The 42,567-nt window shown below is 28.8% G+C and carries 34 protein-coding genes; 27 read left to right on the top strand and 7 right to left on the bottom strand.

Annotated features, from left to right (window positions below; translation table 11 throughout):
* The first annotated feature begins 96 nt into the window (after nt 1–96).
* The 13 genes from SY27_RS16820 to SY27_RS16760 all read left to right on the top strand — a co-directional run bounded on the left by SY27_RS16820 (nt 97) and on the right by SY27_RS16760 (nt 14,252).
* Nucleotides 97–786 carry a hypothetical protein gene (locus SY27_RS16820; RefSeq protein WP_045972555.1) on the top strand — a complete coding sequence of 230 codons (690 nt, stop codon included), beginning with the start codon at nt 97–99 and terminating at the stop codon, nt 784–786.
* Nucleotides 787–1,223: 437 nt separating this feature from the next.
* Complete coding sequence (locus SY27_RS16815) at nt 1,224–2,060, top strand: lipopolysaccharide assembly protein LapB (RefSeq protein ID WP_045972553.1); 837 nt, start codon at nt 1,224–1,226, stop codon at nt 2,058–2,060.
* Nucleotides 2,061–2,311: 251 nt separating this feature from the next.
* Complete coding sequence (locus SY27_RS16810; RefSeq protein ID WP_152640785.1) at nt 2,312–3,715, top strand: hypothetical protein; 1,404 nt, start codon at nt 2,312–2,314, stop codon at nt 3,713–3,715.
* Nucleotides 3,716–3,986: 271 nt separating this feature from the next.
* On the top strand, nt 3,987–4,760 hold the full coding sequence (locus tag SY27_RS16805) for an AraC family transcriptional regulator (protein ID WP_045972549.1): 774 nt from the start codon (nt 3,987–3,989) through the stop codon (nt 4,758–4,760).
* Between the two features lie 64 nt (nt 4,761–4,824).
* Entirely contained in the window at nt 4,825–6,345 is a 1,521-nt protein-coding gene (locus SY27_RS16800; protein WP_045972547.1) for a S41 family peptidase, read from the top strand.
* A gap of 433 nt (nt 6,346–6,778) precedes the next feature.
* A complete protein-coding gene (locus tag SY27_RS16795; protein WP_045972545.1) occupies nt 6,779–7,594 on the top strand; it encodes a helix-turn-helix domain-containing protein in 816 nt (271 codons plus the stop codon).
* 75 nt (nt 7,595–7,669) lie between these two features.
* Complete coding sequence (locus tag SY27_RS16790) at nt 7,670–8,164, top strand: VOC family protein (protein WP_045972543.1); 495 nt, start codon at nt 7,670–7,672, stop codon at nt 8,162–8,164.
* A 126-nt stretch (nt 8,165–8,290) separates the two neighbouring features.
* The gene (locus SY27_RS16785) at nt 8,291–8,767 is read left to right on the top strand and encodes an alpha/beta hydrolase (protein ID WP_235271023.1); all 477 of its coding nucleotides are present in this window, start codon (nt 8,291–8,293) and stop codon (nt 8,765–8,767) included.
* A gap of 297 nt (nt 8,768–9,064) precedes the next feature.
* The gene (locus tag SY27_RS16780; protein WP_045972541.1) at nt 9,065–9,271 is read left to right on the top strand and encodes a hypothetical protein; all 207 of its coding nucleotides are present in this window, start codon (nt 9,065–9,067) and stop codon (nt 9,269–9,271) included.
* 120 nt (nt 9,272–9,391) lie between these two features.
* Complete coding sequence (locus SY27_RS16775; protein ID WP_045972539.1) at nt 9,392–10,717, top strand: cytochrome ubiquinol oxidase subunit I; 1,326 nt, start codon at nt 9,392–9,394, stop codon at nt 10,715–10,717.
* A gap of 3 nt (nt 10,718–10,720) precedes the next feature.
* Nucleotides 10,721–11,797, top strand: a complete 1,077-nt coding sequence (gene cydB / locus SY27_RS16770; protein WP_045972537.1) for a cytochrome d ubiquinol oxidase subunit II — start codon at nt 10,721–10,723, stop codon at nt 11,795–11,797.
* 149 nt (nt 11,798–11,946) lie between these two features.
* Nucleotides 11,947–13,284 carry a signal recognition particle protein gene (ffh, locus tag SY27_RS16765; RefSeq protein ID WP_045972535.1) on the top strand — a complete coding sequence of 446 codons (1,338 nt, stop codon included), beginning with the start codon at nt 11,947–11,949 and terminating at the stop codon, nt 13,282–13,284.
* Between the two features lie 86 nt (nt 13,285–13,370).
* Nucleotides 13,371–14,252: a bifunctional 5,10-methylenetetrahydrofolate dehydrogenase/5,10-methenyltetrahydrofolate cyclohydrolase gene (locus SY27_RS16760; RefSeq protein WP_045972533.1), complete on the top strand. Its 882-nt coding sequence runs from the start codon at nt 13,371–13,373 to the stop codon at nt 14,250–14,252.
* 58 nt (nt 14,253–14,310) lie between these two features.
* Here the strand turns inward: SY27_RS16760 and SY27_RS16755 are convergent, their stop codons facing one another.
* Nucleotides 14,311–15,906, bottom strand: coding sequence for a peptide chain release factor 3 (locus SY27_RS16755; protein WP_045972531.1), 1,596 nt, complete (start codon nt 15,904–15,906; stop codon nt 14,311–14,313).
* Between the two features lie 396 nt (nt 15,907–16,302).
* Here SY27_RS16755 and SY27_RS19220 point away from each other — a divergent pair, with 396 nt between their 5' ends.
* The 6 genes from SY27_RS19220 to SY27_RS16730 all read left to right on the top strand — a co-directional run bounded on the left by SY27_RS19220 (nt 16,303) and on the right by SY27_RS16730 (nt 22,945).
* Entirely contained in the window at nt 16,303–16,437 is a 135-nt protein-coding gene (locus SY27_RS19220) for a hypothetical protein (RefSeq protein WP_255350306.1), read from the top strand.
* 235 nt (nt 16,438–16,672) lie between these two features.
* Nucleotides 16,673–18,637 (top strand): peptidylprolyl isomerase, encoded by a 1,965-nt coding sequence (locus tag SY27_RS16750; RefSeq protein ID WP_045972529.1) that lies wholly within the window; start codon nt 16,673–16,675, stop codon nt 18,635–18,637.
* Nucleotides 18,637–19,485 carry a hypothetical protein gene (locus SY27_RS18930; RefSeq protein ID WP_045972527.1) on the top strand — a complete coding sequence of 283 codons (849 nt, stop codon included), beginning with the start codon at nt 18,637–18,639 and terminating at the stop codon, nt 19,483–19,485. The genes SY27_RS16750 and SY27_RS18930 overlap by 1 nt, the downstream gene beginning before the upstream one ends.
* Nucleotides 19,469–20,827: a peptidylprolyl isomerase gene (locus SY27_RS16740; RefSeq protein WP_045972819.1), complete on the top strand. Its 1,359-nt coding sequence runs from the start codon at nt 19,469–19,471 to the stop codon at nt 20,825–20,827. Before SY27_RS18930 ends, SY27_RS16740 begins: the two co-directional genes overlap by 17 nt.
* A gap of 205 nt (nt 20,828–21,032) precedes the next feature.
* Complete coding sequence (locus tag SY27_RS16735; protein WP_045972525.1) at nt 21,033–21,986, top strand: MoxR family ATPase; 954 nt, start codon at nt 21,033–21,035, stop codon at nt 21,984–21,986.
* 227 nt (nt 21,987–22,213) lie between these two features.
* Nucleotides 22,214–22,945: a M949_RS01915 family surface polysaccharide biosynthesis protein gene (locus tag SY27_RS16730; RefSeq protein WP_052705403.1), complete on the top strand. Its 732-nt coding sequence runs from the start codon at nt 22,214–22,216 to the stop codon at nt 22,943–22,945.
* Nucleotides 22,946–23,060: 115 nt separating this feature from the next.
* On the opposite strand, the gene SY27_RS16725 is transcribed toward SY27_RS16730, so the two are convergent.
* On the bottom strand, nt 23,061–24,188 hold the full coding sequence (locus SY27_RS16725; protein WP_045972523.1) for a hypothetical protein: 1,128 nt from the start codon (nt 24,186–24,188) through the stop codon (nt 23,061–23,063).
* Between the two features lie 41 nt (nt 24,189–24,229).
* Between SY27_RS16725 and SY27_RS16720 the strand changes: the two genes are divergently transcribed.
* Both SY27_RS16720 and SY27_RS16715 read left to right on the top strand, forming a co-directional pair.
* Entirely contained in the window at nt 24,230–25,342 is a 1,113-nt protein-coding gene (locus SY27_RS16720; RefSeq protein ID WP_045972521.1) for an acyltransferase, read from the top strand.
* Nucleotides 25,343–25,595: 253 nt separating this feature from the next.
* Nucleotides 25,596–27,866, top strand: a complete 2,271-nt coding sequence (locus SY27_RS16715; RefSeq protein WP_045972519.1) for an aconitate hydratase — start codon at nt 25,596–25,598, stop codon at nt 27,864–27,866.
* Between the two features lie 62 nt (nt 27,867–27,928).
* Here SY27_RS16715 and SY27_RS16710 read toward each other — a convergent pair whose 3' ends face one another.
* Nucleotides 27,929–28,594: a hypothetical protein gene (locus SY27_RS16710; RefSeq protein WP_045972517.1), complete on the bottom strand. Its 666-nt coding sequence runs from the start codon at nt 28,592–28,594 to the stop codon at nt 27,929–27,931.
* 173 nt (nt 28,595–28,767) lie between these two features.
* Here SY27_RS16710 and SY27_RS16705 point away from each other — a divergent pair, with 173 nt between their 5' ends.
* Nucleotides 28,768–29,433 carry a Crp/Fnr family transcriptional regulator gene (locus SY27_RS16705; RefSeq protein ID WP_045972515.1) on the top strand — a complete coding sequence of 222 codons (666 nt, stop codon included), beginning with the start codon at nt 28,768–28,770 and terminating at the stop codon, nt 29,431–29,433.
* A gap of 37 nt (nt 29,434–29,470) precedes the next feature.
* Here SY27_RS16705 and SY27_RS16700 read toward each other — a convergent pair whose 3' ends face one another.
* From SY27_RS16700 to SY27_RS16690, 3 genes are all read right to left on the bottom strand, one after another.
* Nucleotides 29,471–30,427, bottom strand: a complete 957-nt coding sequence (locus SY27_RS16700; RefSeq protein WP_045972513.1) for a carbon-nitrogen hydrolase family protein — start codon at nt 30,425–30,427, stop codon at nt 29,471–29,473.
* 294 nt (nt 30,428–30,721) lie between these two features.
* Entirely contained in the window at nt 30,722–32,170 is a 1,449-nt protein-coding gene (locus SY27_RS16695) for a glyceraldehyde-3-phosphate dehydrogenase (protein ID WP_045972512.1), read from the bottom strand.
* Between the two features lie 141 nt (nt 32,171–32,311).
* The gene (locus tag SY27_RS16690; RefSeq protein WP_045972509.1) at nt 32,312–33,691 is read right to left on the bottom strand and encodes a Do family serine endopeptidase; all 1,380 of its coding nucleotides are present in this window, start codon (nt 33,689–33,691) and stop codon (nt 32,312–32,314) included.
* 188 nt (nt 33,692–33,879) lie between these two features.
* Here SY27_RS16690 and dapF point away from each other — a divergent pair, with 188 nt between their 5' ends.
* The 4 genes from dapF (at nt 33,880) to SY27_RS16670 (ending at nt 37,135) form a co-directional block, all read left to right on the top strand.
* On the top strand, nt 33,880–34,662 hold the full coding sequence (dapF, locus tag SY27_RS16685) for a diaminopimelate epimerase (protein ID WP_045972507.1): 783 nt from the start codon (nt 33,880–33,882) through the stop codon (nt 34,660–34,662).
* 21 nt (nt 34,663–34,683) lie between these two features.
* Nucleotides 34,684–35,214 carry a GNAT family N-acetyltransferase gene (locus tag SY27_RS16680; RefSeq protein WP_045972506.1) on the top strand — a complete coding sequence of 177 codons (531 nt, stop codon included), beginning with the start codon at nt 34,684–34,686 and terminating at the stop codon, nt 35,212–35,214.
* Between the two features lie 10 nt (nt 35,215–35,224).
* The gene (mltG, locus tag SY27_RS16675; RefSeq protein ID WP_045972505.1) at nt 35,225–36,265 is read left to right on the top strand and encodes an endolytic transglycosylase MltG; all 1,041 of its coding nucleotides are present in this window, start codon (nt 35,225–35,227) and stop codon (nt 36,263–36,265) included.
* A gap of 210 nt (nt 36,266–36,475) precedes the next feature.
* Nucleotides 36,476–37,135 carry a hypothetical protein gene (locus SY27_RS16670; protein ID WP_045972503.1) on the top strand — a complete coding sequence of 220 codons (660 nt, stop codon included), beginning with the start codon at nt 36,476–36,478 and terminating at the stop codon, nt 37,133–37,135.
* Between the two features lie 4 nt (nt 37,136–37,139).
* On the opposite strand, the gene SY27_RS16665 is transcribed toward SY27_RS16670, so the two are convergent.
* Nucleotides 37,140–37,871: an SAM-dependent methyltransferase gene (locus tag SY27_RS16665; RefSeq protein ID WP_045972501.1), complete on the bottom strand. Its 732-nt coding sequence runs from the start codon at nt 37,869–37,871 to the stop codon at nt 37,140–37,142.
* Nucleotides 37,872–38,662: 791 nt separating this feature from the next.
* On the opposite strand from SY27_RS16665, the gene cas9 reads away from it, so the two are divergent.
* Complete coding sequence (gene cas9 / locus SY27_RS16660; protein WP_045972499.1) at nt 38,663–42,538, top strand: type II CRISPR RNA-guided endonuclease Cas9; 3,876 nt, start codon at nt 38,663–38,665, stop codon at nt 42,536–42,538.
* The last annotated feature ends 29 nt before the right edge of the window (nt 42,539–42,567 follow it).

Raw genomic sequence — 42,567 nt, 5'->3', positions numbered from 1 at the left:
AGCTTAAATCAGCTATTTTTACTTTAATTATTTAAAATAAAATGTAATATATACGAAGGTTTTTAGACAAACTGACGTTAAGCAACATAAAAAAATATGAAATATATATTAATAATAACATTATTATTGATTTTAACTTCTGTTAATGAATTTAACTCTAATCAAGAGTGTTTTCCTGATAAAGGAATAAAAACAGCAATAATTACTGGTGAAATTAAAACGAAAAATTCATCTGAAATTAAGAAAATTGTTGAGTCACGAGAGATTGAATTTAATAAAAATGGTCAGCCTTTAGTTATTAGAAACACTAAAAATGGTGGAGAAGAAAACAAAAGAGAATATAAGAATAATGAACTACAATTGATAATAACAACTCGTAAAAAAATACCAGACTTTTATTCTAAAAGCGAGTTAGAATCATTGATTAAAAACGCAAATATCGTTGTAGATACAGTATTCGTCTTGGATCACCATAAAGATGGACGACCAACCAAAATAGAAGGTTCTGATGGGACTATTCAGATTTTCGAGTATTTTGGTAGTTGTGAAAAGGAATTAATTACAACTTTAAACCCTAAAAGAGATACTGTCCAACAATATCAATCGAAATTCAAAGATGGAGTTTTGATTGAGACAATTTGGACTATTTTTAAACCAGTTAAATCTAGTAGAATTTCAAAGTATTTTGAATATAAATTTGATAAAAATGGAAACTGGATTAAAAGAAGTTATTCTCATCAAGGTAAAAATGTAATAACTGAAACAAGAAAATTAATTTATTACTAAACAACATGTTATAACAATGTCAATAAGTCATTTTACTTTATAGTTTCTAAAGAGTGTTCACAAAATTCTTATTATCTTATTTATTATCTTTAACCCTAAGCGAATACTCATAGCCAATTTGACCATATTATTATTAAAAAATGAATTCCTTCGGCTAGTGCTGACTTTGGCTTTATAGCATTAGTATATAATTTAAAAGGCTGATGAATTTGGGAATGGATACCTAAAAACAGACTAAAATGGCTAATAAATGTTTTTAAACTTCTTTTTAGAGCAAATAAAAGAACTAAAAGCAAATTTTAACCGAAACCTTATTGTTTAGGGAAATGAGAATTAATTATAATTCAATTTACCAAATGCATTAAATTATGTATATTTAATGAAATTTAAAGGTGGTTTTGAGATAGACTGCCGTTAGTAGTAATTATAAAAAAATCATGAAGAATATTATACAAATTACATTTTTACTAATTTCTCTTTTTTCATTTAGTCAAACATCAGAAATTGCTAATATTTTTGAAGAATTAGACAATAATGAGAAAAAAACAGTGATAGAACTTTTTAAAAAAAAGGACATTACTAATTCTGAAAAATATTTAAAGTATATTGATTCTACTTTAAATAACACAAATAAAAAATCTAAAATTTATCCAATTATTCTATCATTATCAGTTGTTTCCTTTGAGGAAAATGGAATTTATGATAAAGCAATTAACGGCTATAATGAATTACTTTTGTTAGATTCTTCTAAGGAAAATGCTATTTTAAATAGATTAAGTTTGCTATACAAATATGATAATCAAATAGATAAATCTATTGAAATATTAAAGCTGCAAATTAAAAAATTTCCTGAAGAACCTATTGGTTATTCAAACCTTGCTAATACTTATATTTCAATAAAAAAATATGATGAAGCATTAAAAGTATTATTGTCTAATAAGAACGAAGTAAGACTAGATGATGAATTAAGACATTATGCAACAATTTATTTATTTAAAAATGAAATATATAAAGCTAAAAATAAAATTGATGAATATTTAAAAACCGAGTTTGGCAAAGGCTATTTTGAGGGCTTTTTAATAGCTGCAAAAATATATTCCAAAATTAATGATAAAAACAGTTCTTGTGAATATATAATAGAAGCTGAAAAATTATTTTCAAATATTAAAATTGACCCAGAAAAAACAAGAGCTGACTCAATTTCGATGAATTATTATAATAGTAATAAAGACGAAATTTTACAAATTAAAAAAGAGTCTTGTGAAAAACAATAACTACCGCCAACAGCCGTAACTGTTGTACAACCTAGGATTTTTAAATACAATTTAAAAACGTATAAAAAACACCCTTATTTAATTGGTTTTTAAGCGAGATTTGTTTTTGTGTGTAGCTTAAATCAGCTATTTTTACTTTAATTATTTAAAATAAAATGTAATATATACGAAGGTTTTTAGACAAACTGACGTTGGCGGTAATTTTGCTGCCGAAACTTAAAAAACGAATACAATCTATAAAATAAATAAAAATGAATTTTAGAATATTAACGTGTTTTATATTATTATCATTTTCTTCAAAAATATTTTCTCAAGAAAATGCACCACATTTGAAAGGTAAAGTCAATATTTCAATAAAAGAAGGAACTTTTGAATGCGACTTAACATTAAGTAATATTCCTAGAATTCAAGATTATTTAATTCGTTTAAATTCAGGTATGAATTTATTACATATTAGAAGTAAAAAACCAGAAGATTTTGTACTTGTTTATGATAAATCAGATAAAGACTCAACTTCAACAGGAGAATCATTAGCTTATTATTTTCCTAATAATAATAGAAAAAGTAAATTTTTGCCAGAAGAATTACAATTTAGATATGTTGGTAAATTTCCTGTAGCAATTGATACAATTGAAAATTATTCAAGACAAGATTGGAAAGGCAATATTGCGTTTAATGGTATGTCAGTAAGGAGTGATGGAAGTCAAAGTGCTTGGTATCCTATTATATATGACGCAAAAAAAGATATTGCTTATGACAGAGTAGTTTATGATATTGAATTAAATTGCATTGATTGTTCTACAATTTACGCAAATGGAAATAAACCAGTAAGTTCCAATTCAGCACATCTAATTAGTAACGAACCGAAAGAAGTAGCTTTGTATTGTGGAAAATATGATTTTGTAGATGATGGAAATATTGTTATTTTAAATCCTAAATTTCCTCAAGATAAGATTGACCAGTTTTCAAATCTTGTTTCTAGTTATAAAAAATATTACGAGCAAAAATTAAATATAAGATTTAATCAAACTCCTACTTTTATAAACACTACTCCTACTTCAATAAAAAATGCTTGGCTTTTTGTATCCTATCCTACAATTATGGGAATTGGTTGGGGAGAATATGGATTAGCAGGAATATTTGAAGAAAAATCTCAAAAATTTTACAAGCCAATGATAGCACATGAATTAGGTCATTATTATTTTGGAACTGTTAAGGTATTTAATTCAGAATTAGGCGATATGATGTCTGAAGGTTTTACAGAATATATGGCGTTAAAATTGACCGAAGAAATTCAAGGAGAAAAAGCATATCAAGATATATTAGTTACAAAATATGAAAACTTAAAAGATTTTAAGCCTAATTCTTTTTCAATTGTTAAATCTATAACAGACATTGCTGATAGACAAACTTATGTTTATGATTATGCTCCAATAATTTTTATAGCTATTGAAAAAGAAATTGGTAAAAAGAAAATGTGGGAATGGTTGCGAAATATTTTAGAAACAAAAGTAGAGTTTACTAATTATGAATTTTTAGTTTCAACTTTAAAGAATACATTAAAGAATGATAAAAAAGTAGAATTGATTATTAATACATATTTTGATAATGTAAATTCAACTGAAAATGCAATAAAAAAAATAACCGAAAAATAAAAATAGCACAGAACACAAGTAACTGTTGCACAACCTTGGATTTTCAAAAACAATTTTAAAACCTATAAAAAAACACCCTTATTTAATTGGTTTTTAAGCGAGATTTGTTTTTGTGTGTAGCTTAAATCAGCTATTTTTACTTTAATTATTTAAAATAANAGCTTAAATCAGCTATTTTTACTTTAATTATTTAAAATAAAATGTAATATATACGAAGGTTTTTAGACAAACTGACGTTAAGCAACATAAAAAAAACATCGAGAAAACAAGAATGATTTTAGATGATTTAGAATATATAACTATTGAAAACCAAACCACCGAATTTCCAAAGCACTTTCACGAAACGTTTTGTATTTCACTAATCCATAAAGGAATTGAACAAATTGATTTTGAAAATCAAAGCCTTTTTAGTGAAGCTGGTAGTATTTCAATAACTAATCCTTACGAAATACATTCTAATCCGTTATTTGACAAAAAAACGCAATTGAAATTTGATACTATTTACATCTCTAGTCAATTGATGAAAAGTATATTAAATGGAAAGAATATTAAATTTACTAACAGAAAAATAAAGAATAAAAATGCCAACAAACTGTTTGTAGAACTTAAAAACGCTATTGACAAGCGAGAAACTCAAAACATCGAGTTTTATCTACGTCAGTTTATGAGTAGCTTAAAACCTTACTCGCAAGAAAACGAAAAAGAATATGCTGGATTAAACTTAAATAATTTTAAGGAGATTAACCACTATATTGAAAATCATATTTACGACAAGTTTAGTTTACATGAATTAGCGAAAATTGCGAATATTAATAAATATGGATTTGCGAAAAAATTTAAAGCATCAACAGGGATGACACCAATTAACTACATTTTGATGAAAAAAGTATTTTCAAGTAAAATGTCAATTAAACCTAATACAGAACTTACAACAATAGCATATCAATACAATTTTACAGACTTGGCACATTTTTCTAAAACCTTCAAGCGTTTTGTTGGAATCTCACCTAAGAATTACCAACAAAGTATTATCAGAAAACAATAATTGCCAACATTATACAAATGGTAGTATTGTAAGAGCATTACATTTGGAAAAAAATTAAAACCAAATGACAAAAACGGCTTATTTCCTAATTCTCTTTTCCATACTTCCCAGCCTATTATTTGCACAATCCATAGACGATGCTTTTTCACAAGAGAAAATGCGAAAAGATTTAGAAGTGTTTAAAGAAATCCGATTAAAGACAAATTCTGGACTTTACAAATACCGAACAACACAACAAATCGATAGCATATACAATTGGGCAAATAAGCAAATCGATAAATCTTCTACCTACAGAGATTTTTATAATATCATTTTACAGCTAACAGATTTTGAAGGCAGTGTGCATAATAATACATCTATTCGAGAGAAATTAAATCAATCTTTAAGAGCTGAAAAAAAGGGTTATTTCCCATATCCAATAAAATGGATTGAAGGCGAATGGATTATTAATTTTGAAAAAGGAGAAATTCCTTTAGGCTCCGAAATCATATCAATCAACAATGAAAAAATTGAAGATATTATAAAAAAACTCTATAAATACTATACTACAGACGGAATAAATAAAACAGGAAAGCAAATAGGAATAAATTATAGTTTTAGTAAGTATTATCGTTTAAATTATGGATTAACAGATACATTTTTAGTAAAATATAAGAAAAATAAATCAAGTAAAATAAACGAAATAACTATTAAAAGCATTGGTTATAAAAACTACTATGTAAATGTAAAAAATAGATTTTCAAAACCTTACGATGATGTGAATTATAAAGATTGGAAGGATAATGAAATCTACATTTATAAATCAATTGGCAAAGAAACAGGTGTTTTAACTATAAATAGTTTTTCTATGGGAAACGAAGAAGACTCCAGACATCTAAAATATGTTTCATTTTTAGATAGTGTTTTTACAGCTATAAAAAAGAATGATATAAAAAATTTAATTGTAGATGTTCGTTATAATGGTGGTGGAACAGACCCTAATGATTTAGTAACATACTCATATTTGACCGACCGAAATTTTTCTGAAAATAAGCAAGCTTGGATAAGTTTTAAAAAAATCCCTCATTTAAAATATATAGAAAGTAAAATACCTTCATTTTTGAGATTTCTAGGCGTTGGGAAATACAACAAATGGTTTCAAAAAGAATTTTACATAGAAAAAGAAAATCGCTTTTATCAAGGTCCTTTAAGCGAAGATCACAAAATAAGAACACCGAACAAACAAGCATTTAAAGGAAAAATATATTTGCTCATAAGCCCAAGAATTGCTTCAGCAGGAAGCTTATTTGCTTCTATGGTCGCAGGGAATAGTAATACTACTGTAATTGGAGAGGAAACAATGGGAGGCTACTATGGACACAACGGACATACACCTTTTACTTATATCCTTCCGAAATCTAAAATTTCAACATCATTTTCTATCGTAAATTTAGAACAAGATGTTCCGAAAGAAGAAAACCAAGTTTACAACCGAGGAATTATTCCTGATTTTAACGTGAATCAAAATTTTGAGGATTATTTAAACCAAAAAGACACACAAATGAATTTTACTCTTGACTTGATAAAAAAGAACAGTTCGGAATAAAAAACGTTGCCTAACACAGGTAGCTGTTGCACAACTCTGCTAAAAACTAACTTTTTAAAATAATTAATAAAAATAGAATAGCTTAAATCAGCTATTTTTATTTTAAATAAAACGTAATACATATGAAGGTTTTTAGACAAACTGACGTTAGCTATAATTAAAACATATTCAAGTGAAAAAACAATAATTCTGATAATAATTTTAGGAATGAAATTGACCGAATTAAAAATGAAGAACTTCTGAATAAAGAATACGCAGTGACAACTTTTGAATTTGATACTCTAAATTTTGTTGCACCAGTTCGTACAAAGTGCTCGAATCTTCAAAAATTTCACGAGGAGTTTTGTACTTGTAAACTTTTGTCTTAAATTTACGTAACTGCCTCAAGCAAGGCAAACCGTTGTGCGTCACGCTGAAAAACTTCCAAAAATATATGGACTATCAAACATACGAACCACATACAGACTTAAAATCGCTTATTAGCTGTTATTGGACTTTGGAAGTACCAATACAAACCGAACCACAAAAGCAACGAATCGTACCAGACGGTTGCATTGAAATGGCATTTATTCTTGGAGATGACATAAAACGGTACACTTCCGAAAATGAATTTATACTTCAACCTCGTTCAATGGTACTCGGACAAACAATTGAGCCTTTTTACATTGAACCAACAGGTTTTGTCAAAACATTTGCTATCCGATTTTATCCTTATGGATTTGCCAACTTTGTTTCTGAGCCAATTAAAAATTTAGTGAATAAAGAAACACCTATAAATCAGCTTTTTGGAATAGAAACCGTAGATGATTTGGAACAAAAAATAATTAAAGCGGAAAACACGGAACAACGGATAAGCATTATCGAAAAATTTCTTTTGGACAGGCTCAATGAGGAAAAGACAATTAATACAATTGTAAAAAACACCATTGATTCCCTTCTATCTACAAACGGAAGTGCTTCAATAACTTCAATTTTTAAAGATGAACCCACAAAACGAAGACAACTTGAAAGAAACTTCAGAAAACAAATTGGTGTAAGTCCTAAACAATTGGGAAAGCTAATTCGCCTACAAACCGCTTTAAAAATGTTGCTTAACCAAAAGTCGGAAAATCTGACCGATATTGCCTATAAAAGTGAATATTTTGACCAAGCCCACTTCATAAAAGATTTTAGAGAATTTACGGGAATAAACCCCAAAGAGTTTCTTGCTCACGAAAGTTTGGCTCTTTCTGCCCTTTTTTATAAATAGTTTAAAGGTGTCGCATTTTTACAATTTAACACGACTTTCTATTGCTAATTTTGTTCTATCAATAACAAACTAGAAATGAAAGAAAAAATATTTATTGTAATTATTGCCATGACATTATGTATTGTGTCTTGTAAGAACAAAGATTCTTCAACTTCTGAACAAAGCCAAACTAAAGAAACAAATACAAAAAACGTAAAGAATATGAACAGTTACATCTCAATTTTTGAAATCCCAGCAACGGATATTTCACGAGCAATCAATTTTTATAAGGAAATTTTAGGAGTGGATATTGAAAAAATAGAATTTCCAGGTATGGAAATGGGTTTGTTTTCATATCAAGACCAGATGGTTACAGGAGTTATTATAAAAGGAGAAGGTTACGAACCTTCTGCTAAAGGAGTTACTATTTATTTGAACGGTGGAGATAATTTACAGACCATTCTTGATAAAGTAGGAGGTAACGGTGGGAAAATCATTATACCTAAAACACCTCATGCTGACGAGAGTGGATTTTTTGCCATTTTCCATGACTCGGAAGGAAACAAAATGGGACTTCATTCTCCAAATTAAAAAAGAACGAACGCTCAACAATGTGCATAAATAATAGCGGTTTAAGTGGTAACTTGAACCGTTTTTCATTTCATTTAAGTATTTTTTAAACTGAACAGTTAAGTATATAATACGGGTTATACCGAAGTGGAAAAAGACAAAGAAATTACACCTGTTGTTGGTGGTTCAGAAAAGTTTAGAGCATTTATAAAAGACGAGCTTTTTTCAGAAATTGATAAAAGATACAGAACAATGACTGAAAAAAGTATCATTGGAGAATCTGCATCAGGACTTTTTGTAATGGAAACTTTCTTTTTAACACCTGAAATGTTTGACAGTTATATTGCTTTTGACCCATCGTTATGGTGGAATAATCATTATTTAGTTAGAACAGCAAAAGAACATTTGGCAAAATTTCCAACACCGAAAAAGCGACTTTGGTTTGCAGGTTCTGATGCTACTGACGTTTCACCTTATACTAAACAATTAGCCGACATTTTTAAAACTGAAACTGTACCAAATTTAATGTGGAAATATTCTGACGAGCCTAAAGAAAAACACACGACCATTTTTAGAGCTACAAAAGAAAAAGCAATCATTTGGACTTTGAATAAAATTGAATAATAAACGAACGCACAACACGGTATTTATGAAAAGCAAGCTAAGAGTTATAAATTCAATATTTGTATTTCTATCAAGCGATAGTACAAAACTGGATTTTCCGTCTTTCATAAATATCCGAACCGTTGCCAGTAATTTGAAACACTGTTCTAAATTTAAAATATTAATATGAATTTCAGAATTAAACGACTCGGAATTTATAATTGAGTTTATTGGTGGTTAATTTATAGGGTATGATTAAATAATTTTATATATATTTGAGAAACAATAAAAAAATAGACACTTTAATATAAAATTATCATGAAGAAAATTGTATCAATTGTTGCGTTGTCATTGTTGTTTTCTGTAGGAGTGAGTGCTCAAGAGAAAAAGACAACTAAAAAAGAGAAAGCGAAAACAGAGAAAAAAGCAGAATGCTCTAAAGAAGAAAAAAAGTCTTGTGGAACAGAAGCTAAAGAATCTTGTTGTTCTAAAAAAACGAAAGCAGAAGCAAAAAAAGAAGACTAATAATTATTTTATAGTAATAGAAATCCATCAAAATTTGATGGATTTTTTTTTGAAAAATAGATAACAAATGTTACTTACATTCTAGTCATTGTTCCGTAAATTTGTAAAAATACAACTACAATGGAAGAAATGTTATTCTACGATAGAATGCAATTTGCATTTACTATCACGTTTCATTACTTATTTCCACAATTAACCATGGGACTTTCTTTAATGATAGTCTATTTCAAGTGGAAATTTATCAAAACACAATTAGAACACTATAATGATGCAGCCAAATTCTGGATGCGTATTTTTGCACTTAATTTTGCTATGGGGGTTGTTACTGGTATTCCAATGGAATTTCAATTTGGAACCAATTGGGCAAAATTTTCAGAGTTAACAGGAGGTATTATCGGACAAACTTTAGCAATGGAAGGTATGTTTTCCTTTTTCTTAGAATCGTCCTTTTTAGGACTTTTTTTATTTGGAGAAAAATTACTCGGACAAAAAATGCACTTTCTCACAGGTTTTCTGGTCTTTTTGGGATCTTGGGCAAGTGGATTTCTGATTATTGCTACTCATTCATGGATGCAAAACCCTGTAGGATATGAAATTTTAACCAATGGTAAATTTGTTTTAAATAATTTTAGTGCATTATTTACTAATCCTTGGCTTTGGCCTTCTTATTTACATAATCAAGCAGCTTCTTTAGTGACTAGCTCTTTTGTAGTTGCAGGAGTAGGAGCATTCTATATTTTAAACAAAAAAAATATAGAATTTGGAAAACTATTTTTAAAAACAGGGGTTATTTTTGGTTTAATATCTTCTTTAATTGTAGCCATGCCTACAGGTGATATGTTAGCTAAAAATGTAGTAAAATATCAACCCGTAACGTTTGCAGCAATGGAAGGGATTTTTCATACTGAAAAAGGAGGTTCGGAAATTATTTTGATAGGACAGCCTGATGTGAAAAATAAAAAACTAGATAATAAAATTGCAGTGCCTAATATTTTAAGTTTTTTAACTTATGGGAATTGGGAACAAGAAATAAAAGGGTTAGAAGAATATCCAGAGGAAGTACATCCAACGAATATTTCAGGGTTGTATTATGCTTATCATATTATGGTTGGGTTGGGAACTATCTTTATAGGCTTAATGGCTTTTGCTGTTTTTCAATTAATTCGGAAAAAGCTCTATACTACAAAATGGATTTTATGGGCATTAGTATTTATAATTCCATTTCCATATATAGCTAATACAACAGGTTGGTACACAGCAGAACTAGGAAGGCAACCTTGGTTAGTATATAATTTATTAAGAACATCAGCAGGAGCTTCTCCAACAGTTTCCTCTGGAAATACTTTGTTTACTTTATTAGGATTTATTGGTTTATATCTTTTATTAGGCTTATTGTTCCTATTATTAGTAGGTAAAATCATTAGAAAAGGACCACAAACACATTAAACTATGGAATTTTTTTGGTATATCATTTTAATAATTATGTTAGCTACTTATATAGTGCTAGATGGTTATGACTTTGGAGCAGGTATTGTACATTTCTTTTTTGCAAAAAATGAAAAGGATAAAAAAGCAATTACTAATGCTATTGGTCCGTTTTGGGATGCAAATGAGGTTTGGCTTATAGCTACAGGAGGTGTTTTGTTTTTTGCTTTTCCTACTTTGTACGCTTCTTCTTTTAGTGGATTTTATTTGCCTTTAATTATGATTTTATGGTTGCTTATTTTTAGAGCTATCGGATTAGAATTAAGAGGGCAAATTCATCATCCTATGTGGGAAGTTATTTGGGATAAAGCTTTTGGAATAGCTAGTTTACTTTTAGCGCTGTTTTTTGGCGTTGCACTTGGCAATGTAGTAAGAGGAGTAAATTTAGGAATGGTTGAAAATGGAGTTTCTACAGTAGAACCACATTATTTTTTCCTACCCTTATGGAATCCTACTTTTAGTCCACAAGCAAATCATTTAGGTATTATAGATTGGTTTACCTTGTTGTTAGGTGTTATAAGTGTAATAGCTTTGACAATTCATGGAGCCAATTGGATTATTTTTAAAACGAATTCCGATATTAATACTAAATTAAAAAATGTAATCTTTAAATTGAATTTTGTGCTTTTAGCATTAGTAATTGTTTCTTTATTCGTTTGGCATATTATAGAACCAAAACCGTTTCATAATTATTTTAAATATCCATTTCTTTGGTTGTTGCCTATAATTATGCTCATAGGGCTGTTTGGTTTGTTTAAAGTAAAAACATTCAAGAAAGATGGACAAGGTTTTATGTTTTCAACGCTCTTCTTGGTTGGTGGATTAGCATCAACAGTTGCTTCTATTTTTCCAAATTTATTACCATCAACAAATAAAGTAAATCCATCTTTAACACTTTATAATGTAGCGGCTGATAATTATGGACTTTCTGTTGGTGTTTATTGGTTTGTTATTGCAATATTATTAGTAATTGTTTATTTCGTAATACAATATAGAGTATTTAAAGGAAAAATGGATGATGTAGGTTATGGTGAGCATTAAAAAAAGTTTGTTAAATCATAATGTATTTTATTTCTAACAATATTTAAGTGTATAAGTAATAGCATTAAAAAAATAATTTTACTATGTTCTAACTTTGAAACTTTTACAGTTTATACTATCTTTGCAACTTATTAAAATCACATACAAATATGTTTGATAATTTAAGCGATAAACTAGATAAAGCGTTTCATATATTAAAAGGACACGGTAAAATTACAGATGTAAATGTTGCCGATACTTTAAAAGAAGTGCGTCGTGCATTATTAGATGCCGATGTTAACTTTAAAATAGCAAAAGATTTTACAACAAGAGTAAAAGAAAAAGCATTAGGAGAAAACGTTCTAACTACACTTCAACCAGGACAATTAATGGTTAAAATCGTTAAAGACGAATTAACTCAATTAATGGGAGGAGATGTAGAAGGAATTAATTTATCTGGAAATCCATCTGTAATATTAATGTCTGGTCTACAAGGTTCTGGTAAAACAACTTTTTCAGGGAAATTAGCCAACTTTTTAAAGACTAAAAAAAATAAAAAACCATTATTAGTTGCTTGTGATATTTATCGTCCAGCCGCTATTAATCAGTTGCATGTTGTAGGAGATCAAATAGGAGTTGAAGTATATTCAGAACCAGAAAATAAAAATCCAGTTGAAATTGCTCAAAATGCAATAAAGCATGCAAAAGCAAACGGATTCAATGTTGTTATTGTCGATACTGCTGGTCGTTTAGCAGTAGACGAAGAAATGATGACCGAAATTGCAAACGTTCATAGAGCAATTCAACCACAAGAAACATTGTTTGTAGTGGATGCTATGACTGGGCAAGATGCGGTAAATACTGCAAAAGCATTTAATGATCGTTTAAATTTTGATGGAGTTATCCTTACAAAATTAGATGGAGATACGCGTGGTGGAGCAGCAATTTCTATTAAATCAGTAGTAAATAAACCTATTAAATTTATTGGTACAGGTGAAAAGATGGAAGCAATTGATGTTTTCTATCCATCACGTATGGCCGAAAGAATTTTAGGAATGGGAGATGTTGTTTCTTTAGTAGAAAGAGCTCAGGAACAATATAATGAGGAAGAAGCAAGAAAGTTACAAAAGAAAATTGCTAAAAACGAGTTTGGTTTTGATGATTTCTTATCGCAAATACAGCAAATTAAGAAAATGGGTAACATGAAAGACCTTGTTGGAATGATACCTGGAGCTGGAAAAGCCCTAAAAGATGTAGAAATTGAAGATGACGCTTTTAAACATATAGAAGCTATTATTCAATCGATGACACCGGCAGAGAGAAGTAAACCATCATTAATAGATGTAAAACGAAAAGCAAGAATTGCAAAAGGAGCAGGACGAAAAGTAGAAGAAGTAAACCAATTAATGAAGCAATTTGATCAGATGAGTAAGATGATGAAAATGATGCAAGGAGGAGCAGGAAAAAATCTTATGAAGATGATGGGCGGAATGAAAGGAATGAGATAAAAAAATGAGACGCGAAAATTCGCGTCTTTTTTATAACAATTTTTTATAGTTTTCAAAGGATAATTAGTAAACAACAACACAACACAATGAACTTATTAGACGGTAAAAAAGTTTCGGAAGAAATTAAAAATGAAATTGCTGCTGAGGTCGCAAAGATGAAAGCAAATGGCGAGAAAGTACCTCATTTAGCTGCAATTATTGTAGGAAATGATGGGGCAAGTTTAACTTATGTAGGAAGTAAAGTGAAATCTTGTGAAAGAGTTGGATTTGAGTCAACTTTAGTTAAAATGCCAAGTACAACTTCAGAAACAGAATTGCTAAAAAAAATAAAAGAACTAAATCAGGATGATAATATAGATGGATTTATAGTTCAATTACCATTGCCAGAGCAAATAGATACTCAAAAAATTATTATGGCAATAGATCCTAGTAAAGACGTTGACGGATTTCATCCGGAAAACTTTGGAAAAATGGCATTAGACATGACAACATTTATTCCTGCAACACCATTTGGAATTTTAGAATTGTTAGAACGATATAATGTTGAAACAAAAGGAAAACATACTGTAGTTATAGGAAGAAGTCATATTGTAGGAAGGCCAATGAGTATCTTAATGGGAAGAAAAGGATTTCCAGGAAACTCAACAGTTACATTAACACATAGTCATACTAAAAATATTAATCAAATAACATCGCAAGCAGATATTATTATCACTGCATTAGGAGTTCCAAATTACCTTAAAGCAGAAATGATTAAAGATGATGCTGTAATTATTGATGTTGGTATTACACGTGTTCCTGATGAAAACTCAGAAAAAGGATATAAAATTACAGGAGATGTGGATTTTGAGTTTGTGTCTAAAAAAGCGTCATATATAACACCAGTTCCAGGTGGAGTAGGACCTATGACTATTGCAATGCTTTTAAAAAATACATTATTGGCAAGAGAGCAAAAAAAGAATAAATAATATTTTAATTTCTATAAAACAAAAGAGCTGCAATTCATTGCAGCTCTTTTGTTTAGTATTATATCGTTCTAAAATCAGAAGTGAAAAATAATTCAACACTCGGGTATTTCTGTTGTGTCATTTGAATTGAAAATTCACTATCGGCTAAGAAAACAAGTTGACCATATTTGTCATGGCCTAAGAATTTTTGTTTTACTCTTTTAAACTCCATAAACTCTTCGCTTTTCGGATCTTTAGGTTTAACCCAACAAGCCTTATGAGCTGGAAAATTTTCATAGTTACATTTCGCACCATATTCGTGTTCTAAACGATATTGAATCACTTCATATTGTAATGCTCCTACAGTTCCAATTACCTTTCTTCCATTCATTTCAAGAGTAAATAACTGAGCAACACCTTCATCCATCAATTGATCTATTCCTTTTTCTAATTGTTTAGATTTTAAAGGATCAGCATTGTTTATGTACCTAAAATGCTCAGGTGAAAAACTAGGAATGCCTTTAAAAATCATATTTTCTCCCTCAGTTAACGTATCTCCAATTTTAAAGTTTCCAGTATCATGAAGTCCTACAATATCACCAGCATAAGAAATATCTACAATTTCTTTTTTCTCAGCAAAAAAAGCATTCGGACTAGAGAATTTTACTTTTTTACCTTGTCTTACGTGTAAATAAGGTTTGTTTTTTTCAAACGTACCAGAAACAATTTTAACAAAAGCTAATCTGTCTCTGTGTTTAGGATCCATATTGGCATGGATTTTAAAAACAAAACCACTAAATTTATCTTCGTCAGGTTGAATAAGTCTTGTGTCTGATTCTTTTGCTCTTGGAGTTGGAGCAATATCAATAAAGCAATCTAATAATTCTCTAACACCAAAGTTGTTTAAGGCTGAACCAAAGAAAACAGGTTGCAAAGTTCCATTTAAATAAGCTTCTTTGTCAAATTCAGGATATATTTCATTAACTAACTCTAGTTCTTCTCTTAGTTTGTCAGCATGTTTTTGACCTATAATTGTATCTAATTCAGGATTAAGAATATCAGTAAATGAAATAGTATCTTCTATGTCTTTTCTACTGTCACCACTAAATAAATTGATGTTTTTCTCCCAAATATTATAAATTCCTTTAAAATCATACCCCATTCCTATAGGGAAACTTAAAGGACAAACTGTTAATTTTAATTTTTGTTCTACTTCATCCAGTAAGTCGAAAGCATCTTTTCCTTCTCTATCTAATTTGTTAATAAAAACAATCATAGGAATATTACGCATTCTACAAACTTCTACTAATTTTTCTGTTTGTTCCTCAACACCTTTTGCTACGTCAATTACAACAATTACACTATCAACAGCAGTCAGTGTTCTAAAAGTATCTTCGGCAAAATCCTTATGTCCAGGAGTATCTAAGATATTAATCTTTTTGTTTTTATAATTAAATGCTAATACAGATGTAGCTACAGAAATTCCCCTTTGACGTTCAATTTCCATAAAATCTGAAGTGGCTCCTTTTTTTATTTTATTACTTTTTACTGCACCCGCTTCTTGTATAGCACCACCAAATAAAAGTAATTTTTCTGTTAAAGTTGTTTTACCAGCATCAGGGTGTGATATAATCCCAAACGTTCTTCTTCTTTTTATTTCGTCTTTAAAGCTCATCAAAATATTTTTTGCAAATATAAGTTTTTACACTTATTACATTATAAAAAAAAGTCTTTATCACTATTTGATTGTCACTTATTAACAAAAAAATAATGAAATTATAGAAACCTTATCTATAAAGGATATTAAAGAAATTAGCTCATTCTTTCTTTTAAAGAATTCAAAACAGGTATTTATACTCATTTTTAGATAAAGAGATCGGTTTATTTTTACAATAGTTTTAAATGTGTTTGTATAAATATTATTTATAATAAGATGTAATAGATGTTAAAAGTATATTTTATGGTATAACTAAACTAAAACAGAGTTATGAGAAACAGATTTTTTTTACTGATAGTCTTTCTGTCTTTTATCCACTTTATAGTGGTACAGAAAATAAATCCAATAAAAAAGATGAAAGTAATTTGGTTAAAATTTTATAACTATTATAATGAAGAGCTTTCTAATAAAAAAGCTAAATCTATTATAGCATGGATGGTTGAAAATAGAGCTACTACTAACGGATTGATTAATAGAGAAGGTGTGTGAGAATCAAAATTGATAAAAGCAAGATAGCAAGTACTTAGAGAAAAAAGAATTGAGAAATGAACTATAATAAATTTATTATTGTAAAAATGAGACTATATTTTTAAAGTCATAAAAGCGTCAAGAAATTGATGCTTTTTTATTTACTTAATTTTTTTATTAATAGTACAACATATAGTTGGTTTATACATTTGAATTATTATTTTTGTTGGTTAGAAATAAAATAAATAAATTTTGTATGAAAAATTTTGTATTCATAGTAATATGCTTTTATTCGTCATTCTTTTTATCTGCTCAAGAAAAAGAAATATTATTTACAATAGATAATCATCCATACTATACAAGCGAATTTTTAAGAGTTTATAATAAAAACTTAGATTTAGTTAAAGATGATTCTCAAAAAGATTTAGATAAATATTTAGAACTTTTTTTAGGATATAAATTAAAAGTAGAAAAAGCTTATAAATTAGGTTTACAAAACAATACAAAATATCAAAATGAATTAAATTCATATAGAACTCAATTAGCTAAAAACTATTTAAATGATTCTAAAGTAACTAATGCGTTAGTTGAAGAAGCATATGATAGAATAAAAAAAGAAGTTAGAGCGTCGCATATTTTAGTAATGGTAGATGAAAATGCTAAAGCAGAAGATACTTTAAAAGCATATAATAAAATAGTAGATATAAAAAAACGTATAGATAAAGGAGAAAATTTTGATGATTTAGCCTCACGTTTTTCTGAAGATCCTTCTGCAAAAGAAAATAAAGGAGATTTAGGATATTTTTCAGCATTTAGAATGGTATATCCGTTTGAAGTAGCAGCATATAAAACCTCAGTAGGAAAAACATCAAATCCATTTAGAACTCGTTTTGGATATCATATTTTAAAAGTAACTGATAAAAGAGAGAATAGAGGAGAAGTTACAGTGTCTCATATAATGATTATGAAACCAGCTACGCCTAATGCTGAATTAGAATTGAAAGCAAAACAAACAATAGAAGATATCTATAAAAAAATTAAACAAGGGGAAAGTTTTGAGAGCTTGGCAAATCAATTCTCAGAAGATAAATCTAGTGCAGCAAAAGGAGGTCTTTTACAACGATTTGGAACAGGACAATTAACCTCAATTGAATTTGAAAATATAGCCTTTGGACTAAAAGATAAGAATCAAATTTCTGAACCATTTCAATCACAATTCGGATGGCATATCGTTAAACTAATAGAAAAACATCCAGTGCAATCATTGGAAGAAATGCGATATGAGTTAGAAAATAAAGTAAAAAGAGATGAACGTTCATTATTAATTACAAATTCATTAGCAAAAAAAGTTAGAGCTAAATATTCATTTGAGAAAAACGATAATGTTTTAACTGCAATAAAATCAATTATAACAAACGATTACTACAATGAAAAATGGGAAATTCCACAAGATAAAAAAGGAATTGAAGGAGAAATAGCTGTTATAAATGGTGATGGAAAATTATATACTCCAGATTTTGTGAAATATATTCTTAATCAACAAAAAAATGGAATTAAAACAAAACCAATTTCAAAATTAATAGATGAACTTTTTGAAAAATGGATGGATGAAAAATTGATAGAGTATTACGATAATAACTTAGAAAAAGAATTTGTAGAATTTAAATATGTTATGGACGAATATAGAGACGGTCTGTTGCTATTTGATTTAATGGAAAAAGAAATATGGACGAAAGCAAAAACGGATACAACAGGATTATTTAAGTTCCATAAAGAACATGAAAAAGATTATATGTGGAAGAAAAGATTAGATGTAGATTTATTGTCTTCTACAGATGAAAAAATAATCAAAAAAGCAAAATCTTATTTGAAAAAAGGAAAAACATTAGAATACATTAAAGAAAAATTGAATACAGAGGAAAAAGTAAATGTAATGGTGAAATCGGGAGAATTTGAAGAAGATTACGATGTTTTATCAGCATTTAATGTAAAATCTAAAGGAATAACTTCAGTTGTTTCAAAAGATGGTTATTACTTTGTGGCGAATGTAAAAGAAGTAAAAGAGCCTCAGCCAAAAGAATTTAATGAATGTAAAGGAAAATTAATAGGCGATTATCAACAATATTTAGAGAGTAATTGGGTTAATGAATTAAAGAAAGAATTTTCCGTTCAAGTAAATCAAGATGTATTTAATAATATAAAAGGACAATTAGAAAAATAATGAAACTATTTCAAATAATCATATTAGTTGTACTAACCACTTCTTGCGAATATTTTAAAACGCCAAAAGAACCCGAAGCAATAGCCAGAGTTGGAAATGATTATTTGTATAAGGAAGATATCTTAAATTTAATACCAAAAGAAACATCTAAAAACGATAGTATTGCTATTATTAAAGCTTATATAGATAGATGGGCAACACAAAAACTATTATATAAAGGAGCTGAAATTAATTTAAGTAAAGATAAAACAGTAGAATTTGATGCTTTAATTCAGCAATATAAAGTAGACTTATACACAAAAGCATATATTGAAGAATTAGTAATTAGAAAAATAGATACTATAATTACAGAAGAAGAGATAAAACAATACTATGAAAAGAATAAAGATTTTTTTAAAAATTCATCAGAGTTAGTGAAACTTCGCTATATTAATTTAGTTAAAGAAAATCCAAAATTTGAAAAAATTAAAGCAAAGTTTACTTCCTTTGCTTCCAAAGATAAAAAAGAGCTAGAAGAATTATCAATACAATTTAAAAGTTATGCCTTTAATGATTCTGTTTGGGTAGATGTTAATCAAATATATGAGAAATTACCATTCATAAATCTTGAAAATAAACAACAATATTTATCAGATGGAATTAATTATCAATATCCAGATTCGTCAACAGTATGGTTGGTAAAAGTAAAACAAGTACTGCCAAAAAATAGTACAGCACCATTACAATTTTTAAGACCAACAATAAAACAAGTTATAATAAACAATAGAAAACTAGAATTAATAAATACAATAGAAAAGGAAATTACAAATGATGCTATCAAAAATAATAAATATGAGATTTATAAATAAAAAATCAATACTAGCACTTTTTTTGCTTTCAGGAACAGTAATAATGGCACAAGCAAAAAAAGAAAAGGTTGATGGAGTAGTTGGTGTTGTGGGAGATTATGTTATTCTTGATTCAGACATAGATTTAGAATACATTCAATTAAAAGCGCAAGGAGTAGATATAAAAGAAATTACCCGTTGCGAATTATTTGGAAAACAATTAGAAGACAAGTTGTACGCACATCAAGCCATTCAAGACAGTATTATTGTGTCAGATGAAGAAGTAAACGGATTCATGAATGAGCAAATGGATGCAATGGTAGAACAAGTAGGATCAATAGATAAAGTACTTAAATTCTATAGAAAGAAAAATTTAGATGAGTTTAGAGCTTACTTTTTTGATATAATCAAAAACAATAAGCTAACAGACCAAATGAGAAAGAAAATCATTGATGGTATCGAAATTACACCAGAAGAAGTTCGCAATTTCTTTAAAGAAATTCCAGAAGACGAAATTCCACTTTTTGGTGCAGAAGTAGAAGTATCACAAATCGTTGTTAAACCAGTAGTTTCAGAAGAAGAAAAACAAAAAGTAATTGACAGACTAAAAAAACTTCGTCAAGAAGTATTAGATGGAGAAAGCAGCTTTTTTAGTAGAGCAGTTTTGTATACAGAAGACGTAGCATCTAGTTCAAATGGTGGTTTTTATAAAATAAACCGTAAAACATCATTTGTAAAAGAATTCAAAGACGTAGCATTTACACTAGGAGAAGGAGAAATTTCAGAACCATTTGAAACTATTTTTGGATATCATATTATTATGGTTGAAAAAATAAAAGGACAAGATATAGAGCTAAGGCACATATTAATGAGTCCAAAAGTTACTCCAGAAGCGTTAAAAGAAGCAAAAGAAAAAGTGGAATTAATACGTTCTAAAATAACAAGCGGAACTATAACATTTCAAGAAGCGGCAAAGACCTTCTCTGATGAAAAAGAAACAAAAAATAACGGTGGTGTTTTGTTAAACCCAAGAACATTAGAACCACGTTTTGAATTGACAAAAATGGACCCATCATTGTACGGACAAGTTTCAGAATTAAAAGATGGAGAAGTTTCTCTACCAATACTTTCAGAAGAAAGAGGAATAGGTAAATTCTATAAATTAATTACAGTAAACAATAGAATAGGCGAACACAAAGCAGATTTTGCCCAAGATTATTTAAAAATTAAAGAATTAGCACTTCGTGATAAGCAAATTAAAGCTATTGCAAAATGGGCAGAAGAGAAAATAGAAGAAACATATATTAAAATAGGAGACGATTACAGAGACTGCGATTTTACTAATAACTGGTTAAAAAAGTAATCTTTTTTTTAAACAATAATTAAAAGCGAATGGCTTAGGTAAATTCTTAAATGTATTTCCTGCCATTCGCTTTTATCTTTTATTTCTTCAAAATAAAAGGATATCACTACTGTCAGGGCTAAATAGTTATTGTCTTTCTTTTTTGTAAGTATTTTTTATTACTTTAGTAACTTGTAAAATTAAACTTAAAAACACAAAAATAAATATGTCAGATGTAGCAGCTATTCAGCAATTGGTACAAAAACAAAAAGCATTAAAACAAGAAATTGCAAAAGTTATTGTAGGACAAGATGAAGTAATAAATCAAATTGTGTTAAGTGTTTTTGCTGGCGGACATGCATTGTTAATAGGAGTTCCAGGATTGGCAAAAACATTAATGGTAAATACCATTTCAAAAGCATTAGGACTAAACTTTAAACGCATTCAGTTTACACCCGATTTAATGCCATCAGATATATTAGGAAGTGAGATTTTAGATGAAAATCGTCAATTTAAATTCATAAAAGGACCTGTCTTCTCAAATATTATCTTGGCAGATGAAATAAACAGAACACCACCTAAAACACAGGCTGCTTTGCTAGAAGCAATGCAAGAAAGATCAGTAACCGTAGCAGGACATAATTACAAATTAGAATTACCGTATTTCGTTTTAGCAACACAAAACCCTATTGAACAAGAAGGAACATATCCTTTGCCAGAAGCGCAGTTAGATCGTTTTATGTTCGCAATAAAATTAGAATATCCTTCTTTTCAAGAAGAAGTAGATGTTGTAAAAGCAACTACTTCCGATTTTAAACCTGTAGTAAATTCATTATTCACGGCACAAGAAATTACCGATTTTCAAAACGTAATTCGTAAAATTCCAGTAGCAGATAATGTTATAGAATATGCCGTAACCTTAGTTAGTAAAACCAGACCAGATAATCCATTAACAAACGACTTTGTTAAAACTTATATCGATTGGGGAGCAGGACCAAGAGCGTCTCAAAACCTTATTTTAGCAGCAAAAACACAAGCTGCCCTAAAAGGGAAGTTTTCACCAGATATAGAAGATGTTCAATCAGTAGCAACAGGTATTTTACTTCATCGTATTGTAAAAAATTACAAAGCAGATGCAGAAGGAATAAGTGAAGAAGAAATTATTAAAAAATTGTTTTAATTAAATGATGAATAAGTTCGCTTTTCTAATTTTTCTGTTTTAGTATGCTTTTAAAGAGATGGTTAGAATTTATTCATTTATAAATTTTATTATCAAAAAGGATTAGGTTATATTGGGGCGACTGAAAAAGGAAAGTTGATTTCATGTATTACTCCAGAAAAATTTTAATTGTTTACTGTTGTCAATAGTAAATTTCACATCATCTGTTTAGCTTTATAAATAATTTTATGAAAAAAAATCTAGTATTATTTTTAGTATTTACATTTGGCTTGTTTTTTGGACAAAATAAAAATCATTCAGAAAAATTTAAAACTCTTGAACCAGATGTTTGGTTAAATATTTGGGATAAAGAAAATTCAGATAAATCCATTAAAATTGACACACTTTTTTACGATGAAATTCCAAAATATCTAGAATTTAGAGGAACAGTTGTGGAAGCATTAAGATGGAATGATGCTTTAGGAGAAAATATACTCATTCAAACAGTAACAGGTCATTTTAATTGGAAAGATTATGATGAGAATTTAACAGATTTTATGTTACAAGACAAATCCGAACTTTTTGCATATCTATTTCGAAAAAAAAGATCAGAAAATGAATTCAGTCGAGTTTGGAAACTATATGATTACAATAAATGTTACGGAGTAGATTGGTTTACAGGTTTTATTCCAAAAGCAACAACAATTACGGATATTGATAAAGATGGAATATCTGAAATTACTTTACCTTATGTTTTAATTTGTCGAGGTGGAATGGATCCAGGAGAAATGAAAATTATAATGTATGAAGATAATGTAAAATATGCTTTGAGAGGAACAACCATGCTTATGTGTAAAAGTAAAGAGCACTATGGAGGAGAATTTGAACCAAGTGATAATTTAAAAAAGGAAAGTACTCTATATGATTTTCTTAAAAAGCGTTGGGAAACTCATAAATGCGAAAATGATAGGTTTTATTAGAAACAATTAGTAAAAACAGCAATTATCCGCAATCTTATTTTATTCCAAAAACATGTTGTTTATGTTCTATACTTAAAAACACCTAGCTTTGGTTTAATAAATAGTTTAAAAACACCTACTTAATTTTATTTTCTAGCTCTTTGTCGTAAAAAAACAAAAACATACTTCCCATCATGTCTTCGTCGGTAATTGAAGTATTGTCTACATCTAAAACCAATTCATAATCATGGTTATTATATAACCAAACACCTTCGATTGAACTAAATGGTTCTACATTTTGTAATCCAATTTTATTTTTATAATTGGTTATTTCACTCTTAAAAATGTTCTTATTCAAAGTTTTATCATGCAAAGCAATAGATGTTGCGAAAGGATGAACATGAATAGCAGAATAATGCAATCGTAAGCTATCCTTTAGTTGTAACTGTTCATTAATAGAACTTCTATATGTGTTTTTTCCTTTAGGAATAATCCAATGACCTGATAACATGTTTCCCATATTGTCAGTATAACTATGGTATTTTGGATCCACAGGAATACATTGATTGCTTCCAGAAGTTAATGTTTTATAAGGTGTTTCTTTATTATAAGGTAGTTGAATGTAAACAGTTCTACTCATTAAAGGCTTTTGAGTACCATCGTATTTTTCATGAGTAATAGAAACTTCATGTTTTATTTTCTTAAAAATAGATTTATAATTATGATTTAAAGCTTGGGAAGTAATATGTAAGAAATCGTTTCCCATTATAGGAATGCCATAACCCTTTGGAAAATTAGAATGAATAAAACCATTTGATAAAGAAATTAATCTTGGATATTGTTTACCAATACGATCTTCTAAGTTCCAGTGAGAGTAATAGTTAGCATCATTTAAATTAACATTCATGTGGCAAATAAAATCATTTGATATCTTTTCATTTGATTTTGCATCAATAGCTTTTATATCAAAACCTGTAATCCAAATTAAATCATTCTCTTGGCTTAATTGTATATAACGAGATGCACTAGGTCCTTCCATAGATTTATAAATGTCATCAACTAAAAACGTTGGAGAAAGCATCTTATAATCTTGCGAAGTATTGTTTATTTCCCATTCATTACTAACTAATCCAAGCTTGTGAAGTAATGTAGTCTTTACTGCTGCTTTTTTCTTTTTGGATAACTGATAGTATCCAATTCCTGAACTAAAAGTAATAATTAGGAAAATAACTCCTAAATTTTTATATATCTTTGATTTTCTCATTAATTATATTTTCATCATAAACAAAAATAGCAAATTATATAATGAATGATAATAGTAAACAAAGAATTTTTGGATTAGACTTAATGAGAGCCATTGCAATAACAATGGTTTTATGTTCACATATACTTTGGATATATCCTTCAAAAAACAGATTTATTTCTAATATATTTGAAATGTTTGGACTTTGGGGTGTAGAAATCTTTTTTGTATTAAGTGGATTTTTAATTGGAGGAATTCTTTATAAAACATACACAAGCACTAACTTTAGTATAGATGAAGTTTTTATATTTTTAAAGAGAAGATGGTTTAGAACGTTGCCAAATTATTACCTAGTTTTAATAATTAATATTGTTGTTGCTACTTATATTGGTTATGAAATGGAATCTTTGTGGCGATATTTCTTTTTTTTACAGAATTTTAGCTCTACGATGTTACCTTTTTTTCCAGAGTCATGGAGTTTGTCTGTAGAAGAATTTACTTATTTACTTGTGCCAATTGTGCTTTTTTATTCGTTGAAAATTAAAGTAAAAAACAAGTCAATTCGATTTCTATCTGTAATTATAATACTAATACTATTCTTCTTAATAACAAAAATAGTATATGCAGTAACAACAGATAATTCAAGTATGACACAATGGAATCTTTCTTTAAAATCGGTTGTTATATATAGAATAGATGCGATTTTGATAGGTTTCTTAATGTTTTGGATATCGTATAATTATAAGTCTTTTTGGGAAAAACATAATAAATTATTCTTCTTAATAGGATGTGCTTTAATGGGATTTATTTTTCTTGGAATAGGAACGTTAAGAATTTTAATAGATACAAATCCATATTTTTGGAACATATTCTATTTACCATTAAATTCAATATGTTTTGCAATGTTTTTACCTGTTTTGTCCCAATGGAAAATATCAAAAAGTATATATGTAAAACCAGTTCAGTTTATTAGCCTAATATCATATTCAATATATTTAATTCATTATTGTATTATTATGCAATTAATGAAACATTGGATTGATACCTCTTCTTTTTCTAATATACAACTTCATATGTTTACAATAGTTTATTTATTAGTAACCATAACAGCAAGCTTTTTATTGTATAAATTCTATGAAAAACCAATGATAAATCTAAGGGAAAATAAAATTTAACTTATTTTTTAGTTTTTATCTTTTTAGTCTTTTTCTTTAAAATTTGAGAATTTGATAAAATTTAATTTCTAAATTAAGAATTGTTTAATAAAAGGAGCTAAAAGACTGTTTTAATGAATAATTTTCAGTAAAATAGAATGTTTTTAAATAATATTTCTCAGAAAACATGCTTTTATTAAAAATTTTTAAATCTCGTTAAGATTACTTAAATTTGTACCACTTTAAAACTAATCACAAAATAAATTATAATAGTATGGCTTTCGATATAGAAATGATTGAAAAAGTGTATGCAACTATGGCGGAACGTGTTGATAAAGCACGTGAGTTAGTAGGTCGTCCACTTACATTGTCTGAAAAGATTTTATATTCGCATTTGTGGGAGAAAACACCTTCACAAGCATTTACAAGAGGAAAAGACTATGTGGATTTTGCTCCAGATAGAGTAGCGTGTCAAGATGCAACAGCTCAAATGGCGTTATTACAGTTTATGCATGCAGGTAAAAAAACTGTAGCTGTGCCTACAACAGTGCATTGTGATCACTTGATCCAAGCAAAAGTAGGAGCAGATGCAGATTTAACACGCGCAAAGTCACAATCAAGTGAAGTTTTCGATTTTTTATCTTCAGTTTCTAATAAATATGGGATTGGATTTTGGAAGCCAGGTTCAGGAATTATTCATCAAATTGTTTTAGAAAATTATGCCTTTCCAGGTGGAATGATGATTGGTACCGATTCTCATACAGTTAATGCAGGAGGATTAGGAATGTTAGCTATTGGTGTTGGTGGTGCTGATGCTGTTGATGTAATGTCTGGAATGTCTTGGGAATTAAAGTTTCCAAAATTAATCGGAGTTAAATTAACAGGTAAATTAAATGGATGGACTGCTCCTAAAGACGTTATCTTAAAAGTAGCTGATATTCTTACTGTAAAAGGTGGAACTGGAGCTATTGTTGAATATTTTGGAGAAGGTGCAGAATCAATGTCATGTACTGGAAAAGGAACAATTTGTAACATGGGAGCAGAAATTGGAGCTACAACTTCAACTTTTGGATACGATGATTCAATGCGTAGATACTTAGCAGCAACAGATCGTCAAGATGTAGTAAATGCAGCAGATAAAGTAGCTGAATATTTAACAGCAGACAAAGAAGTATATGCTAATCCAGAACAGTATTTTGATCAATTAATTGAAATCAATTTATCGGAATTAGAACCACATATCAATGGTCCTTTTACACCAGATAGAGGTACTCCAGTTTCAAAAATGAAAGAGGAAGCAGCTGCTAATGGTTGGCCAGTAAAAGTGGAATGGGGATTAATAGGATCTTGTACAAACTCATCTTATGAAGATATGTCTCGTGCAGCTTCAATTGTAGAACAAGCAGTTGCTCATGGAATTTCTCCAAAAGCTGAATTTGGAATTAACCCAGGTTCAGAGCAAATTCGCTATACAATTGAAAGAGATGGAATTATTGCTACTTTCGAAAAAATGGGAACTAAAGTATTTACAAATGCTTGTGGGCCATGTATTGGACAGTGGGATAGAGAAGGAGCTGATAAAGAAGAAAAAAATACTATTGTTCACTCGTTTAATAGAAACTTCTCTAAACGTGCAGATGGTAACCCAAATACACATGCTTTTGTGACATCACCAGAAATGGTTGCTGCTTTAGCAATTTCAGGAAGATTAGATTTTAATCCTTTAACAGACGCTTTGTTAAATGATAAAGGAGAAGAAGTTAGGTTAAATCCTCCAAAAGGAGATGAGTTACCAAACAAAGGATTTGATGTAGAAGATGCAGGTTTTCAAGCACCAGCAGCCGATGGGTCATCTGTAGAAGTTGTAGTTTCTCCTACGTCGGAAAGACTACAGTTGTTGGAGCCTTTTAAACCATGGAATGGTGAAAATATTACAGGGGCTAAATTGTTAATAAAAGCATTTGGTAAATGTACAACAGATCATATTTCTATGGCAGGGCCATGGTTACGTTTCCGTGGACATTTAGATAATATTTCAAATAATATGTTGATTGGAGCAGTAAATGCATTCAATCAACAAACAAATAAAGTTAAGAATCAACTAACAGGCGATTATGATGCAGTTCCTGCTGTTGCAAGAGCATATAAAGCTGCTGGTGTTGATTCAATTGTTGTAGGAGATCATAATTACGGAGAAGGTTCTTCTCGTGAGCATGCAGCAATGGAGCCTCGTTTCTTAGGAGTTACTGCTGTTTTGGTAAAATCATTTGCACGTATTCATGAAACAAACCTTAAAAAACAAGGTATGTTAGGATTAACATTTGCTAACGAAGCAGATTATGATAGAATTCAAGAAGATGATACAGTTAACTTTTTAGACTTAACTTCTTTTGCACCAGGGAAACCTTTAACATTAGAATTTGTTCATGCTGATGGATCTAAAGATGTAATTTTGGCTAATCATACATATAATGAAGGGCAGATAGAATGGTTTAAAGCAGGTTCTGCATTAAACTTAATAGCTGCTGGAAAAGCTTATTTATAATAAATAATAAATATGAAAGCGCTCAATTGAGCGCTTTTTTGTTGAAATAAAGAATTAATAATTTATCTAATTTGTTGAATAGTAAAATAGCAATCTTCACTTGTTCCTAGAATGCTGACATTAAGTAAATCGCTTACAATATTAAATGTAATGTCGTCTCCAGCAGTCAATGAAACAAGTGTTTCTGAACTTCTAATAGGTGGTGTTACATTAATACTTAATACGCTAAGATTTGCATAACTGTTTTGAGAAACTACAGTTCCGTTTTTTACAATAGCAACACCAAAGTTTGTAGCCGCACCTACTGCTGAAGTTGATTTTATTTGTACTTTGATAGAATAAATTCCATTTTGTTTAGCAACAAAACTATTTGTAGTGGTATTGAACTCAGAGTTTACATCAAATTCGGCATTGTCAAAAGGGATTTTTACTTTGTTAGATATAAGATTTAAACTTACTGTAGAACTAGTAGAAAAAGAGCCTTTTATAGCAGATTTAAGGTAACTATTAACAATATTTTGGGAAGATATTCTTTTGAGGTTTCCTAAATTGTCTACCACTAAGACAGAATCTTTTGCTGCTGGTTCGTTAGTTGTTAATGGGATTGTTCTGACTCTAAATTCTCCATTTACATCTAATTCTTTTGTAGGTGATGATGTTCCTATTCCTACTTGAGCTAGTAAAGGAAAGTAGGTAAGGATTAAAATGAGTAGTATTTTTTTTTTCATAAAGTTGTTTGTTTTTTAAAATTATAATTGTTTGTTTTTGAGTTTATTATCAAAGATAATTACTGTTATAGTTAATATTTTACAACTATAATGTGTATTTTGTTAAAGTATTGAGATATTGTTATTTATGATTGTTTTATTAAAATGTTTAACTTTGAATAAATAAATTAAATATGAATTCACTTTGGTTTTTTGAAGATGTTAATCTATTCGGAATATTGTGCCCACATAATTTTAAAGAGTATAAAAAGACTCATCAGTTTAATGATTTCAATAAAAATGATTATGTTTATTTTGAAGATGACAGTGCGGATAAGATTTATTTAATTAGTTCAGGAAAAATCAAGATAGGTTACGTAACAGAAGAAGGGGATGAAATTATTTTAGCTATTTTGTCTAGAGGAGAAATTTTTGGAGAGAAAGCAATCTTAGGTGAAGATAAAAGAAATGAATTTGCACAAGCAATTGAAGATAACACTACTGTTTGTCCTATTACATCTGATTTAATGATAGAGTTATTAAGAGAAAATAGAGAATTCAGTTTGAAGATATATAAGTTTATTGGTTTTAGGTTTAAAAAACTAGAAAGAAGACTACAATTGTTGCTTTTTAAAGACACAAAAACTAGGCTTAAAGAATATGTAAAAGAAATGGCAGAAGATTTTGGGTATAAAAATCAAGTTTCTGGGGATATTGTGATAAAACATCCTTATACTCAAAAAGAAATTGCAGCATTAATAGGTACTTCTAGACCTACATTAAATATTTTACTTAATGAATTAAAAGAAGAAGAATATTTAAATTTTAATAGAAAGGAAATTATTCTAAGAAGTAGTTAGACTAAAAATAAAAGTTTCAAGAAATCCTTACTATTTTTTAATCTATAATTTGAATAATCGATTGTCGTTCTCTATTTATAATTAGTTTTGTTACATCAGGTCTGGAATAATGTCCAACACAATCAAAATTTTGTCTTTCCTCTAATACTTTTTGAAAATCTATATCGGCAATTATTAATCCTTCTTTATTGATAACAGGAGCAATAATCCATTCTCCATCTGGTCCGGCGATACAAGAGCCGCCATTTGCTAATACGTCAGGACAATTTTCAAGTATTTTGTTTAAATGAGGAGTATCTTCGGGAAAGTTTTCTTTTTTCATTAAACCAGATACAGAAACAACAAAAGAACGAGATTCTTTTGCAATGAATTTTGTAATATCAGCCGTGTTGTTCTCTGATCCTGGCCAAACAGCAATATGAAGATTTTCTCCCATTCCATACAAAGCAGTTCTAGCTAATGGCATCCAATTTTCCCAGCAATTCAGTCCGCCAACAGTAAAGTTTTTTAATTCATGTACTTGTAGTCCATTACCGTCACCCATTGCCCAAGTTAATCGTTCTTCAAATGTAGGTTGTAATTTTCGGTGTATAGATTTTATTTTTCCCAAAGAATTAATGTATACTAATGAACAATAAATGCTATGACCTCCACGATTTTTTGCACGCTCCATTAAACCTAGATAAATTGCGATTTTGTGTTTTTTGGCTAATTCGCATATATCATCTAATTCTCCAGTTTCTATTTGAATTGAGTTTTTTACATAATGTGCATAAATCTCTTTTTGTTGAGAATCATTAAAAGTAGACCCATTTGTAATGGAGAGCCAAAAAGGATAGCCAGGTAAAAAAGATTCTCCAAAAACAATTAGTTCACATTTGTTTTTACCTGCTTCTTCTATTGTATTTTTAATTTTTTCAATAGTTTTTTGCTTGTTTAACCAAACAGGTGAAATTTGTGCTATTGCAATTTTTAATTTGTTATTCTTCTCCATTTTTAGTTAGATTTTAAAAGTGAAAATACTATTTGTAAAGTAAAACTATTAAAAAGAAAGAAATGTTAGTCATCTAACATTGTCTTGAAAAGAATAATTATAAGTTTGTTTTAATATTTGATTAATAAATGAATAGTTTATAATAGCAGAACTTGACATTTACTATGTTGAAAATTTTAGTTATCAAACACTTAACATTTTTAAAAGTAGTAGAAAATTAACCGATTATTAACTATAAAAAAAGCGCGCTCAATAATCTATTGAGCGCGCTTTTGATTTAAATATTTGTATCTACTAATAGTAAGTATATCTTCTTACTTTAGAAATATATTTAGCTAATCTTATTACTTGGTGACTATAACCATATTCATTGTCATACCATACATACATAACAATGTTTTTTCCATCTGCGGAAACAATTGTAGCATTGCTATCATAAATTGATGGAGCAGGTGTGCCTACTATATCAGAAGAAACTAATTCATTATTTAATGAATATTTAATTTGCTCAACAAGATTTCCTTCAAGAGCATATTTTTTCATAATATTATTTAACTCATCAACAGAAGTTTCTTTGTTAACTTCTAAGTTTAAAACTACTAATGATCCATTTGGAACAGGAACACGGATAGCATTTGAAGTTAGTTTTCCAGCTAAATTAGGTAGTGCTTTTGCAACTGCGCTTCCAGCTCCAGTTTCTGTGATTACCATGTTTAAAGCTGCTGAACGACCTCTTCTATATTTTTTGTGCATATTATCAACCAAATTTTGGTCATTAGTATATGCGTGTATTGTTTCAATATGTCCTTTAACAACTCCTAAAGTATCTTCAACCACTTTTAAAATAGGAGTAATAGCATTTGTAGTACAAGAAGCTGCAGAGTAAATATTAGTTTCGTCAGGATTAAATTCTTTATGATTTACTCCATAAACAATATTTGGAACTCCTTTTCCTGGAGCAGTTAATAATACTTTCTTAACTCCTTTAGAAACTAAATGACGTTGTAGTGCTTCTTCTGTTGTGAAAGCACCTGTATTGTCGATCACTAAAGCATCTTCAATACCATATTGTGTATAATCAATTTCTTCTGGAGAGTTTGCTGTAATAAGATGAACAGTTGTTCCGTTAACAATTAAAGCGCTATTTTCTGGGTCAGCTTGAACAGAACCTTCGAAATCTCCATGAACAGAGTCATAGCGTAATAATGAAGCTCTTTTTTCTATTAAAGTTGCATCATTTTTATCACGAGTAACAATTGCTCTTAATCGTAACTGTTGTCCTTTTCCTATTTTGCTCATCATTTCACGAGCTAATAATCGGCCAATACGACCAAAACCATAAAGAACAACATCTTTAGGTTTAATTTCATGATAGTCTTTTGCATTCTTTAATTTATCGATTACAAAAGCTTTAGCATCATTATATTTGTCATCTTCTAAATGATATTCATAAGTAAGTTTTCCAATATCAATTTTTGATGGTGGTAAATCTAAGCTATTAATGGCTTCAGCAATTTCTACTGAATCAAAAACATTAATTGGTTTTCCAACAAATTCACCAGCATATTCATGTAAGTTTATGATGTCGCTAACATTTCTATCAATTAGTTGATTTCTAAATAAAACTAACTCGATAGACTTGTCGTACCATAAATCACTAATAATCTTAATGAACTCTACACATGCTTTTCTTCTATCAGCTTGAAAAGCAAGTTCTTTCTCGTATAAATTGTTATTACTCATGAAGTAAAAAATATAATTGTGTTGTTTTGAAAAATTTATACAAAAATATAGTTTTCAAACGTTTTCGTGAAATTTTTTGTGATTTTTGTGAATAAAAAAACCAGTCCGTATTTAGACTGGTTTAGTATTATATTTTTAAAATTAAAAAATAGCCTGAATGAGTTGTCCTTTTTTCGTAATGATTCTATATTGAGATTTAGGACTTTTTTTACTTTTTAAGTAGCGAGTTAATTTTTCAATGTCGTCTACTTTTCTTCCATCTACACTTAGAATAATACTACCTTCTAATTCTGTTGCATAGTCTATAATTTCTTCATTATTAACCGATTTTATTTTAACACCTGAATCTATCTTGAATTGTTTTTTATCGTTTGAAGAAATATCTTCAAATTCAACTCCGTTAAATTCATAAATTAAAAGCTCTTTTTTTGTAAGTTTAACAGGAATCGTTTTTTCATTACCATCTCTAATTACGGTTACATTTACAACTTCGTCTGGACGTTTTGTATTGATATATGACGTTAATTCAGAGAAATTTTTTATCTTAATGTTGTCAATTTCGATTATAATATCACCTTTTTTAATTCCAGCTTCGTAAGCACCAGATTTTTTAGTAACTTCATTTACATGTACTCCTTGTATGAATTTAATGCCTAGTTCATCTGCTATTTTTGTATTTAAATCACCTCCATTTATACCTAATACACCTCTTTGAACATTACCAAACTGCATTAAATCTTCAATAATTTTTCTAGTAATATTTGAAGGAACAGCAAAAGAATATCCTGTATAACTTCCAGTAGGAGAGGAAATCATAGTGTTAATTCCTATAAGCTCACCACGAGTGTTTACTAAAGCACCACCACTATTTCCAGGATTTACAGCAGCATCAGTTTGAATAAATGATTGTAATCCTTCATTGCTTAAGTCACGTGCTTTTGCAGATATGATTCCTGCTGTTACAGTTGATGTTAAATTATATGGATTACCAACAGCAAGAACCCATTCGCCTACTTTAACACTTTCGGAATCTCCAAATATAATATAAGGTAACTTTTCGTCAGCATCAATTTTAATTAATGCAATATCCATTTTAGAATCGGTACCAATTAGTTTTGCTTTGTAGCTTTTGTTGTTATTTAAAGTAACTTCAAGTTCGCTCGCATTATCAATTACGTGATTATTAGTAACAATATAGCCATCTTCGGAAATGATAACTCCTGAGCCTGTTCCTACTTGCATTTGTCTTTCAGTTCCTCCTCTCATTCCGAAAATAAACTCTAATGGATCTCTATAAATGCGTTGATTTGTCATGTTTTTTACGTGTACAACACTATGAATGGTGCTTTCCGCAGCATCAGTAAAATTAATATTTTCAGAACCTAGGCTAACATTTCTTGCGTAGTTTGGCGCTACAGTTATTGTTGATCCATTTTTAGGTTCAATAAAAAATTTATATGCGCCTAATGTAATGGCACCACTTAATAATGATACTAAAAATATACTTCCTAATCTTTTCATAATAATTTAATAATTTATTTTCATTGTAAAGTTAAATACAAAAAATTAACAAAAAATCAGTTTAACGCTCGCTTAACAATGTTTAACATCTTTTTAATAATTGAAGCTGGAAAATTAAAATATTTTGAAGATTATAGAATTGTATCTTATAATCTTATTTTATCTTTGTTCTAATTAAAAAAAGGAACATGAGTCTTATATTTTACAAATATCAAGGAACAGGAAATGATTTTGTTATGATTGATAACCGTCAAAGTACATTTCCCAAAAATAATACCAAACTTGTTGCAAAATTATGTGATAGAAAATTTGGCATAGGTGCTGACGGACTTATTTTGTTAGAGAATCATGATAAGTATGATTTTAAAATGGTCTATTATAATGCAGATGGGAATGAAAGTAGTATGTGTGGTAATGGTGGTAGATGTTTAGTCGCATTTGCGAAACAATTAGATATTGTGAAAGATGAAGCAACATTTGAAGCTATTGATGGTTACCATTATGCAACAATTAGTAGTGATAATATAGTATCATTACAAATGAAAGATGTGTCAAATGTGACATTAAATGAAGGATATATTTTTTTAGATACAGGTTCTCCACATCATGTTGAATTGGTTGAAAATCTAGAAAATTTTGATGTTAAGAATATTGGTGCTAAAATTCGTTATTCTGATTTATATGGTAAAGAGGGAAGTAATATTAATTTTGTGAAACAAATTGACAGTGACAAATTTGCAGTTCGTACCTATGAAAGAGGAGTAGAGGATGAAACTTTATCATGCGGAACAGGTGTAACTGCTGTAGCAATAGGAATGTATAAAACTCAAAAAACCAACTCTAATAATGTAAAACTTCAGGTTGAAGGAGGAGATTTAGAGGTTCGTTTTAAAGAAGAGAATGGAAAATTTACAAACGTATTTCTTATAGGACCTGCTATTCTTGTTTTTAAAGGAACTATTGAAGTTTAAATGTAATTTAAGTTAAAATAATTGGTAACATTAAAAGGAAATACAATTCATTTAAGAGCTCTTGAACCAGAAGATTTAGAGTTTGTCTATGTAATAGAGAATGATGAATCTATCTGGGAAATTAGTAATACGCAAGTGCCTTATAGTCGTTTTTTAATTCGACAATATTTAGAAAATGCTCATCAAGATATTTATGAAGCAAAACAACTTCGTTTGGTAGTTTGTTTAAACGATACTACTAGTGCAATTGGATTAATTGACTTATTTGATTTTGATCCCAAAAATAATCGTGCAGGAATTGGAATTTTAATTCAGAATATTGAGAACAGATCAAAAGGAATAGGTACTGAAGCATTAGCGTTATTAATTGATTATTCATTTAAGCAATTGCAATTACATCAGCTTTATGCAAATATTGGAATTGAAAATGAACATAGTCTGCAACTTTTTTCTAAATTTGGGTTTGAAAAAATAGGAATAAAAAAAGACTGGAATAAAGTGAATGGAATTTATCACGACGAGCTAATATTTCAGTTAATTAATAATCAATAAATCGATAAAATTGAATTTAAAAAGAATCATTGCTTTTGTAGCAATAATAGGAATAGTAGTTGCTGCAATAGTATCATATTATGTTTATAATAAAGCATTTGTACCAAATACGAAATTTTCAGAAGAAGAAGTATATGTTTATATTCCTACAAATGCTAATTATGAAGAGGTTAAAGAACTATTAAGTCCATATTTAAAAGATAGTAATAATTTCGATTTTGTAGCAACAAATAGAAAATACGCTCAAAATATAAAAGCAGGTAAATTTTTGTTAAAAGAAGGAATGACAAATTTTGATATTATAAGAGCGTTACGTTATAATATTCCTGTGAAAGTAGCTTTTAATAATCAAGAAAGTATTGGGAAATTGGCACAACGATTAGCTTCTCAAACTGAACCAGATAGTCTCGCTTTTATACAAGCTTTTACGAATCCAGATTTTTTAGCTGAAAATGAATTTTCTGAAGAGAATATTTTGGCTATGTTCATCCCTAATACATACGAATTTTATTGGAATACATCAGCAACAAAAGTAGCAGATAAAATGGCAAAGGAGTATAGAAAATTTTGGAATAATGAAAGAAAATTGAAAGCATTGAACCATGATTTAACACCTATTGAAGTTTCAGTTTTGGCTTCAATTGTACATAAAGAAACAGCTAAAGTAAGTGAAAGACCAAGGGTTGCAGGTGTTTATTTAAATAGATTAACAACAGGAATGCCATTACAAGCAGATCCAACTATTATTTATGCTATTAAAAGTAAAACAGGCGATTTTGATCAAGTTATAAAAAGAGTATTATATGATGATTTAAAAATAATATCTCCATATAATACTTATATAAATTTAGGTTTGCCACCAGGACCAATTGCAATGCCTGATATTTCAGCTATAGATGCTGTTTTAAACGCTGAAAAACACGATTATTTATATTTTTGTGCTAGTCCAGATAATCCAGGATATCATGCATTTGCATCAAATTATACCCAACATCAAGTTAATGCAAGAAAATATAGTGAATGGGTAAATAAACTTGGAATTAATAGATAATGTTCAAACATATTATGTGATTTTATGTCCTAATTAGATATAAAATTTTAGAACTATATTTTTTCTAAAGGGTTAATTTTAAAGGGCTGAAACATGATGAAAATTGTTTTTAGAAAAGTTTAACACCTTGCAAATCAATATTATAAAATTTTACGTATCTTTGCCCTCGCAAATTTCAGTGAAGTGACAGTTCCTGAGAAATGGTAATTTATGGTAAGAAAAGGTTCATATTTTTTAGGATTGACCATCCTAGTAGTATTAGTTTCATCAGGATTCAATTCTTTTGAAACTGAAAAAGTAGAAGGATTTCATCTAGGGGAAAACGAAATAGTTTCCTATCACGTAAGAAGTGAAAATGAGGATGAAATCGAAACTGAAACAGTAAATAAAGAGATTGCTGTTCCTTATGTGGGAAAAACTTTTGTAGGCTTTAAACAAGCACTAGCATTTAAAGAATCTCGAGGTATTCTAACAATGGTTAATCCTTATGGATACATGGGAAGATACCAATTTGGAAAGAGTACATTGCGCTCTGTTGGAATTTATGATTTTCAAGAATTTTTAAGAAACGCTGATTGGCAAGATAAAGCTTTTAAAGCTTTATTAGCTAAAAATAAGTGGGAGTTAAGAAAGGAAATTGAAAAATATTGCGGTAGAGTAATTAACGGAGTAAAGATTACAGAATCAGGATTATTAGCAGCTGCACATTTAGGTGGAGCAGGATCAGTAAAAAAATACCTGAGAAGTAATGGAAGAAACGGATTCAAAGATGGTTTTGGAACTTCATTAAGAAGTTACATTAAGAAATTTGGAGGATATGACGTTTCTCATATCCCAGCAAATAGAAATGCAAAAGTTAAATTAAGTTAATATTTTACATTTTGTGAATAATAAAAATGCAAGGTCGCTTATGTAAGTCGACCTTGTCTTTTTTCCACTCTTTTATAGTTTTAGTTTTAATATATTCTGTAGGTAAAGTAATATCACAAGCAATGCATAAATGTGTAGAAGGCTGTAATATTTGAATTAAATCTTCTAGTAATTTATTGTTCCTATAAGGAGTTTCTATAAATAATTGCGATTGATTTCTTTCTTGTGATAAACGCTCAAAATGTTTAAGCTCATTCTTCTTCTCATGGGCATCAATAGGTAAATATCCGTTAAAAGCAAAACTTTGTCCATTCATGCCACTTGCCATTAAGGCTAGCAAAATAGAACTAGGGCCAACTAATGGTACTACTTGAATACCTTTTTCATGGGCTAATTTTACAATTACTGCTCCAGGATCGGCAATACCTGGACATCCAGACTCACTTAATAAACCGATGCTTTTACCATTTAATAAAGGTTTGATAAAATCATAGTGCTCAGCTATTTCAGTATGCTTATTCAAAACAGAAATATTTAATTCTGGTTGTTTTTTCTCAGGATGAATACTTTTTATAAACCTACGGGCTGTTTTTTCATTTTCAACAATATAATAATCAATAAAATCAATAGCTCTTTTTATAGTATGAGGTAAAACATCCTCAGGAACTACAGTTGTTTCACCAGGATTAGACAATGTACAAGGAATTAAGTATAGTTTGCCAAAAGAAGTGTTCATCGATTATTTGTTTAATTTTTGCAAAAATACAAAAAAAGTCCCACCGAAGCAGGACTAAAGATTTTCATCTACGGCATATAGCCTTATTGTGATAAGATTAAAGATTAGAAATTTTAATCTGTTGTAAATGTAGATATATATTCTTATATTTGCAAATATAAAAAAGGAGGTGCTGTGAACACCTCCAATCTTATTGTAATTTCTGAGTTTGTAGTGAAATGTTGATGAGACATTGCTACTTCTTTTCAACACGTTATATGTTTGACGGTCTTAAAATTACAAAAGCAAGATGTGTCCATGTTAGGATTTTGAACTAGCTAATGAGACTAATTTAAAATAATCTTACTTAATCAAAGCACCTTTTTTTGGTGCTTCTGTTTTTTAATCAAATCACAACTGCATAAACGGTATACATAAATATTATATATTTGGATTATGTATAAACTGTATTACATAAATAAATACTATATAATACAAATGTAGAAAAATATTTCTAAATTTGAATAAAAAATATTTTTTTTTTGATTTGAATAATTTGGATGTCTGAAAAAAAATGAAGTAGGATGATAAATTGAGTTTTTTCTTTTTTTAATAAAAATAAAAAAGCTTCACCGAGGCGAAGCTAAAGATTTCTCTACTCCGCCGTGGCGGATTATTGTGATAAGATTAAAGATTAGAAATTTTAATCTGTTACAAATATAAAGAAAAACTTTTTTAATTGGTTTATGGTTTTCCGTAATGTTGTTAATTTTCTTTTCTTTATTTTTAGGAATTGTTAAAAGTGTAGAATTATGACAAAAATATTAGGATTAGATTTAGGGACTAACTCGATTGGTTGGGCGATTAGAGATATAAATAAAGAGGGTAATCAAATTATTGATACTAATGTTATTGTGTTTCCGCAAGGTGTTGGTGAAGAAAAAGGAGTGGAGTTTTCTTTAGCATCAGAAAGAACAAAACATAGAGCTTCAAGAAAATTATATAAAAGAAGGAAGAAAAGAAAGACTGATTTATTAAAGTTATTAATAGAAAATGGTTTTTGCCCTTTGACAAATGATGAATTGCTTGTTTGGTCAGTTTACAAAAAAGGGCAAGAGATGAAATATCCAACTGAGAATTTTGAATTTTCAGAATGGTTAAAAATTAATCCTTATGAAGTGAGAGCAAAAGCAGTTCATAATTTTATTTCTAAATTAGAGTTAGGAAGAGCTTTGTATCACATGTGTCAAAGGAGAGGATTTAAAAGCGGTAGAAAAGATGTTGATGCAGGTAAGGATTTGGAACAATATAAAAAGGAACAAGTAATTTTAGAGGAAAATGGCTTTAAGACACTTGGTGAATATTATTATGACTTATTGCTTAATGACAAAAAAGTTAGAAAAACTAAATTTAATGCTGATGACCAAGAAGTAAATTCTTCAAGAATAAGTTATGTTGAAGAGTTTAATTTTTTAATGAAAAGTCAAAATATTAACAAAGAATTATCTGATGCTTTTTTTGATGCTATCTTTTTTCAAAGACCTTTAAAATCCCAAAAAGGAGCAGTTGGGAAATGTACTTTGGAAAAAGCAAAAGCTCGTTGCCCTATAAGTCATCCATTGTTTGAAGAATTTAGAATGTATCAATATTTAAATTCAATCAAAGTAAAAGAGAAGAAAAGTGATCAGTATATTTTTCTTTCTGAATATCCTGAATACTACAAAATTGCAGAAGATAAATTTTATAGAGTAAGTGCTAAAAACTTTAAATTTTCGGATATTTCAAAAAGTATAAATACTGTAGCAAAGAAGAATAATTTATTTTTTGAATTCAATTATAACGATAAATATCCTATTGTTGGAAGTCCAATCATGAGTAGATTTATTGAAGTTTTTGATGCACACGATTGGGAAGAATGTAAAACCATAATCCAATTAAAATATATAAAAAAAGATACTAAAACGATTGATGAATTAATAGATGAGCTTTGGCATACTTTATTTTTTGCAGGAGATTTTGTAAATGATATAACTTCTGATAAAGTAATAAGTTTTATAAAAGAGAGATTTGCTATTACTGATGAAAAAGCTAGTTATTATGAAAAAACAAATTTAAAACAAGGTTATTCATCTTTAAGTAAGAAAGCAATTGGAAAAATTCTTCCTTATTTAAAGGATAAAATTATTTATCCTTATGCCGTGTTTTTTGCCAATATTGATACTATTATTGGTCCGAAAAAATGGGAGGAAAATAAGCAATTTATTCAAGATACTATTATTGACATCATTTCAGGATATAAGGATGAAATTTTAAAAATTGATATTGTAAATGGTTTAGTAGGTGATTTTATTAAAGAATATGATAATTCAAATTATGATTATATTTTAGACGAAACGGATAAGAGGAATGTTGTAGAAAAAATAAAAGTTTTTTATGGGAAATATCTTTGGGATAAAATGTCTGATACAGAAAAAGAAACTATTCAAAAAGAAATTGAAATTATTTTTCAAGAGCAACTTCAAAAAAGAAGAATAGGAAGTTATTATTTGTCAAAACCAAGAATTGATGAAATAATTAAAGATTTTTTAATACAAGAATTTAAAATCACCAAAGAACAAGCAGATAAATTATACCATCCTTCAGCCATGGATGCTTATCCACAAAGTCAAGACGGATTTTTAGGCTTACCTTTTACCAATTCTATAAAAAATCCAATGGCAATGCGAACCTTGTTTTATTTGCGAAAATTAGTAAACAGCTTATTAAAAGAAAAGAAAATTGCTCCTGATACAGAAATTATTATTGAACTAGCAAGAGAGTTGAATGATAAGAATAAGCGACTCGCAATTGAAAGATGGCAACGTGAAAGGGAAAACGAAAATAAAAAATATAGAACATTATTAGAAGAGTTTGCAAAAGACACTCATTCTGTTGTTACAGAAACAGATATTGTAAAGTATAGATTGTGGATTGAACAGGATAAAAAGTGTTTATATACCGATTTAGCTATCAATATAGAAGAACTTTTGGGGTCCAACCCAAAGTTTGATATAGAACATACATTTCCAAGAAGTAAATCTTTTGATAATTCACTCGTTAATAAAACTTTAGCTGAAAAATCTTTTAATCAAATAAAAGCCAATAGAATTCCACAAGAGTTAGAAGACAAATACAAGCTCAATTTTATTAATAATACCAAACACTGGAGAGAAAATATTGAAGCACTTGAAGAAAAAATAGAACAACAAAAATATTTTTCAAAGGTTGCAAGTACAATTGAACAAAAGAATAGAGCAATACAACAAAAACATTATTTCAAATTAGAATTAGATTATTGGAAGCAAAAATTATATCGATTTACTGCTACAGAAATAAAACCTAATTTCAAAAATAGCCAATTGGTTGATACAGGTATAATTACAAAATATTCTGAGTTGTTTTTAAAATCATTGTTTCAACGCGTTTTTCCTGCAAAAGGAACTATGGTAGCAGATATTAGGAAATCATGGGGTTTAGAAGAAAAAGACAGGAATTTCCATTACCATCATGCAATTGATGCAGTAGTTTTAAGTTGTATGGACAAAAGTATTCGTGATGGATTAGCTACAGCATTTAAAGAATCTGAAGAAAATCGTTATCAAGATAAATTTAAAATTAAAAAACCTTGGAAAACATTTACTGAAGATGTAAATAAGTTAAAAAGCGATATAATTGTAGTTCATGATCACAAAGATATAATTGAAAAACAAACAGTTAAAAAATTACGTAAACGTAATAAAATTCAATACGATAAATTAGGAAATATAATTTATGGAAAAGGACAAGGCATAAGAGCTTCATTACATAAAGATACTTTTTATGGAAAAATTGAAAGAGAAAATGAAAACAAGGAAAAAGAGTTTTGGTTTGTATTGCGTAAACCAGTTAATGCTGCTTTTACAGATGCTGATGTTGATAAAATTGTAGATGAAGGCATAAAAGCTAGAATTTTAAAATACGGATTAAAAAACATACGAACTGAAGAAGGGTTTATTAAATTACCATGTGAAAAAGACGAAAAAGGTAATGAAATAAAAGAAATGCTAATTAAGAAAATTAGAGTAAAAACAAGAAATAGTGATTTGCCAAAAATAAAATCTCAAAGCCATAAATCACAAGGAAATCGTAAAGAGCACAAAGAATATTACTATGCAACTTTAGAAAATATTTTTGCAATGGCAATTTATGAAATAGTTGATGATAAAGGTAAAAGAATTCAAAAGCATAAGACTATTTCAGCATTTGATTTAGCAAAATACAATCAAGGAAAGTCTAAATTAGAAATCCCAGTCGAGAAAAATGTTAAGATTGAGAGTAAAAAAGAAACTATTCTTATTCCATTGTCAAAAGTTTTACGTGTAAATCAAATGGCATTATTTTATGAAAATTCACCAGAAGAATTAAAGAAACTTTTAAAAAAAGATTTAAATAAAAGGCTATTTAAAATAACACAATTTGAGAGTGATGGTAGAATTCAATTACGGCATCATGCACAAGGAGGAGCTGATAAAGATTTAAAAAAAGAATCATCTTTAGATTTTAATACGACAGCACAGAAACTAAGAATTAGTTTGAGTAATGTAAAAGCCATTTTTGAGGGAAAAGATTTTATTTTACATCCATCAGGAAAAATTGATTTTTTAATTTGATTAAAGATTAGAAAACACGATATTTTGGT

The sequence above is a fragment of the Flavobacterium sp. 316 genome (assembly GCF_000967805.1).
Classification (GTDB): Bacteria; Bacteroidota; Bacteroidia; order Flavobacteriales; family Flavobacteriaceae; genus Flavobacterium; species Flavobacterium sediminilitoris.
The sequence above is the reverse complement of the archived record's forward strand: the minus strand, read 5'-3'. Positions and strand labels throughout refer to the sequence as shown.

Excerpts from the sequence above, each read along its gene's own strand:
- SY27_RS16820 (WP_045972555.1), top strand. The coding sequence starts at position 97 with ATGAAATATATATTAATAATAACATTATTATTGATTTTAACTTCTGTT.
- SY27_RS16815 (WP_045972553.1), top strand. The coding sequence starts at position 1,224 with ATGAAGAATATTATACAAATTACATTTTTACTAATTTCTCTTTTTTCA.
- SY27_RS16810 (WP_152640785.1), top strand. The coding sequence starts at position 2,312 with ATGAATTTTAGAATATTAACGTGTTTTATATTATTATCATTTTCTTCA.
- SY27_RS16805 (WP_045972549.1), top strand. The coding sequence starts at position 3,987 with ATGATTTTAGATGATTTAGAATATATAACTATTGAAAACCAAACCACC.
- SY27_RS16800 (WP_045972547.1), top strand. The coding sequence starts at position 4,825 with ATGACAAAAACGGCTTATTTCCTAATTCTCTTTTCCATACTTCCCAGC.
- SY27_RS16795 (WP_045972545.1), top strand. The coding sequence starts at position 6,779 with ATGGACTATCAAACATACGAACCACATACAGACTTAAAATCGCTTATT.
- SY27_RS16790 (WP_045972543.1), top strand. The coding sequence starts at position 7,670 with ATGAAAGAAAAAATATTTATTGTAATTATTGCCATGACATTATGTATT.
- SY27_RS16780 (WP_045972541.1), top strand. The coding sequence starts at position 9,065 with ATGAAGAAAATTGTATCAATTGTTGCGTTGTCATTGTTGTTTTCTGTA.
- SY27_RS16775 (WP_045972539.1), top strand. The coding sequence starts at position 9,392 with ATGGAAGAAATGTTATTCTACGATAGAATGCAATTTGCATTTACTATC.
- cydB (WP_045972537.1), top strand. The coding sequence starts at position 10,721 with ATGGAATTTTTTTGGTATATCATTTTAATAATTATGTTAGCTACTTAT.
- ffh (WP_045972535.1), top strand. The coding sequence starts at position 11,947 with ATGTTTGATAATTTAAGCGATAAACTAGATAAAGCGTTTCATATATTA.
- SY27_RS16760 (WP_045972533.1), top strand. The coding sequence starts at position 13,371 with ATGAACTTATTAGACGGTAAAAAAGTTTCGGAAGAAATTAAAAATGAA.
- SY27_RS16755 (WP_045972531.1), bottom strand. The coding sequence starts at position 15,906 with ATGAGCTTTAAAGACGAAATAAAAAGAAGAAGAACGTTTGGGATTATA.
- SY27_RS19220 (WP_255350306.1), top strand. The coding sequence starts at position 16,303 with ATGAAAGTAATTTGGTTAAAATTTTATAACTATTATAATGAAGAGCTT.
- SY27_RS16750 (WP_045972529.1), top strand. The coding sequence starts at position 16,673 with ATGAAAAATTTTGTATTCATAGTAATATGCTTTTATTCGTCATTCTTT.
- SY27_RS18930 (WP_045972527.1), top strand. The coding sequence starts at position 18,637 with ATGAAACTATTTCAAATAATCATATTAGTTGTACTAACCACTTCTTGC.
- SY27_RS16740 (WP_045972819.1), top strand. The coding sequence starts at position 19,469 with ATGAGATTTATAAATAAAAAATCAATACTAGCACTTTTTTTGCTTTCA.
- SY27_RS16735 (WP_045972525.1), top strand. The coding sequence starts at position 21,033 with ATGTCAGATGTAGCAGCTATTCAGCAATTGGTACAAAAACAAAAAGCA.
- SY27_RS16730 (WP_052705403.1), top strand. The coding sequence starts at position 22,214 with ATGAAAAAAAATCTAGTATTATTTTTAGTATTTACATTTGGCTTGTTT.
- SY27_RS16725 (WP_045972523.1), bottom strand. The coding sequence starts at position 24,188 with ATGAGAAAATCAAAGATATATAAAAATTTAGGAGTTATTTTCCTAATT.
- SY27_RS16720 (WP_045972521.1), top strand. The coding sequence starts at position 24,230 with ATGAATGATAATAGTAAACAAAGAATTTTTGGATTAGACTTAATGAGA.
- SY27_RS16715 (WP_045972519.1), top strand. The coding sequence starts at position 25,596 with ATGGCTTTCGATATAGAAATGATTGAAAAAGTGTATGCAACTATGGCG.
- SY27_RS16710 (WP_045972517.1), bottom strand. The coding sequence starts at position 28,594 with ATGAAAAAAAAAATACTACTCATTTTAATCCTTACCTACTTTCCTTTA.
- SY27_RS16705 (WP_045972515.1), top strand. The coding sequence starts at position 28,768 with ATGAATTCACTTTGGTTTTTTGAAGATGTTAATCTATTCGGAATATTG.
- SY27_RS16700 (WP_045972513.1), bottom strand. The coding sequence starts at position 30,427 with ATGGAGAAGAATAACAAATTAAAAATTGCAATAGCACAAATTTCACCT.
- SY27_RS16695 (WP_045972512.1), bottom strand. The coding sequence starts at position 32,170 with ATGAGTAATAACAATTTATACGAGAAAGAACTTGCTTTTCAAGCTGAT.
- SY27_RS16690 (WP_045972509.1), bottom strand. The coding sequence starts at position 33,691 with ATGAAAAGATTAGGAAGTATATTTTTAGTATCATTATTAAGTGGTGCC.
- dapF (WP_045972507.1), top strand. The coding sequence starts at position 33,880 with ATGAGTCTTATATTTTACAAATATCAAGGAACAGGAAATGATTTTGTT.
- SY27_RS16670 (WP_045972503.1), top strand. The coding sequence starts at position 36,476 with ATGGTAAGAAAAGGTTCATATTTTTTAGGATTGACCATCCTAGTAGTA.
- SY27_RS16665 (WP_045972501.1), bottom strand. The coding sequence starts at position 37,871 with ATGAACACTTCTTTTGGCAAACTATACTTAATTCCTTGTACATTGTCT.
- cas9 (WP_045972499.1), top strand. The coding sequence starts at position 38,663 with ATGACAAAAATATTAGGATTAGATTTAGGGACTAACTCGATTGGTTGG.